Here is a 57,671-nt window from a genome sequence, read left to right as displayed (position 1 = left end):
TCATATTTTTTCTAATGATTATCTCACGCTACGTATTGGTCGAAATCTCAGCTTGGCCGCGATGGACAACATTCCCGTGTTGAAAGCGCCTTTATTAGCAAGAACTTTAGGCTTAGTTGCTCGATAGCAGCTTGAATGAGGATTGAATTCAGATGATGCAAAGCGTTGATATTGCAATTGTCGGTGGTGGCATGGTTGGCCTGGCTTTGGCCGCAGCATTTAAAGATACCGATTTGCGTATTGCGGTGATAGAAAGCCGAGTACCTGATAGCGAATTAGCGGACTTACCGGATGTTCGCGTGTCAGCCTTGAGTCGTTCAAGTGAAAACATATTGCGTAATTTAGGGGCTTGGAATGGCATTGTAGAGCGCCGTGCTGCGCCATACTCGGCGATGGAAGTCTGGGAACAAGACAGCTTTGCTCGGATTGAATTTGATGCGCAAAAGCTCGCTCAACCAGATCTCGGGCACATTGTTGAGAATCGTGTGATTCAACTATCATTACTTGAGCAGGTGAAGAAGCAGTCGAATGTCAGTTTGTTTATGCCTGCACAGTGTAGCTCTATGGCGGTTGGTGAAAGTGAAGCTTGGCTCACTTTGGACAATGGTCACGCATTGACGGCTAAACTTGTGGTCGGCGCGGATGGTGCCAACTCTTGGGTGCGCAAACAACAGGATATTCCGTTAACGCATTGGGACTATGGTCATAGCGCTGTGGTTGCGAATATCTGGACAGCAGAAACGCATGACAGAGTGGCTCGTCAGATCTTTACCCCACAAGGACCTCTGGCTTTCTTACCTATGGGAGAGAGTAATATGAGTTCGATTGTGTGGTCTACAGAACCGAATCGAGCAGAGAGTTTAGTCGCGATGTCCGATGAAGAGTTCAACAAGTCACTGACGGCAGAATTTGACGCTCGACTGGGCTTGTGTGAAGTCGTTGGTCAACGTTTCGCTTTCCCGCTCAAAATGCGTTACGCGCGTGACTTTGCCGTGGAACGGGTCGCTCTAGTAGGGGATGCCGCGCACACTATCCACCCATTAGCGGGGCAAGGCGTTAACCTTGGTTTGCTTGATGCCGCGAGTCTAGCGCAAGAAGTGATGACTTTATGGCGTAAAGGTGAGGATATCGGCACTAAGCGTAACCTGCGCAGTTATGAACGCTGGCGTAAATCTGAAGCTGCGAAGATGATTGCCGCGATGCAAGGCTTTAAAGACCTGTTTGCTGGTGATAACCCTGCGAAGAAGCTAGCGCGAGGCATTGGCATGGCTTTGGTAGGACAATTGCCAGGAGCGAAAGATGAAATCATGAAGCGCGCCCTTGGCTTAAAAGGGAATCTTCCAGCATTAGCGCAATATCATGAAGCGACCTTACCTTGATGGTATCTCAAATGACAAAGGGTTGGCGATTGCCAACCCTTTTTAATTCTTGCCTACGCGTATGCACAGCGTAGTCGCATAATTTCCTGGTTCACTTCCTTGACCGTTTGGAAATGTCGCCGCTCGGCTTTTTCCGGTAAGACAAGCTTACCGTTATCAAATTCAAACTTACCAATACCGTAGATATAAATTCTTCCCTTAAATAGCCGACTTACGTGTTTAGCAATCATACCTGGTGTATAGCGCTTAAACAGTCTCATAGAGTAATCCTTATGTTTAGCAAGCACTGCAAAGTATACGATTTTCCGCCTGTTATTTATGTGATTATGGTGGAGGAATATGCAGTAAAATGAGTTTGTTTGGATATTTGTGTTGTTGTAGGCAAAACGCCCGATAAATATCCATTTTATTGTGACAATTACCTCACTTATGTTCTGTGATGGGAACTCGTCTTGGTTAATCATTCAGCGCAATAGTTAACCCGAGATTTATGACATTTCTAAGAATAGTTTAACTTTTTTATAATATGCCAGCTTACGGTAAATTTTTTGCATAAAAAAAGCCCGCATAATTGCGGGCGAATAGTCACAGATGCATTACACAAAAAGTGGATGTCCTGAAACAATCAGTGGATTCACTTTTTCGTTGGAGAAGGATTTGTGTGTTTATTACTATTCAAACGCTCAGCAGCTAAACACACCAAGCAATACATCATAATTCGCTCGCACTTTAACCAACGAAAATAAGCATAAACTAAAATATTATTTTTGACTATATATGCTTTCGATTTGAATAATAATTTAAATTGAATGTGTTTCTTATTGAGATCTTTGTCACATTGAAGTGCAAGTTGTATGACGTGATACAAGAGGATTTGAAAGGCTTATCAACGGCAGATGTCTGCAAGTACTGGATTACAGAGACGAATGAGATCATCTCGTGCCAATGCTATCCCTGCCATGTTGGAGCCGCTGCTTATGGTTACCGTCTCTTCATTCAGGAGCTGGCGATCAAAGACAATCGGCATCTCTGTCGGCAACAGCAGAGGCGTTACTGTGCCAATCTGGTAGCCAGTTAGTTCTTCAACCATGGAGAGATCAACGCAGGTCATTCGGCGGCAACCGAGTAATGCTCGCACTTTTTTGGGATCAACAGATTGATCACCCGGCGCGCAAGCCAGCGCATACAAATCACCCATATCGCGTAATAGCATGGATTTGACCATCTGAGCCGGTCTAACTCCTCGCTGTTGAGCTGCTTCTTCAATGGTGATGGCTGGGGATTGATGGGGCAAGATACGGAAAGAAACCCGCTGCTCGGTCAAGTAGCGGGTTAGTTTTGTCTCAAACTTATTCGTCATCTTCAAGAGAATACGGCAGTGCTTGCATAGTCCAGACCGAATCTGGCGCATCTTTCAAACGGAATTGGGTATCAGAGTCAAGGTTATTGGGTAATACGATGAGACCGATACTTACGCCATCATTGAAGCGGTAGCTACTCATCAACTGGCCAGCGCTGCGCCAATTATCACCCACAGAACGTTCTATCTCCGCACCGGCATTGATCTCGGATGCAGAGTGGCCTTTGACGATTTGCAATGCGCGCTTATTCATACCACGGTACTTGGCTCGAGCGACGGTTTCTTGGCCTGTGTAACAACCTTTGCTGAAGCTAATTCCACCCAAAGCTTGGACGTTAAGCGCTTGAGGAATATGCTCGCTTTGCTGCTCTTGTGTGACTGCAGGTATAGCGGCTTCAATATCCAGTCGAGTCCAGATGTCTTCACAAGCCTTGGTTGCATTAATCGATTGGCATAGTTGTTCCGCAGTAGTGGCTTCAATGGCCAGCAACCAGCGTTGCTGATCAATTTTAATCGCGGTACCACCTTCGATAGCTCGCACATCACCGTGTTGTTGTGAGAGCTCTTCAATGACATGGTTCGCTTTATCGCCAATTAAGCCCAGCAATACATCGGTACTTTGTGCAAATTCTATTTTGGAGAAAATAGCGTACTTTTTGAGTTCAGCGAGCTCAGTCTCAATCGCGGAGCTTGGCTGTAGCATCGCGTAACCGCCTCGGTGGTGGAACAAGCGGAATACGCTCCACACTTTTCCTTTGGCATCACAATGCGCGCCAAAAGTCGCGGTATCTTCGGCCAGTTGAACAACATCACAGGTCACCTGACCTTGTAGGTAAGACTTTTTATCATCGCCTTGTGCGGTGATCATTCCCCACGACGTGAGGTGGGTGAGTACAAGTTCGGGAAGAGAGTCATTGCTAGAAAGAGAAAGTGGAGCAAAGTCGTGTTGCCATTCCATGATGTTTACCTGAATGCTATCGAATAGCGCTATGTTAGCGCTTAAGCACTAACGGAAACAACCTTTCAGCTGTATGGATTTATGCCGTAAATGTGTTAGCTAGCTCGGGAGTGTGACTGAGTTAGTAGTTGTGGGCAATTTTGATTGTTACACTCGGCGCAAACAACCGAACAGGTGAGGAATTAGAATGTACACCACCGAAGAAAAAGCGCGAATTAAATGGGCGTGTCGCCGCGGAATGCTGGAACTGGATGTTGTCATTATGCCTTTCTTTGAAGAGTGCTTTGAAGAACTGAAAGACAATGAGCAGCGTGACTTTGTGTCTCTGCTTGAATGTGATGACCCAGATTTGTTTACTTGGATTATGGGCCACGGTCGCAGTGAAAACTTAGGTCACGCTTCTATGGTCGACAAGATTGTTGCCCACAACCTCAGTAAAGTGCGTTAGGCTTTTCGCCTCCACGTCATTCGTTTCACAACAGGCCAACATCAGTTTCCTGATGTTGGCCTGTTGTTTTTTGATTACTACCGAGCTCCCTCTAACGGCCACTGTTTTTATGGTGGCGTTACTTCTTAAATATCATAGTCAAACAAGCTGGTTTGCTGAGCCAATGCAAGGGGGCTTAGTTTTCTCTTCTGCGGATTCCTGCGAAATGGATGGTGAACCCATCGAGATACAAAGAAGTGTCTTGAGTTTAGCCGGGTTCGGCATATTGATCTGGCCCAAAGGCGGCCGTAAGAGAATTATTTGGCGAGATAGTGTTAACGAAGAGCACTATCGGCAGTTATTGGTGATGTTAAAAAGGGAGCATTAAGCTCCCTTTATTATTAAGAATCGATTTTCTCTGGTTCAAGGATGGTTGGGCCGCTATCTGGGGCCAGTTCCGGATAATCGAGCGTGTAGTGTAAACCGCGGCTTTCCTTGCGCTCCATTGCACAACGCACCATCAGTTCCGCGACTTGAAGTAGGTTACGTAGCTCAAGTAAGTTGTTAGATACCTTGAAGTTACTGTAGTACTCGTGCGTTTCTTGCTGCAGCAACTGAATACGACGTAGCGCGCGTTCTAGGCGCTTATCGGTACGAACGATTCCCATATAGTCCCACATAAACAGACGCAATTCGTGCCAGTTGTGCTGAATCACAACCTCTTCATCAGAACAGCTAACCTGACTTTCATCCCATGCTGGAAGAGAAGGAGGAAGTTCGGCAGTATCCATTCGGCGGATAATATCGTTGGCCGCTGACCACGCATAAACGACACACTCTAGCAGCGAGTTTGATGCCATTCGATTGGCGCCATGTAATCCGGTATAACTCACTTCGCCAATGGCATAGAGTTGAGACAGATCCGTTTCACCTTGCTTATTAACCATAACACCACCACAGGTGTAGTGGGCCGCAGGTACAACCGGAATTGGCTCTTTGGTCATGTCGATGCCAAGGTCCATCAGGCGTGTGTAGATGGTCGGAAAGTGCTTCTCAATGAAATCTGCAGGCTTGTGGCTGATGTCCAAATACATACAGTCGGCCCCAAGGCGTTTCATTTCAAAGTCAATCGCACGCGCGACGACATCACGAGGAGCTAACTCTTCTCTCTCATCAAAGTCTGGCATAAAGCGAGTACCATCTGGACGACGCAGGTAAGCGCCTTCTCCACGCAGAGCCTCGGTGAGCAGGAAGTTTCTCGCTTCAGGGTGATACAGGCAAGTTGGATGGAATTGGTTGAACTCCATATTCGCGACTCGGCAGCCCGCTCGCCACGCAATCGCAATACCATCACCAGAGGAAACGTCAGGGTTAGAGGTGTACTGATAAACCTTAGACGCGCCACCTGTTGCCAGTACCACAAACTTTGCTCGAACCGTTTCAACGTGTTCTTGGTTTCGGTTCCAGATATAAGCTCCAACAATTTTCTTGCTGTCGCCACCGACTTTATCTTCGCAGATTAGATCGAGTGCGTTGTGTCGCTCTAGTACCGTGATATTTGGGTGGTTGTGAGCGTTATCTTGCAAGGACGTTTGCATGGCCATACCGGTAGCATCCGCGGCATGCAAAATTCGACGATGGCTATGACCCCCTTCACGCGTCAGGTGGTAACGAGGTTTTTCGTCACTGTCACCATCTTCACGATCAAATGGGACCCCACCATCGATCAGCCACTGGACACACTCTTTGGCATTTTCAGCAATAAACTCAACGGTTTCTTGCTCACAAAGGCCAGCGCCAGCTATTAGTGTATCTTCTACATGCGATTCAATACTGTCTGACTCGTCAAAAACAGCGGCAATACCACCTTGAGCGTAATATGTAGCGCCTTCGCTTCTCGGCCCCTTACTCAATACAATGACTTTGCCATATTCCGCGACACGTAACGCTAACGACAGACCGGCTGCGCCACTACCCACCACTAACACATCACATTGATGTTCACGGTTTGCGTTCATAAAACTTTTAAATTCCCGAGTTAAGTTGTACTGGCGCCAATCCAACTTTTTAGCGTCAGCTACAGAGCGTTCCCGCTCTTAAATCAATTTAAAATTGCAATATGGACTCTGAAAATACCAGAGTTAGCTCACTATAGTAGCACTGGAGTGAATGCAATTCTTCGTAAATAACATTGCTTTTGAACTCTTTCGTCCCCACAATCTGGAACAGAAGTTACTGGTCCATCACTTCTCAAATAAAATTCGAAGAAAGTTTGAACTTTATATTCATTACTGAGTCACAATAGTGCTCAAGTAAGCAGTGGTGTCAATACTACATTTTGCATAATTAATGCTCATATCTGACAAGGTAGGGGTTAATAACAATAGGAGTACCCGCTCGAATGAACGAGCAGCTGACCGATCAAGTGTTAATTGAGCGAGTTCAGAATGGAGATAAGCAAGCATTTAATTTGTTGGTCACTAAATACCAAAACAAAGTATGTAATCTTATTTCTCGCTACGTCAATAATCCGGGGGATGTACCTGACGTAGCACAAGAAGCATTTATTAAAGCGTATCGCGCTATACCAAGTTTTCGTGGCGAAAGTGCCTTCTATACTTGGTTATATCGAATCGCTGTTAATACTGCGAAAAACCACATCGTCGCTCAGGGTCGTAGACCGCCTGCGCAAGATGTGGATACTGAAGAAGCTGAATATTACGAAACTGGTAGTGCATTAAAAGAAATTTCGAACCCTGAGAACTTAACGTTGTCCAAGGAATTGAAGCAAGTAGTTTTTGGTGCGATCGAAGCACTACCTGATGACTTAAAAACCGCAATGACGTTGCGCGAGCTTGATGGCTTGAGTTACGAAGAAATCGCTGCGGTGATGGATTGTCCTGTTGGAACGGTGCGCTCGCGTATCTTCCGAGCTCGTGAAGCGGTTGAAAAAAAGATTCAACCTCTTTTGCAACGCTAGTACCAGTAACGTTAATGGTGAAAAGAATGGCTGACAAAGAGAAACTTTCAGCACTCATGGATGGAGAGTTGGTCGATAAGGCTTTAATCGGTGAATTAGAGCAAGACCAAGCTAGCCTACAAACCTGGAAAAATTACCATTTAATTGGTGATGTGATGCGAGGTGAAGCACCGGAGAAACCGGAGTGGAACATTGCAGACAGCGTTGCACTTGCGCTAGAAGATGAGCCCGTGCATTCAACGTTCACCTCTGGCAAGATTGCCGACATTAATGAACAACGCATAGAAGCGCAGCCGACGCCTTCTCAAGCGCGTCGTCAGTTGCCAGCTTGGCTCAGCCAATTTGGTCAGGTGGCGGTTGCCGCGTGTGTGTCACTCGCTGTGATCTTAGGCGTACAGCAATACGGTGGCAGTGATCCTAGCCAACCGGAAGCGGAACAATTGCCTGTACTGCAGACGATTCCATTTGCAGGCAGTGCTGAACCAGTGAGCTTGACACGTTCTTCGGTGGAACAGCCAACAGCGTCAAGTGAAACTAACGTGCAAGAGCAGCGCCGTCGAATTAACGCCATGCTTCAAGACTATGAATTACAGCTTCGCCTCAATAGCGATAACGCTGTAGAGCATAATGACAACCCAGAAACGGTAGTTGAATGAGAAAATTTCTGATCAGTGCGCTGACACTGTTCAGTTTGAGTTCGCCACTAGCCTTTGCAGAAGAAAAACCTGCAGAGGCTTTGTTGCATCAAATGAACGAAGCCAGTCAGCATCTCAATTATGAACTGTCTTATATCCTGATTAAGAAAAACAGCATCGAACCTTTGCTGTATCGACACGCTCGCAGCGAAGATCAGCAACTCGCTCACCTTGTTTACCTAAGTGGACCTGTACGTGAAGTGATTCGCCGAGGTGATGAGGTTAGTTATATCGAGCCTGGTGTTGAGCCGTTTACCATTGAGTCCGGTAACATGGTTGCCCCGACTATCCCGCTTCTAAATTCTAATGTTGATGAGCTGAGTGAGATTTACGACTTTATTCAAGTCGGTCGAGCGCGTGAAGCGGGTGCGGCTTGCCAAGTATTGAGAATTGCTCCGAAAGACGGGTTACGCTATTCCTATATCCTGTGGATCGATGAGCAAACTAAGCTTCCACTAAGAGCTGATCTGGTTGATCGTGATGGCGAAGTGCTGGAACAGTTCCGCACCATTTCCTATAGCGTCAATGATAAGATTTCTGACATTCTTAGCGGTTTGAATACCGTTAAATTGCCCGACGTATTGTCCCTGCCAAAAGGCGAGCTAGAGAAAAGCTTTTGGACGGTCGGTTGGATTCCGAAAGGGTTTGAATCCAAAGAGTTGAACCGTTATCGAATGGCGAATACTAACCGCATGGTCGAAACTCAGATGTACACTGATGGTCTGTTCAGTTTTTCCATCTATGTGTCTGAGAGTGACAATTACTCACTTAAAGGCCAACTGGTTCGTCAAGGGCGTCGCACACTTCATAGCTTCGTAAAAGGTGACAAAGAGATCTCTGTGATCGGAGATATTCCGCCAGCAACCGCTAAGCGAATTGCTCAATCGGTCACCATCAATAAACAAGCGAGTGCCACGCAATGATGACCGCTTTAGCGACAGTATCTGCAGTGAAATCAGGGCCTAAGGGCTATGATGTGGAGCTGAGTTGTGAACAGCAAACCAGCTGCAGCAGCTGCTCGTCGCAAAAAAGCTGTGGTACCGGCATTGTCTCAAAAGCGGTGGGAAACAAGTCTCTGCACTGGCACCTAGTGACCAGCAAACGGGTTAAAGAAGGTCAGGTGGTGGAAATCGGCTTGCCGGAAAAAAGCCTGCTGCAATCGGCCGCAGTGGTTTATCTAGTGCCGTTGTTTGCCATGATTCTAGGCGCTGCGGTTGGACAGTGGCTATTAGCGCCTGCATTTGGTCTTGGCGAAGGTATTGCTATCCTGACATCTGCTATCTTTACTGTGGCAGGCATTTATGGCGCAAAAAGTCTGGCCGTTAATTTTGAACGCCAGTCGCTGCGAGAAGTCATATTACTTCGGGTTTTGGGAGATCCAATTAGCTAGTGCGAAGTGCACAGAAATTGGGTAGAATCTGCCAACTTGATTGAAACGCCGTCACAAGACGGCTTTCTTATGTCCCTATTTTAAAGAGTTTAGTCACACCAAATCATGAAGCACATTCGTAACTTTTCGATTATCGCCCACATCGACCATGGTAAGTCGACCCTATCAGACCGTTTGATCCAAGACTGTGGTGGATTGAGTGACCGTGAAATGGCAGCTCAGGTTCTGGACTCCATGGACCTTGAACGTGAGCGTGGCATCACTATTAAATCTCAAAGTGTGACACTCAACTATACCGCTAAAGACGGTGAAACCTACCAATTGAACTTCATCGATACTCCAGGGCACGTTGACTTTGCCTACGAAGTTTCTCGCTCTCTAGCTGCATGTGAAGGTGCGTTGCTAGTGGTTGATGCTGGTCAGGGTGTTGAAGCTCAGACGTTGGCTAACTGCTATACCGCGATCGAAATGGATCTGGAAGTGGTGCCAATTCTGAACAAGATAGATCTACCTGCTGCGGATCCTGAGCGAGTAGCAGAAGAGATCGAAGAAATTGTTGGCATCGATGCGATGGAAGCCACGCGCTGTTCGGCTAAGACGGGCCTAGGTATTGAAGACGTGCTAGAAAACATAGTCTCTGCGATTCCAGCACCAGAGGGTGATCCAGAAGCACCACTGCAAGCTTTGATCATTGACTCTTGGTTTGATAACTACCTAGGTGTTGTTTCTCTGGTCCGTATTAAAAATGGCGTCCTGAAGAAGAACGATAAGATCAAGGTGATGAGCACTGGCCAAGTTTGGGGTGTGGATCGTCTTGGTATCTTCACACCTAAGCAGGAAGACACGACGGAACTGCGAACGGGTGAAGTAGGCTGGGTTGTCTGTGGTATCAAAGATATCCTAGGTGCTCCTGTTGGTGATACGCTAACGCTAGCAAAGCATGGCTGTGAAGAGCCGTTGCCAGGGTTTAAGAAAGTGAAGCCTCAGGTATACGCCGGACTATTCCCAGTCTCTTCGGATGACTACGAAAACTTCCGTGATGCACTAGGTAAACTGAGCCTGAACGATGCGTCTCTGTTCTATGAACCAGAAAACTCAGCAGCTCTAGGCTTTGGTTTCCGCTGTGGTTTCCTCGGCATGCTTCACATGGAAATCATCCAAGAGCGTCTGGAGCGTGAATACGATCTCGACCTGATTACTACAGCGCCAACGGTAGTGTACGAAGTAGAGCAAACGGATGGCGAGATTCTTTACGTTGATAGCCCGGCTAAGCTACCAGCTGTGAATGATATCGAAGAAATTCGTGAGCCGATTGCACGTTGTAACATCCTTGTACCTTCTGATTACTTAGGTAATGTGATTACTTTGTGTGTTGAGAAGCGTGGTGTTCAGGTTGATATGGTTTATCACGGTAACCAAGTTGCTGTGACTTACGATATTCCGATGGCGGAAGTGGTACTCGATTTCTTTGATCGTCTGAAATCAACGTCTCGTGGTTATGCGTCTCTGGATTACAATTTCCAGCGTTTTGAAGCGTCTAACATGGTTCGTGTGGATGTACTTCTCAATGGTGACAAAGTGGACGCACTGGCATTGATTACGCACAAAGATCAATCTCAGACTCGTGGCCGTCAGCTCGTAGAGAAGATGAAAGAATTTATTCCACGTCAGATGTTTGATATTGCGATTCAGGCGGCGATTGGTAACCATATTATTGCGCGTTCAACGGTTAAACAGCTACGTAAGAACGTAATCGCAAAATGTTATGGCGGTGACGTGAGCCGTAAGAAGAAGCTACTGAAGAAGCAGAAAGAAGGTAAGAAACGTATGAAGCAGATCGGTAACGTAGAGCTGCCTCAAGAAGCCTTCTTAGCGATCTTACACGTAGGTAAAGATTAATTTGTTGGGTAACGACTCAATATAAGAACTTGTTAAGTGAAAGGGTTTCGGCTCTTTCACTTTCGTATTTTTGAGGTAAGGGAAGTCAATGGCAAATACATTTTCACTGTTCTTGGTTATTGTCACTCTGGTGACCGGTATTGTTTGGGTGCTGGAAAAGCTGGTGTTTGCGAAGAAACGTCAGACTAAACTCGCTGCAGTTGAAGCTCAGACAAACGGACTGGATACTGCAACTGCTGAACAAGTGGAAAAGCAGCCATGGTGGATTGAAAACAGTGTTTCAATTTTCCCTGTCATTGCGGCTGTTTTGGTATTGCGCTCGTTTATCTACGAACCGTTCCAAATTCCTTCAGGCTCAATGATGCCGACCTTACTGGTTGGGGATTTTATTCTGGTTGAGAAATACGCATACGGTCTGAAAGACCCAGTGTGGCGTACACAACTGGTTGAAACAGGTAAGCCAGAGCGTGGTGACATCGTGGTATTCAAATACCCACCTCAGCCAAACATTGACTACATCAAGCGCGTTGTTGGCCTACCGGGCGATACGGTGCGTTACAGCAGCAAGAAAGAAGTATGTGTTCAACCTAAAGGCGAAAGCCAATGTACTCAGGTGCCGTTGTCGAATGTGGAAGAAAGCCCATTTATCCAAGATGGTGTGCCACTGATTCAACTGAATGAAAAACTGGGTGAAGTTGAACACCAAATTTTGGTGAACCCATTACGCCGCGATCGCGTGTCGGCTTATCAGCCACGTGGTGGTGTTAATGAGTGGGTTGTGCCAGAAGGTCAGTACTTTGTGATGGGTGATAACCGTGACAACAGTGCAGACAGCCGCTACTGGGGCTTTGTTCCAGAGGCGAATCTGGTTGGTAAAGCGGTTGGTATCTGGATCAGCTTCGAGTTCGAACGCAGTGCAGATAGCTTCTTACCATCATGGATCCCAACTGGTGTTAGGTTTAACCGCATCGGTGGTATTAACTAATTTCTCGTTATATTTGATGTCGCAGCCGTCTTGGCTGCGTCAACTCAACTATAGAGAATGAAAAACAATTTAATGAGAGAGCATGAATTCTCCTATTGCCAAACTAGAGAAAAAGCTCGGCTATCAGTTCAATGATGCAGAGCTTATTAACTTAGCGCTGACTCACCGCAGCGCTCATGGAAAACATAATGAGCGTCTTGAGTTTCTGGGCGATTCAATTTTAAGTTTTGTCATTGCTGACGATCTTTATCACCGTTTCCCGAAAGTGAATGAAGGGGACATGAGCCGTATGCGTGCGACACTTGTTCGTGGTAACACGCTGGCGGAGCTAGGTCGAGAATTCGAACTAGGAGATCACTTAAAATTAGGTCCAGGTGAATTGAAGAGTGGCGGGTTCCGTCGTGATTCTATTCTGGCTGACGCTGTTGAAGCTATCATAGGTGCAATCTACCTAGACAGTGATATTGAAGTGGTGCGTGGCATTATCCTTAGCTGGTATAAGCAACGCCTTGAGGCGATTCAACCGGGTGTTTCTCAGAAAGACCCTAAAACGCGTCTTCAGGAGTTTCTGCAAGGGCGAAGAAAACCACTGCCTGTCTACACAGTGACTAATATTAAAGGTGAAGCACACAATCAGCAGTTTACTGTGTCGTGTGAAGTCGCAGGTGTCGGATCGCCTGTAATAGGTAAAGGCACCAGCCGCCGCAAGGCAGAACAAGCGGCTGCGGAACTAGCACTAGAGCAACTGAGCAATGACTGATTCAACAGATAACAACGAATTCGATATCGATGCGTTTTTCTCATCGAGTGGTGAAGTAAGCTCACCGGAAAACCAACATTGTGGCTTTGTTGCTATTGTTGGTCGTCCAAACGTGGGTAAATCAACGCTACTGAACCGAATTCTTGGGCAAAAAATTTCGATCACTTCTCGTAAGCCCCAAACAACACGCCACCGCATTATGGGTGTCGACACTGAAGGCGATTATCAGGCGATTTATGTCGATACTCCAGGTCTTCACATTGAAGAAAAGCGTGCGATCAACCGCTTAATGAACCGCGCGGCCAACTCATCATTGAGTGATGTGAACCTAGTGTTTTTCCTTGTTGATGGTACCCACTGGACCAAAGACGACGAAATGGTTTTGACTAAGCTGCAGAAGTCTAACTTCCCAGTGGTATTGTGTGTCAACAAAGTCGATAACGTACAAGACCGTAACGACGTTATGCTGCACATGATGGACATGTCGAAGAAGATGGAATTCGTTGATGTGGTGCCTATCTCCGCGAAGCAAGGCAAAAATATCGATGTTCTGCGTAAGCATGTACGTGAACACTTACCTCAAGCGACACATCACTTCCCTGAAGAGTATGTTACTGATCGTTCTCAGCGCTTTATGGCGTCGGAAATTGTGCGTGAGAAACTAATGCGCTTCACAGGTGAAGAGTTGCCTTATTCGGTGACGGTAGAAATTGAACGTTTTGATTACAACCCTGAAACCGATGGCTTCCATATCAATGCGCTGATTCTGGTTGAACGCAATGGTCAGAAGAAAATGGTGATTGGTAAAGGCGGCGAGAAAATTAAGACCATAGGTCGTGAAGCACGTCTGGACATGGAAGAACTGTTCGGTCGTAAAGTGTACTTAGAGACGTGGGTTAAAGTGAAATCCGGTTGGGCTGATGATGAACGTGCCTTGCGTTCACTAGGCTACATCGACGATCTATAAGCTTGGCTGCGAATTCACTTCGCTCCAACATGAGTTAGAATAAGGAGCCATCAGGCTCCTTATTTTTTATGTAACATTCATCTGGCAATCTCTATGACCTCAGAAGGCTTACAGCGTTGTTTCGTTCTTCATCGTCGCCCTTATAGTGAGTCGAGTTTAATTCTCGATGTCTTCAGTGAGGAGTTTGGTCGTGTCACTTTAATGTCTAAAGGTGCGCGCAGTAAACGTTCAAACCTCAAAGGCGCGTTGCAGCCTTTTACGCCTCTATTACTTAAGTGGTCGGGTAAAGGATCGATGAAGACACTGCGTCAAGCGGAGCCGATCAGTCTGGGCTTGCCACTGACGGGGATCAACCTTTATTCCGCCATGTATGTCAACGAGTTGATTGGCCGAGTGCTGATGGCGGAAGTGTCAATGCCAGCCCTGTTTCATGATTACCTGCATGCTCTTACTGAACTGGCTCAGTGTGAGAATCCGGAACCGGCATTGCGTCGTTTTGAACTGGCACTGCTGTCTGCAATGGGGTATGGCGTCGACTTTCTGCATTGCGCGGGCACTGGAGAGCCGATTGAACCTGAGATGACCTATCGCTATCGAGAGCAGAAGGGGTTTATCGCTTCAGTTCGACGTGACAATCTGACTTTCGTCGGGAATGAACTGATTGCGATTAGTGAACGAAGGTTCACCACAAAAGAACAACTTAAAGCGGCAAAACGCTTTACACGTATAGCATTAAAGCCGTATCTTGGCGGCAAACCATTAAAGAGTCGGGAGCTATTTATGCAAATCTTAGCGCCCAAATCACGGAGTATTGGAAAATGAGCTCAATCTATCTGGGTGTTAACATCGATCACATTGCCACATTACGTAACGCGCGCGGTACTAAGTACCCAGATCCTGTTCATGCAGCGGAAGTCGCCGAGCGTGCTGGAGCAGATGGCATTACCATTCACCTTAGAGAAGACCGTCGCCATATTGTCGATCGTGATGTACGTATCCTAAGGGAAACGATCCAAACTCGTATGAATCTTGAAATGGCTGTGACGGATGAGATGGTTGAAATTGCTCTGCAAACCCAACCTGAATACGTGTGTTTGGTTCCAGAAAAGCGTGAAGAGCTGACCACCGAAGGTGGTTTGGACGTGGCGGGCCACGTAGAAAAAATTAAAGCGGCAACCAAAATACTGACGGAAGCAGGCATTAAAGTTTCTTTGTTTATTGATGCTGATCGTGAACAGATTGATGCAGCAAAAGCGTGTGGCGCGCCTTACATCGAGCTGCACACTGGTCATTATGCGGATGCTGAGAATGATGAAGATCAGCAAGATGAACTGAAGAAAATTGCAGCTGGCGCAAGCTATGCGGCTGACTTAGGTATCACCGTGAATGCAGGCCATGGTCTGACTTACCATAACGTAGCTCCGATTGCTGCTATCCCTGAAATCTATGAACTAAACATCGGTCATTCTATCATCGGTCGTGCAGCATTTGATGGCTTGCATAAAGCGGTGGCAGATATGAAAGCACTGATGGTAGAAGCGCGTAAGTAATCACAATGGCAATCGTTGGTTTAGGAACAGATATTGCGGAAATTGAACGTGTTGAAAAAGCGCTGTCCCGCAGTGGTGAAGCGTTCGCCCGACGTATTTTGACTGATATCGAGTTACAACGCTTCCAATCGCTGAAGCAGCAGGGGCGTTTTTTAGCCAAGCGCTTTGCTGCCAAAGAAGCGGCGTCAAAGGCATTGGGAACTGGCATTGCATTGGGGGTGACGTTCCATGACTTCACCATTACCAATGATGAGCACGGTGCGCCACTTTTGTCGTTGTCTGGTAAAGCTCTAGAATTTGCCCAAAAAAAACAGGTGGAGAATATCCACCTGTCTATTTCTGATGAACGTCATTACGCCGTTGCTACCGTTATCTACGAATCTAAATAAGGTGCCGCACTCGCGGTGACCTTCTCCATTTCATCTTGCAGTTCAAACAACTCCGGCTCAATATCTTCTAGGCTTGCACCTGAACGCAGAGCTTTCTCTATTGTGGCACAGACTTTTTTCAGCCTTGGGACACCGCAATATGAGCTGCTGCCGTGGAGCTTATGTACGTGATGAACCAGCGTTTCGCTGTCAAAGTCATCTTCTTCCAGCGCTGCTTCAACCACACTACTAACTTCCGGAATAAAGTCGACCAGCATTTGCAACATATCACGGGCAAGATCTTCTTTATTGGCGGATTGTTTTAGCGCTGCTTGCCAGTCGATGATGATGTTGTCATGTTCGATCACTGCTGACGAAGAGTGTTCTGAAGGCTCAACATCGGACGGCAAGTCGAGCTTCTCCATTTCAGATTCCGTGGTATTTGGGTTCCAGTGCATTAACACTTGTTGCAGCACATGTTCTTCAATTGGCTTGGTGAGATAATCATCCATGCCCGCTCCGAGTAGTCTGTCACGTTCGCCACTCATCGCGTGCGCGGTGACGGCGATCACAGGAGTGTTGGCATTAAGCTCAGTTTGCTTGATTTTGCCACAAGCGGTTACGCCATCCATGTGTGGCATCTGAATGTCCATCAGGATGATATCGAAATGCTGGGTTTCCGCTTGAGCTACTGCATCGAGGCCGTTGGTGCAAGTCACCACTTTTTCGACCCGCTCCTGGAGGAGGGCGCTGATCAGTTTCAGGTTTGCTGGGTTGTCATCGACGGCCATAACCGTTAACGGTAGCGTCTCGTTGTATGCCGGTTCAATCTCAACCATTGGCAAGCTTTCTTGATTGGCGGCTAACGTTTGTAGTAGTTTTCGTCGAGATAATGGCTTGGTGATGCAATGAACATGGTGTGTCTGGATAAGGTGATCCGACAGAGCCAGAGCAGTACTAGGGATACCCACTACCACTTGAGGCGCACATTGCTGGGCTTGCTTCACCCACTGTTCAACCAGCTCAGCTTCGTTAGTTTTGTTCGGTGCGAGATTAAGTAGCACATAATCGAACTGGCTAGCTTCTTCTGGGATTGAGGAGCGGTAGGTGACAATCAGTCCTTCTTGAACCAGTGTTTGTTGCGTCACCGAGGCTGCTTGCATGTTCGGCTCGACGAGTAGCAGGGTACGTTGTCGAAGTACTTGGGTTTCCAGTAAGTCGCTCACTGGCATGTCCGTTGAGTTGAGTCTGAGCGTAAACCAGAAGGTTGAGCCTTGGTGCAGGCGACTGGTTAAACTGATTTCTCCCCCCATCTGACTCACGAGTTTTTGGGTGATGACCAGACCAAGCCCTGTCCCGCCGTAGCGGCGAGAAATGCTGGCGTCTGCTTGGCTGAATGCTTGGAACAGTTGAGCTTGCTGGCGCTCGGAAATACCAATTCCGGTATCGCGCACCATAAACTGTAATTCAACCGCATCTTCTTTCTGTGAACGCAGCTCAACACTGATGTCGATGTTGCCCCGCTCGGTAAATTTGATCGAGTTCCCTACTAGGTTAGTGAGTACTTGCTGGATTCGCAGTGGGTCTCCAACTAAGCCTGCCGGGATCTTAGGATCGACTTTAAGGGTTAATTCGAGGCCTTTTTCATGGGCGCTGGTGGCTTGCAAGCTCACTACTTCTTCGAGGGTTTCCTGGAACTCAAACGGAATGTTTTCCAGTGCCAATTTACCTGCTTCGAGCTTAGAGAAGTCCAGAATGTCGTTAATAATATTGAGTAGGTTATTAGCTGACTTTTCTATGGTCTGCAAATAATCCGCTTGGCTGTTAGTCAGTTTGGTTTTAAGCATCTGACGAGTGAAACCAATCACGCCATTCAATGGTGTGCGTAGTTCATGAGACATATTGGCAAGGAACTCGGATTTCACGCGTGCTGCTTCCTGCGCGCGTTTCTTCGCAATATCCAATTCAACGTTCTGAATCTCAAGCTGTTCGAGTGTTTCCCGTAAGTCAGAAGTCGCCTGATCGATACTGTGTTGCATCTCAACATGATATTCCGACAGCGAAACCGCCATCGCGTTGATACCATTTTTGAGAGAATCAAGCTCACCGTGCATCTTGCCTTCAATCCGCACATCGAGGTGACCGCGACGAATTCTGTCGACCATGTTCTTCATATGAGAAATAGGGCGGGTGACGTCATGCATCAGGCGATAAGCGAACACCGCGGACAGCCCCAAACCAGAGAGCAGAACCAGAAACGCAGAGAAAATCTCTTGATACTGTTGCAGGCGCAGGGAAGAGAGGTCGAGCTCTACGGCAATGTAGCCAAGGGCTGGATTGGTGTCTTGCCCTTTAGGCGTCGATATCAAACCGGACTCGGCAATGATCGGCGCGCGCAAAATCAGTGTGTTCTCCTGAAGATCAGACGTCACCAGCAGAGGAATAGGTTCATTGCGTGGAAAGGTTAGGGATTCAAAGTTCGGATGAAAGTTGGAAGTAACGAATAAATCGTGGTTGTAATCGAAGACGGCGATACTGCGAACAAACTTTGAGTTTTTCCGGTGCGCATAACTGATAATTCGACGGACAGATTCGCGGCTGTTGTTTTTCAGCCCTTCTTCGCTGGCAATCGCCAGAGGTTCAATAATACTTAAGCCTGAATTGATGACTTGCTTTTCCAAGTCGTGGTAGCGATTAAAGGAGAAAAACGCACTCAGTAACAGGCCAATGATCAACGTCGGCGCGAGTGTGAGGGTAATAACGCGGGCGCGTAAGCCATATCTTGTCATTATTGTCTAAACATCGTGGTGTGGATATGGGAAAATAACTTCCACAAATAAAAGAAGCCGTCGAATCCTTAAGCATAATAAACTCGTTCGGCTCAGACAATGATTCAGGCCTGAAAAGGTGACGCCTGGACAGCAATACAGAGCAATAGTTAAAAGGCACAGAGCAAAGCATGGCGCGTTTCTTCCAACCGAAAAAGAAAACTCAACTCAACACTAAGCACCAATCGTTGAAAATCGAAAAACTCGATCATCATGGTGCGGGTATCGCTTACCAAAATAAGAAGCCAATTTTTATTGAAGGGGCACTGCCGGGAGAGCAAGTGTTAGCTCAGTTGACCGAAAGCAAGAGCAAGTTCTCACGTGCGACGCTGATTAAGGTGCAAACGCCGAGTGAACAACGAGTTGAACCCTTCTGCCCACATTATCAGCAGTGTGGGGGCTGTAATATGCAGCACCTGAGTAGTGAGCACCAGCAGATGCACAAACAGCAAACGCTGAGTCAATTGATGAGCAAGTTTGCTGGGCAGAGCCTCAACTTAGAGGCCCCGATAGTGGGCGAATCGGAAGGCTACCGTCGCCGCGCTCGCATCAGTGTCATGGTGGATAAAAAAACGCGTCAGTTGAAGTTTGGTTTCCGTAAAAAGCAGAGTAAAGACATCGTCACTCTGACTCACTGCCCCGTTTTGGCGCCGGAATTGGATGAGTTATTGCCTGAGTTATATGCGTTGCTAACGCGCTTTTCTCAACAAGAAAACATTGGTCATGTCGAGTTGGTGAAAGCTGACAACACGCGCATTCTGGTTTTACGTCATCTCAAGCCACTGAAAGATAAAGATCATGATGCGCTGCTTGAATTTGCCACGTTCAATCAGATTACGCTTTATCTGATGCCAAACAACGAACAGCTGGTGCTTGAAGCCGGTAAAGCGGGTGTTTATCAGGAAACGGGCGTCACTATCCCGTTCGAGCCAAATAATTTCATTCAAGTTAATCAGCAAGTGAACGCGCAGATGGTTACTCAGGCGTTGGATTGGCTGGCGTTATCTGAGCATGACCGAGTGTTAGATTTATTTTGTGGGCTAGGGAACTTCAGCCTCCCCATTGCTAAGCAGGTAAAAAGCGTTACCGGTGTGGAAGGGGTCGATGAGATGGTGAAGAAAGCCACTCATAATGCTCAAGTTAACCAGATTGAGAATGCCCAGTTTTATCAGGCAAATTTGGAACAAGATATGTCTGGTCAGCTCTGGGCGAGAGAAAAATTTGATAAAATACTGCTCGATCCAGCACGAGCTGGCGCCAGTGGAATTGTCGAGCAAGTTTCTGCGCTAGGTGCGAAAAGAGTCGTTTATGTTTCTTGCAATCCTGCTACTCTAGCCCGAGATTCTCAGAGCTTGCTAAGTCAGGGATTCGAGTTAAAGAAACTGGGGATGTTAGATATGTTCCCCCATACCAGTCACTTAGAATCAATGGCGCTTTTTGTGAAGGATTAATGCGAACTTAGCCCGTAGTGAGTAGTCTCAAAACGGGGTAGGTCGAAGATAAAAAGTATTACAGGACGAAGACGATGGTTGCGGTAAGAAGCGCACATTTGAATCAAGACGAACAGTTTGAACTAGATAATTGGATTGCGAGTCTAGAGCAAGACAATAAAGTGTCGAAACGTCTTAAAGAGGTATATCGACATTGTGAAACCATTCTACAAGACAACGATCAAGGTCCACTGCTGTTATGGCGTGGGCGTGAAATGATCGAAATTCTCATTACTCTCTCTATGGACAAAGCCACCTTAGTGGCTGCTTTGTTGTTTCCAGTGGTGTCCAGTGGGGCTTATGAACGTGAAGCACTGGAAGAGGATTTCGGCAAAGAAACGATCAAATTGATTGATGGCGTTGAGGAAATGGCGGCACTGGGACAGCTCAATGTCACTATGGAAGGCAGCGCTGCCTCGGCTCAGGTAGATAATGTTCGCCGTATGCTATTAGCGATGGTCGATGACTTTCGCTGTGTGGTCATTAAGCTTGCTGAACGTATCTGTAATCTGATCGAGGTAAAGAAAGCCCCGGACGAAGTTCGCCAAGCTGCGGCGAAAGAGTGTTCAAACATCTACGCGCCTCTGGCAAACCGTCTTGGCATTGGTCAGTTGAAATGGGAAATTGAAGATTACGCTTTCCGTTATCAACAGCCTGACACCTACAAACAGATCGCGAAACAGCTTTCAGAGCGCCGCATCGTGCGTGAGCAATACATCACGGACTTTGTGGATGATCTCTCTAATGAAATTACCTCTTCAGGCATCAATGCAGAAGTCAGTGGGCGTCCTAAGCACATTTACAGTATCTGGCGCAAAATGCAGAAGAAGAGTCTGGCATTTGACGAACTGTTTGATGTTCGCGCTGTTCGTATTATCGCCGACAAACTTCAGGATTGTTATGCAGCACTAGGCGCTGTTCATACCAAATACAAACACCTGCCAAGTGAGTTTGATGATTACGTTGCGAACCCAAAACCGAACGGGTATCAGTCAATCCATACTGTGATTCTTGGCCCTGAAGGCAAAACCATCGAGATCCAGATTCGTACTAAAGACATGCACGAAGACTCGGAGCTTGGCGTTGCTGCACACTGGAAATACAAAGAGGGTGGTGGCGGCCGAAGTGGCTACGACGAGAAAATTACTTGGCTGCGTAAACTGCTTGATTGGCAGGAGGAAATGTCAGATTCCGGCGAAATGCTTGATGAAGTGCGCAGTCAGGTATTTGATGACCGGGTATACGCGTTTACGCCTCGTGGCGATGTGGTCGACTTACCAATGGGCGCGACACCGCTTGATTTTGCTTACCATATTCACTCAGAAGTAGGGCACCGTTGTATCGGCGCCAAAGTTGCAGGCCGTATTGTACCGTTTACCCATAAACTGACGATGGGCGATCAGGTTGAAATCATCACAGCTAAAGAGCCTAACCCGTCTCGTGACTGGCTGAATCCATCAATGGGATTTGTCACATCGGGTCGAGCGCGCGCTAAGATCAATGCTTGGTTCCGTAAGCAATCGCGTGAAAAGAACCTTGAAGCGGGCCGAGAGATTCTTGAAGCAGAGCTGGCCAAAATCAACGCGACACTGAAAGACGCCGAGCAGTATGCGTTGAAGCGCTTTAACGTCAACAGTGCCGATGAGTTGTATGTTGGTGTTGGTAGCGGTGATTTGCGGATCAACCAGATCATTAACCACATTAATGCCTTGGTGAACAAGCCAACTGCAGAGGAAGAAGATCAGCAAGCGCTAGAGAAGCTACAGGAAGCCGAGACCAAAGCGCCTGCGCAAAGCCGTCCTAAGAAAGACGCAGTGGTTGTGGAAGGAGTTGATAACCTGATGACCCACCTTGCGCGCTGCTGTCAGCCGATTCCAGGGGATGAAATCGCAGGTTACATCACTCAAGGTCGAGGTATTTCGGTTCACCGCGCTGACTGTGAACAGCTTGAAGAGCTGCGTCATCACGCTCCAGAGCGTATCATCGATACCGTTTGGGGCAGTGGTTTTGTTGGTTCTTACATCCTGACCGTCCGTGTGGAAGCGATGGAGCGTGGTGGACTACTCAAAGACATCACCACCTTGTTTGCCAACGAGAAGATCAAAGTCACCAGCATGAAGAGCCGTGTTGATTACCGTAAGCAGCTATCGATTATGGATTTTGATCTAGAGGTCACTAACATTGAGATTCTGCAGCGTGTGTCGAAGCGAGTTGAACAGATTAAAGATGTTATGTCGGTAAAACGCCTCGGCTAAAATTCTCGTCATACTTGAAGCTGATAGCGTTGTTGCCTGCGCTTACTCGCTCCATCACATAGACAAGCTATGCTCAGGAGTCTCGCTCGCTTGCCGCCTAGCTACAGCTTCAATTATCTAGAGAATTGATAAACATATAACAAAGGTGAGTGGTTGTACCGCTCACCTTTTTCTTTAGATAGATAGGTTTAAAGGAACAAAGATTATGAATCACCCGATTGAACGACTAGAAGCGATAATGTCGCAGCTTCGTGACCCTGAGAATGGTTGCCCTTGGGACCTAAAACAAAGCTTTGACACAATTGTTCCTCACACCATTGAGGAAACGTACGAAGTGGTGGATGCAATTCATAACCGTGATTGGCCGAACTTGCAGGAAGAGCTCGGGGACTTGTTGTTTCAGGTGATTTTTTACAGCCAACTGGCGAAAGAGCAGGGGCTGTTTGAATTCTCAGATGTTGTTGACACAGTGAATGAGAAGCTGACTCGCCGTCACCCCCATGTTTTTTCTGATGTTGAATTTGAATCGGACGAAGAAATAAACGCCAACTGGGAAGCTGAAAAAGCCAAAGAAAAAGCTGAAGTCGGCAAAAAAGAGCAAAGTATCCTAGACTCAATACCGAGTTCGCTCCCGGCCCTTTCACGAGCGACCAAAATTCAGAAAAAGTGCGCTAAATTTGGTTTTGATTGGGACTCGCTCGGTCCGGTTGTGGGCAAGGTGCGCGAAGAGGTCGATGAAGTCATGGATGAGGCGCTGCAAGTTGCCCCCGATGATGAAAAAGTAGAGCTTGAGCTTGGGGATTTGTTGTTTGCGGTCGTCAACTTAAGCCGTCATCTTGGACAAAATCCTGAATCGGCATTAAGCAAAGCAAATCTCAAATTCTCTCGTCGATTTAAAGGTGTTGAGAAGATGGTGGCTGAGCAAAGTAAGCAGTTGACGGACTTCGATTTACAGCAACTTGATAGCATGTGGGATGAGGTGAAGCGGCGAGAGTCGCAACAATAAACCCAGTGTATCGAGCCGCTCGAATTTGATTTGAAGCAAAAAATAAAAAATTACAGTGTGATAGATTTCACGTTGTGGCGATAAGGGTCTTCTGGTATATTTATCTCCCGTCCAGAAGAAATCCATTTCCCTCATTCAACCAATTTCAGGTTAAACATGACGACAAATTACATTTTTGTTACTGGCGGGGTTGTATCCTCTCTAGGTAAAGGTATTGCAGCAGCATCTCTTGCCGCTATTCTTGAAGCTCGTGGTCTTAAAGTGACTATGATGAAGCTTGACCCTTACATCAACGTTGACCCGGGCACAATGAGCCCAACTCAGCATGGTGAAGTGTTCGTTACGGAAGATGGCGCAGAAACTGACCTAGACCTTGGTCACTACGAGCGTTTCATTCGCACCAAGATGACTAAGCGCAACAACTTCACTGCCGGTCGTGTTTACGCAGACGTTCTACGCAAAGAACGTCGCGGTGATTACCTAGGTGCAACGATTCAGGTTATCCCTCATATCACTAACGCCATCAAAGACCGCGTAATCGCAGGTTCTGAAGGCCATGACGTTGCTATCGTTGAAGTCGGCGGTACAGTGGGTGATATCGAATCACTACCATTTATGGAAGCAATTCGTCAGCTAGCTGTAGAGCTAGGTCGTGAGCGTGCTATGTTCATGCACCTGACACTGGTTCCTTACCTTGCCGCAGCAGGTGAAGTGAAAACTAAGCCGACCCAGCACTCAGTTAAAGAGCTGCTGTCTATCGGTATCCAACCAGATATTCTTGTTTGTCGCTCTGATCGCATGATCCCAGCGAACGAGCGTAAGAAGATCGCTCTTTTCTGTAACGTGCAAGAAAAAGCGGTTATCTCTATGAAGGACGTAGATTCAATCTACAAGATCCCTCAATTGATCAAATCTCAAGGTCTTGACGACCTAGTTTGTTCTCGTTTCGGTATTTCTGCTCCTGAAGCTGATCTGACTGAGTGGGAACAGGTTATCTATGAAGAAGCAAACCCAACGGCAGAAGTGACCATTGGTATGGTCGGTAAGTACATCGAACTGCCGGATGCTTACAAGTCAGTCAACGAAGCGCTGAAACACGCAGGTCTGAAGAACCGTTTGAGCGTTAAGATTAAGTACGTTGACTCACAAGACGTAGAAACCAAAGGTGAAGAAGCGCTGGAAGGTCTAGATGCTATCTTGGTACCTGGTGGTTTCGGTGATCGTGGGGTGGAAGGCAAAATCCGTGCTGCGCAATACGCTCGTGAAAACAAGCTTCCTTACCTAGGTATTTGTCTGGGTATGCAAGTGGCACTGATTGAATACGCGCGTAACGTTGCGGGTATGGAAGGTGCACATTCAACAGAATTTAACAAAGAGACGAAGTACCCTGTGGTAGGTTTGATCACAGAGTGGGTAGACGGCGAAGGTAAAGTTGAAGAACGTACCGAAAAGTCTGACCTAGGCGGTACGATGCGTCTTGGTTCGCAGCTATGTCACCTAGAGAAAGGGACTAAAGCTCGTGAACTCTACGGTAGCGCGACGATTCATGAACGTCACCGCCACCGTTACGAAGTGAACAACAATCTGCGTCCAAAAATTGAAAAAGCGGGCCTAAAAGTGTCAGGCCTGTCAGCAGATAAGAAACTTGTGGAAGTGATTGAGAATCCAGCTCACCCATGGTTTGTAGCGGCTCAGTTCCACCCAGAGTTCACTTCGACACCTCGCGATGGTCACCCACTATTCGCAGGGTTCGTAAAAGCGGCTGGTGAATTCCAACGCGGCGAATTAGAGAAGTAAAAAGGATACGGGCAGTGGCGATGGTTGTGCTGCTGCCTTTTAAATTTGACATTTATATTTGAACGAGAGGAAACATTAATGTCTAAGATCGTTAAAGTTCTAGGTCGTGAAATCATCGACTCACGTGGTAACCCAACTGTAGAAGCTGAAGTACACCTAGAAGGCGGTTTCGTAGGTATGGCTGCTGCTCCATCTGGCGCATCAACTGGTTCACGTGAAGCTCTTGAGCTACGTGACGGCGACAAAGCTCGTTTCCTAGGTAAAGGTGTTCTTAAAGCTGTTGAAGCGGTAAACGGTGAAATCGCTGAAGCTCTAGTTGGTAAAGACGCTAAAGACCAAGCTGCAATCGACGCAGTAATGATCGAGCTAGACGGTACTGAGAACAAATCTAAGTTCGGTGCTAACGCAATCCTAGCTGTTTCTCTAGCTAACGCTAAAGCTGCTGCTGCGGCTAAAGGCATGCCTCTATATGAGCACATCGCTGAGCTAAACGGTACTGCTGGTCAGTTCTCTATGCCTCTACCAATGATGAACATCATCAACGGTGGTGAGCACGCAGACAACAACGTTGACATCCAAGAGTTCATGATCCAACCAGTTGGTGCTAAGACTCTTAAAGAAGGTCTACGTATCGGTGCGGAAGTATTCCACAACCTAGCTAAAGTTCTTAAGTCTAAAGGCTACAGCACTGCAGTTGGTGACGAAGGTGGTTTCGCTCCTAACCTTAAGTCTAACGCTGAAGCTCTAGAAGTTATCGCAGAAGCTGTTGCTGCTGCTGGTTACGAACTAGGTAAAGACGTTACTCTAGCTATGGACTGTGCTGCATCTGAGTTCTTCGACAAAGAAGCTGGCATCTACAACATGAAAGGCGAAGGTAAGACTTTCTCTTCTGAAGAGTTCAACCACTACCTAGCTGAGCTAGCTAACCAATTCCCAATCGTTTCTATTGAAGACGGTCTAGACGAGTCTGACTGGGATGGCTTCAAGCACCAAACTGAACTACTAGGTAGCAAGCTTCAACTAGTTGGTGACGACCTATTCGTTACTAACACTAAGATCCTTGCTGAAGGTATCGAAAAAGGCGTAGCTAACTCTATCCTAATCAAGTTCAACCAAATCGGTTCTCTAACTGAGACTCTAGCTGCAATCAAGATGGCTAAAGACGCAGGTTACACAGCAGTAATCTCTCACCGTTCTGGCGAAACTGAAGATGCAACTATCGCTGACCTAGCGGTAGGTACAGCTGCAGGTCAAATCAAGACTGGTTCTATGAGCCGTTCTGACCGTGTTGCTAAGTACAACCAGCTAATCCGTATCGAAGAAGCTCTAGGTGCTAAAGCTCCTTACAACGGTCTTAAAGAAGTTAAAGGCCAGTAATTCATAGTTTGAATTATTAGCTTAAAGCTTTAATGAATGCCTCACTTTTTAGTGGGGCATTTTGCGTTTAAGGCTCTAAGAACTTTTAGAACTCTATGGGCAATGAGCCGTTCTGAGCGTGTTGCAGCCATACCTAAAAGAAATCAACCAGCTAATCCATATCGAAGAAGCTCTAGGTTCTAAAGCTCCTTACAACGGTCTAAAAGAAGTTAAAGGTCAGTAATTCATAGCGTGAATTATTAGCTTAAAGCTTTAAAAACGCCTCCGGTTTCGGAGGCGTTTTTGTTTTTAGGGAAGAGATCAGGCCGTGATAAGTCCGAAGGTACTAATGCTCAGTTTTACATGATCTACTTCTCTTTGAGTGCAATGCTTAAACTTTTGTTGCCCGAACGGCTTCGATTCGGCGTTTCTCCATTTCTTCTCGGATCGCAGCGCCTTTGAATCCATCTTGTATGATGTCTTGAACGTTAACCGCCAGTGCTGCTTGGTATGCCTGCTCAAAAATACCTTTTTGAGGGTACTCAATATCTTCGAAGCCAGTACGACCGCGGCTGTCAGCCATGCAAGATAACAAGATCTCCTCTAAACGTTCAGGTTTTCGCCATGCATCAAAGCCATTGAGGATTTTGATAATGGTATCGGCTCTAAGCTCTGCTGCTCGGTGGATATTAGAGTGTTGTTCACACACCATTAAGGCAAGATCGCGATATTCATTCGGAATACGAACTCGCTCACACAGTTTCTTGATTATGCTAAGGCCCGTGTGACAGTGCTTCTTATGGCTCGGCCACTCATCTTTTGGTGTCACTCCTTTGCCTAAATCGTGCATCTGCGCGGCAAAGCGTACTCTGTGAGAGGGGCTGAGTAGGGCAGCCTGTTTCGCCACTAAAAGGTTGTGAATACCTGTATCGATTTCCGGGTGCCACTTTTCTGGTTGAGGTACACCAAACAGGCGATCCAGTTCAGGAAGTATCACTTTGAGGGCACCGCAGTCACGCAGGACCGATAGAAAAATCTGTGGATCTTGGGTTGATAGCGATTTGTGCCATTCCTGCCACACACGTTCAGCCGTTAAATGAGTTAGCTCTCCAGACTCGACAATCTGAGCCATTAGCTGTTGAGTTTCTGGGGCGATGGCAAAACCAAGGTGATGCAATTTCGCCGCGAAGCGCGCGACTCTAAGTACGCGAAGAGGATCTTCTGTAAAAGCATCTGAAACGTGGCGAAGAACGCGATCATTGAGATCTTTTTGGCCGCCGTAAGGGTCGATAATCCGACCTTGCTCATTTTCTGCCATTGCATTGATAGTCAGGTCTCGGCGAATCAGGTCCTCTTCAAGGGTGACATCAGGAGCAAAATAACAATCAAAGCCTTTGTAGCCTGAGCCAGTTTTGCGTTCGGTTCTTGCTAGGGCATGCTCTTGCTTGGTTTTAGGGTGTAGAAACACAGGGAAGTCCTTTCCAACAGCAACAAACCCCTGGTCCAGTAATACCTGAGGCGATGCGCCAACCACGACCCAGTCTTGGTCGTAAACGTCGATTTTCAGCAGTTTATCGCGGACTGCACCACCAACCAGAAATATTTGCACAGATGTCTCTCTTAAATTCGGATTTTAGAATTGGCTATTCATGCCAGCAATGGTACTTTTCTTATCGGTAAATTCCCAGAGACGAGAAGTATGTATAAACAACATTTTGGATTCACAGAGCTGCCGTTTTCGATTGTGCCGAATTCTCGTTTCCTGTTCCAAAGCCAAAGGCACAAAGAAGCGCTGTTTCGCTTACAAGCAGGCCTTGGCGAGGGTGGGGGCTTTGCGATGTTGTCTGGTGAAGTTGGTACCGGGAAGACAACCGTTGCACGCGCATTGCTGAAATCACTCGGTACGGATACTCAGCCTGGTCTAATCCTCAACCCTACCTTTTCAAGCATAGAGTTGCTTGAAGCAATCTGCGATGAATTTTCGATTGAGTATCAATCTGGCGCAACGCTCAAACAACTGAATCAGAAGATTCATGAATTTCTGCTCAGTACATATGCGAATGGTATTCAGACTTTGCTGGTCATCGACGAAGCACAGCATTTGTCCGCTGAAGTGCTAGAGCAGTTGCGCTTATTGACTAATCTTGAAACGGACAACCAGAAGCTACTCAAAGTGCTACTTGTTGGCCAACCAGAGTTACAACAGAAATTGCAGATGCCTCAATTGCGCCAGCTAGCGCAGCGTATTACGGGGCGATACCACCTGTTGCCATTGGATAGCAAAGAAACCGCCAGTTATATTCAGTATCGTCTTGAACTGGCGGGTGGCGAAGCGAGTTTGTTCTCAGCTAAGTCGCTCAAGCATATTGCTCTGCAGTCGTTGGGTATTCCACGCCTGATTAATCTGATTTGTGATGCAGCTTTAAAACGAGCTTACAGCATCGGAGAAGCGGTACCGAGCCATTCTAGTGTTGAAGCGGCTTGTGAAGAGGTGATGAGTTTTCAAACCTCGTATCATCAGCCCGCTCAACCAGTGCCTTCATTACCACAGCGTTCTCCACTTGGTATTGCCGCTGCCGTAGGAGCTGTACTGGCTGTCGGTAGTTATTGGTTAGCTCCAATGCTTTTCAGTGCGTCGATTGAAGCGCACCTAAGTGAAGCGTACCCAGCGTCAAATGTGGAAGCGATAGAAAAGGAAGTTTTTCCTGCTGAATTACAATCCACTCTTGCTCGTGCAACGGATTTCCAGCAGGGTATTGCTGAGCTTTATCATGTGTGGGGGCTGAATGCGTCTGTGGCTGAGCGTCTTTGCCAGCAAAGTGACCAAAGTGCGTTCCGTTGTACTCAATCACGCGGCACGCTGAATACGCTCAGACAAGCTAATGTTCCCGTGCTTTTGTCTCTCAGCAAAGACGGCCTGCAAAGTTATGCTGTGCTATATAAGCTCACACAGAATTCTGCTCAGCTCTTGTTAGGAACGGAGCGAATTGAACTGCCTATCTCCAAGCTCAAGGAATTATGGCAGGGGCAATATCACCAGATCTGGCAAGGTTACTGGCATCAGACTTTGAAACCTAATATGTCAGGACATGCGATCGCTGAATTGGATGATCGTTTGTCTAAAGTTCTGGGTGAGCCGGAAAGGGAGTCCGATGTCTATGATCAGGAACTGATGCGTAAGGTTGAGCTTTTCCAGCAATGGCAGGGACTCCATGTGGATGGCATTGCCGGACGAAGAACCTTGCAGCGTCTTGAAAAGTTATCTCAAGAGCATGCCCCTTCGTTAACTGCCTCAGAGGAGAAAGCATAATGTCAAAAGTACTGCAGGCATTAGACCACTCTGAGCAAAACCATCAGACATTTAACGGCGTGAATCATTACCAATCAGTCAATGATGTGCGACCTCGACGGACGGTATCAGGCTGGTTGTTAGCTACGGTTATTGTTGCCCCTGCGTTGGTGACGGGAGCTCTAAGTACATATCAGAGTTACCTCGAGCAACGAGGGCAATGGCAGGCGAGCCATCAAGCGAAACCTCAAGTGCTAGAAGTCCCGTTTGCGTATCAGACTTTGCCTTACCCATCATTTAGCGAGCTTCGTGAAACTTACGAATATGCTAAGGCTGACACTGGTCATATAGAAGTGGCAAGCGAAGAAACTCAACCACCAGTGGTTCAACCTCAAGAACCTGTTCTGCCGCGCGTTCAGCCGCCTGCTCAGTCACAAAACAGTACACTATTGGATGGTTTAGATTTATCTGGCTTATCACCTGAACTGGCTATGCGGGTTGAATCTGCACTGGAATCGAGTGCAAACCCAGAGCCGAAATATGATGACAGTGAGGCGTCCGATCTAGCGATACACAGTCGCCAGTGGCAAGGAAAGCTGCCACCGCTGAATTTCCAGACACACGTTTACTCAAGCAACCCAGACAAACGTTGGGTGAAAGTCAATGGGACCGAATATCGCGAAGGTGACTGGATTAGCAATGACATTCAGTTGCAGCACATTGAACCGCAACGCAGTGCGATTTCATTTAAAGGCTCGGTGATTGAAGTGCCAGCTTTATATGACTGGAAAGGATAATAAAAAAGGTCGCCAAGGCGACCTTTTTTGATGTTCTGTATTTAAGCCCAGCCAGATGGAGAGCGTTTTTTGCGTGGAATAATGTGTGGCAAGAGCAGGCCAAATAGTAATCCAATACCCGCTACACCACCACCGTACATAAAGTACTTCAGTAGTAGGTCATCTTTCTGCGTATCCAGCTTAGCACGTAGATTACGGACTTCTTCTTGTGAGGCTGTCAGTTGTTGACTGATTTCACCGTAGCTCTTCTCAAGGTCGGCAATCTGGCGATTACGGTTTTCTAGTGAATCCGCTAAACCTGCTTTTTCTTGGTCAGCGTTAGAGCGAGCATTGGCAAGCTTTCCTTTAACATCTGCCAGTTCTTTCTCTAGTTTAGGAAGACGAAGCGCCATGCTTTCTTGTCTTGTGACGAAACGGCTTTCTACCCAGCCCTTGCGACCTTTGGCGTCTTCAATCTGGGTGTAGCCAGTATCTCGGTTGGTCGAAAGTTGCTTCACTTTGTCACCGGCATCGACACTGCCAATAATGCGGAATTGGTTGCTAGGACCAGAGTGCATGTAGGTAAATAGCTTATCAGAAATGTATCGGTCTTGAGCCATTGCTGCTGGAACAGCGAGCAGTGATGCTAGAACGAAGCAAACCAGTTTTTTCACGGTAAATCCTTTAACAGTCTTTTGTCTATAACTTGCTAGTGCCAAATAGTAAGTAGTTTCCCCAGTCACTGCAACAAAGAAGGGAGGCTGAGCCTCCCTTTCTGTGGATTTGAGTCAATAATGACAGTGTGTTAACACATCATTGACTTGCTCATCAGATGAACATTGCCTGAATTGCGTAGAAGAACACAACCGCAAGTAGTGCACCTGCTGGCAGGGTCACAATCCAAGATGCAACGATGTTACGTACAACACCTAGGTTCAATGCTGCGATACCGCGAGCAAAACCAACACCTAATACCGCACCAACCAGTGTTTGTGTGGTCGAGATAGGAAGACCAGTACCTGATGCCAGAACAACAGTACACGCTGTTGCTAGCTGAGCTGCGAAACCGCGGCTTGGTGTCAGTTCAGTGATGCCTGTACCAACAGTTGCCATTACTTTGTGACCGAGCGTCGCCAGACCAACAACGATACCGAAACCGCCAAGAGGTAGAATCCACCAAGCGATGGTGCTCTTAGTTGTGATTTCGCCCATGTGTTCAATGGTAGATACAACTGCAGACAGAGGGCCAATCGCGTTAGCAACGTCGTTTGAACCGTGAGCGAATGCCATTGCACATGCTGTGATAACCATAAGTACGCTGAAGATACCTTCTACGCCAGCGAAACCGTGATCATCTTCGCGGCTTGAGAATTTCTTCTGAATGTAGAAGTAACCGCCCGCCATAACCAGTGCAGATACCGCAGCTGCCCACATCCATGCTTCGCCGTCAGAAAGGTGCAGACCAACGTGCTTAAGGCCTTTTTTGATCGTTACCAGCGCAATCACCATGGTAGTGATGAACATGTAGACTGGGACGAAACGTTTAGCGTTGAAGAGTGGTTTCTCGGTATCAAAGATTAAGCGCTGGGCGCTGACGAAAATCACGTACGCAAAGAAACCTGAGATGACTGGAGTAATGATCCAGCTACCTACGATGCCTTGAACTGAGCCCCAATCGACCGCTTCGGTACCCACAGACACACAGGCAAAGCCGATGATGGCACCAATGATCGAGTGAGTAGTTGATACAGGCCAACCCATATAAGAAGCAAGAAGAAGCCATGTACCTGCCGCAAGAAGGGCTGACATCATACCGAAGACAAGAACGTCCGGCTGGCTAGCAAAGAGTGACGTTTCGATTACGCCTTTACGGATAGTGTCGGTTACTTCACCGCCTGCAAGGTATGCCCCCGCAAATTCAAAGATCATCGCGATAATGATCGCTTGTTTTACGGTTAGCGCTTTAGAGCCTACCGATGTACCCATCGCATTGGCCACGTCATTCGCGCCAATACCGATAGCCATCATAAAGCCAAAAACTGCTGCAATAATAATCAGGACAGTGCCGTAGTTCGCAAGGATATCCATCGTAATACCTAGTTGTTGATAACAAGCGGAGCAAATTAGGCACGACAAAACCCCTTCGGCGTCTCATTATTTAACGCCTATCAGGGGAGTGCTATTAAGATGCTCTTCGTTATTTGGTTAACTTATTTGTTTATGAGCGAGACAACATTAGCTCTAGACGCGCACCAACACGTTGCGCCTGATCAGCTATGCCACCTACCCATTCAAGAATCTTATAAAGGAACATTACATCGATCGGATTCAGATCGTTTTCAACCGCCATCAGTTGTTGGCGAAGTTGAATCTGCATCGCGTCAGTATCGTCCTCAATCACATCCAGTTGATGGATCATTTCAGCCACAAGTGTCACTTCGCGGCCTTTAAATCCAGTTTCCAATAACTCATCGAGCTCATTGATGACTTTTTGCGCCTGATTCGCTGCATCGAGACAACGTTTAACATACGCAATGAAGTTTTCTTGGAGAGGCTCTGGGAAAGTCAATTGACGACCGTATACGCGGCCAGCAATATCTTTTGCTAGGTTTGCCAGTTTGTCTTGCTGAGTCAGTAGTTCAAGCATGTCGCTACGATCTACTGGCATAAACAAACCGCGAGGAAGTTTAAGGCGAATTTCGCGCTTAAGTACGTCAGCTTCTTTCTCTAGGTGAGAAATCTGTGCACGAATTTCTGATGCTTTTTCCCAGTCACCCTTTGAACTGACTTCAAAGAAATTCACTAGGTGAGAACAACATTCGTTGACACACACTACGTGGCGCTGCAAAGGCTTAATAGGGGACTTTGCAAATAACCCCATAATTGTATTTACTGGCATGGTCATTCAACCTAATTAATATAACCTAAAAATAACATACACCATTCGTGGTGAAATGTTGAACGATGGCTATAAAGGCGCGCATGTTAACGCATTAAATCCATCATTAAAACTGTTTTAGATCATCATTGCTGCGATATTTCTTTCTTGCCCAGTACGAAAATTGGCAATATCCTGTTTGTATCTGCTTTAAAAGGTATAACTATGGAAACCGAGATAGAACTGAAGTTTTTTGTTTCTCCTGATTTTTCAAATACTTTACGAGATAAAATCTCCCAGACCAAAGTACTTCAGCACAGTTGTCGTGAGCTAGGAAATACCTACTTTGATACTCCCGACAATTGGTTACGTCAGCATGACATTGGCTTAAGAATCCGCCGTTTTGACGATGTGTATGTCCAGACGGTCAAGACGTCCGGACGTGTGGTGGCAGGTTTACACCAACGACCTGAATTCAACGCCGAGCATGACAGCAATGATCCGCTTCTTTCTCTTCACCCATCAGATATCTGGCCGACTGGCAAAGACACTGAAACGCTGCAATCCGAACTTACCCCGCTTTTCTCGACCAACTTCACTCGTGAGCAATGGTTGATCGCCATGCCAGACGGCAGCCAAATCGAAGTCGCTTTCGATCAAGGCAAAGTAGAAGCAGGCGATAAAGAAGACCCTATTTGTGAAGTGGAACTGGAGTTGAAATCAGGCCAAACTGACGCTCTATTTACGCTCGCACGTAGCTTCTCTGAAGAAGGGGGCATGCGCCTTGGTAATCTCAGCAAGGCGGCTAAAGGTTATCGTTTAGCAAGTGGTTACACTGGCGATGACGTCAAACCGCTGGCTTTAGTCAGTACGGACAAACACGACACGGTTGAGTCTTGCTTTATCAATTCTTTGGAGCATGGTTTGTCACACTGGCATTACCACGAGCAAATTTATGTTGAGCGTGAATCGGTAGAAGCTTTGAATGAAATTAAAAGCTCTATCAGTTTTATTCGTCAACTGCTGACGGTATACGGAGGCGTGGTCCCTCGTCGTGCTAGTGCATTAGTACGTCAGGAACTCAAGTGGCTTGAGCAAGAGCTGGAGTGGTTAAATGACTATGACTATTTAGAAGCGTTACTCGACGATAAAGGCCATGCTTTGCGTAAGCTCGATGCGCGTAAGTTTCTGGTCGGTGAGCTGAAATTGGTTCAGGAAGCCTTGCCTGATCGTGAAGAGATGCTGACGTTACTCAATTCCGCCAGATACACGGGTCTTTTGCTTGACCTCAGTCGTTGGATCCTGACCCGGGGCTGGCAGCCATTTCTTGATGACAAAGCGCGCGACAAGATGGCACTAACGGTTGAACCTTTTTCTGTGAAGCAGTTGGATCGCACTTGGGCTGAGTTAATGGAAGCCTTTCCGCCAGAGCGTGCGCTGAACAGTCAGGACTATATTGATCAACAATATCGCCTGATGCGTAACCTTTATACGGGGGTGAGCTTCGCGAGTTTGTTCGATTTTGAAGAGCGCAACAGTTTCCGCCTACCATGGAGCGATTTACTCCACGGCATCGATGATCTACTTAAACTCCGCACGTTGGACAATATGGTCGATAAGCTGGAAGGTGATGAGCAAGAACAGCTTCAGCGCTGGTTGTCTCGCCAAGAGAGCTCCATTCTTCATGCCATGGAGCAGACTCGGATTATCTGTATTGAAGCTGAGCCTTACTGGCAAGACTAAGTCGGTAATAGTGATGTGTGAAACGGGAGCTTTACGGCTCCCGTTTTTTTTCTTCCTGCTGCTCTAATCGGTCGAGACGGCGCAAAATTTCATCTTGCTTTTGTACCAGCTCTAACAATAGTCGCTCTTTGTTTTCCGAACGTTTCGCTTGAACTTCTGTCGGTGAGGTGATCAGCGAAGTGATCAAACCTGAAATCATACCGAAAATGCCAACGCCACAAATGATTAAGCCAGAGGCTAAGATTTTACCAGCGTCCGTGACAGGAAAGTGATCCCCATAGCCCACCGTTGAGATGGTTACCAACGCCCACCACATCGCATCGCCGCCAGTTTGAATATTAGCATCCGGTGATTTGCCCTCAACAAACAGCATCATACTCGAACCAATAGTCAGCAAGACCACCATCAATAACAGAATCGATGCGAGGGTCGTTTCTCGGCGATTTACCAGCAATTGCTTGATGAGGAACTTACTTGAGCGGATGACCAAAATTACGCGCAAGATGTGGAACAGGCGCGCAAAGCGCAACAGCTCAATCATAGGGATACTGGCTATGAAGTCTATCCAATGCCGTTTCATAAATTGCACACGATCTGTTGCGCGGATCAAATCTATGCTCAGTTGAAGGAGAAAGACGCTACAGATAATAAAGTCTAAGCCGATAAGAACCTGACGCGTTTGGCTGCTTAGAGGAAAAAACAGCAGGCCAGAGATCACAAATAACGCCATGAAAGACAGGATTAGTGACAGTAAGCTCATTGGTTTTGTATCAGATTTGATATCATTTCTATTCATACGAGGCTCAAAATAAATACATATTCGCTATCTGGATGATGGTAACGAGCGGTAGTTAACAGTGTCCTGACGGTTATCAGGAATAAAAACAATATATAAGACTTAGCGGAGAACTAACAATGACCAAAATGGCATTTAAGCCATGGGAGCGAGTGATCACGGATATTCGTCTGGTTCCCAAGATGGTGATGTTGATGGTGTTCAGTACCATTCTGATCATCGGCAAGCAATTATGGGATGCGAGCACCTTCTATGACTCTCTTCTCGCCGCTACTCAAAACGCTCAGGTTGCTCAGGAGCACTACGAAGCTTATATGGTACAGGTGGCTTGGCAGACGGCAGCCATGATCGTGGTATTTGTCGTTTTACTCTTGTTTGCCGCACGTATCATGCTGCGCCAGACACAGTATCTTAGTGACTCTATCAAGTTAATGGCGGACCGCAATCTATCGGTACCGATTGAGATGGACTGTAAAGACGAATACGGCGATGTGGCACGCGAGCTGGAAAAGACACGGATGCAACTGCAGGAAATGATCAAGCTGCAAATTGACGCATCACAAGAGCTTGCAGGGCTGACTGAAGTCATGACTATGAGCATGTCAGAAACCAAAGAATCAGCACAAGAAGAGTTTAACGAGATTGATCAACTGGCCACGGCGATGAGTGAAATGTCGTCCACAGTACAGACTGTTGCTGATCACGCACAAAATGCCTCCTCGCTAACGGAGAACGCGTCTGGTCAGGCGGAAAGCGGTCAGCGCTTTGTACAGGGAACAGTGCAGAAAATCAGTGATTTATCGAAAGACATTTCCGCCTCTGCACAAGCCGTCAATCAGGTTGAAGAGAGCGTCGAATCGATTGGCAGTGTGGTTGGTACGATTCAGGGTATTTCCGAGCAGACCAACTTACTGGCACTTAATGCGGCTATCGAAGCAGCACGAGCGGGCGAAGCCGGTCGAGGCTTTGCCGTCGTGGCTGATGAAGTGAGAAACCTTGCGCAGCGTACTCAAGGAGCGACGGTCGAAATTCAGGAAATGATCACTCAGCTGCAATCCAGTGCGAGCTCTGCAGTGGAATTGATGGAGAAGAGTGTTGTTGAGGCAGCTGAGGGAGTTGATTTGGTTACTAATGCTGGGAGCGAGCTGGACGGGATTGTTGCTCAGGTTAATCAAATCAACGACATGAACTTCCAGATTGCGACGGCAGCGGGTCAGCAAAGCAGCGTCGCAGAAGAGATGAATCAGAATTTGACGAACGTACGTGAGCTGGTGGAAGCATCGGTGACTGTGGTATCTGAATTGCTCGAAACCTCGGAAATCATGCAGAAAAATGCTGAAGCTCTGGATGCCAAGATCACATCCTTTAAAGTCTGATCGCCAGAATAGTACGAATAAGCGCCCACTCATTGTTAGTGGGCGTTTTTTATTGGTATAAAATCCCTATCAACGAATTTATCGACCCAAGGAAGAACCATGCAATTGCCCACTAGTCTTGCTTCTGTTTCCCAGGTTGCTCTGGAGTCCTTACTGCAACATCAGGCTATTCAAGAGTGGCCTGACTCTTACCGTGAGGAGCTCAGTTATGTGGCCGGATTGAGTCAGTTTATTGTCGATACCGTGCAGCAAGATGAGTATTTGCATCAACACTTGCCAGAGATGTTGGAGGCAGAGTCTCGACACGAAACATATCGACAGCGTCTGGCAGAATTATTGGCCGGATGTAGCGATGAAATGCAGGGTCACCGAGTACTCAGACAGTTTCGTAATCGAGAGATGACATACATTGCATGGCGTGACTTCATAGGTAATTGGAAGCTTGAGCAAAGCCTAGAGCATCTGTCTCAGTTGGCAGAAGCAATGATTTTCGAAACCTATCAGTGGCAGTACAAAGCGTGTTGTGAGCTGTGGGGCACGCCATGCAATGATGCAGGCGAGGCGCAGCCTATGCTGGTTATTGGCATGGGCAAACTGGGTGGTGGTGAGCTGAACTTCTCTTCGGATATAGATCTTATCTTCACTTATCCAGAGAACGGTGAGACTCAAGGTGCTCGTCGTAGCATTGCCAATGCTCAGTTTTTCACTCGTCTAGGGCAACGCATCATCAAAGCGCTCGACCAGCAGACCTTTGATGGTTTCTGCTATCGCGTTGACATGCGCTTACGTCCATTTGGTGACAGCGGTCCATTGGTGATGAGCTACGCAGCTCTCGAAGATTACTATCAGGAGCAGGGGCGTGACTGGGAGCGCTACGCGATGATTAAAGCGCGAGTGATGGGGCGTGAAATGTACCCGCAGTATCAAGAGCTGCGTCAGATGCTGCGCCCGTTTGTGTTCCGTCGCTACATAGACTTCAGTGCTATTCAGTCCCTGAGGCGTATGAAGTCGATGATTAGTAGCGAAGTGCGTCGACGTGGTTTAAGCAACAACATTAAGCTAGGCGCGGGTGGCATTCGTGAAATTGAGTTTATCGCACAGGTATTCCAGTTGATTCGTGGTGGCCGTGAGCCGAATCTGCGCCAACGCGGGTTGTTGATGACCCTCGACGCGATTGAAGAGTTGGAGCAGTTGACCAGTGAAGAGGTTAATAACCTTAAGATGTCGTATAAATTCCTGCGCCGGTTAGAGAACCTGTTGCAGGCAATGGCCGACAAGCAAACGCAAACACTGCCTGAATGTGAGAATGAACAATTGCAACTCGCTGTTGCAATGGGGTATCCAGATTGGACCTCGTTAATCGAACAAGTGCGTCAACATATGCACAACGTCCATCAAGTATTCAATAATCTTATCGGCGATGAGGAAGAAGAGTGTTCAGAAGTCGCCAAGCACTTCCATGAACTATGGGACATGGCGGAAAAGCCCGACGTAATTGAAGCGGTTCTAGAACAGGACATTGGCACTACTGAGGCCGCTGAGATGGCGTCGACCATCATTCAGTTTAAGAAAGACTTAGCCAAGAAAACGCTGGGCCCAAGAGGCCGGGAAGTGCTCAACCGCTTAATGCCGAAGATATTCGCGGCTATATATTCTCATCAGGATGCCAAATTTGGTTTACCTCGCGTCCTGCATTTACTACATAAGATTGTGACCCGAACAACTTATCTGGAATTGCTGGATGAGCACCCAGCGGCACTGACACAACTGGTTCGCCTTTGCACGGCCAGTCCAATGATTTCAGAGCAACTTGGGCGTTATCCAATTCTGCTTGATGAGCTGATTGATCCTCAGCAGTTGTACAACCCCGTGCCATTGGAAAGCTACCGCACTGAACTGCGTGATTTCCTCGCTCGTATCCCAGAAGACGATATGGAGCAACAGATGGAAGCACTGCGTCAGTTCAAGCAGATCTGCATTTTGCGTATCGCTGCTGCAGACATTGCAGGGGTTCTGCCTGTCATGAAAGTTAGTGACCACCTAACTTACCTCGCTGAAGCGATTGTTGAGTCTGTGGTGAATCAAGCGTGGCTGCAAATGGCGGAGAAATATGGCGAGCCGACGCACCTAAAAGACAGAGAGGGCCGAGGCTTTGCTGTGATTGGTTACGGCAAAGTGGGCGGCTGGGAGCTGGGGTACAACTCAGATCTGGATATCGTCTTTATGCATGACTGCCCAGTTCATGCTTATACCGACGGCAAAAAAGAGATTGATGGCCGCCAGTTTTACTTACGTTTGGCACAGCGCATCATCCATATATTCTCAACGAGAACGGCATCAGGCATCTTGTACGAGGCGGATACTCGCTTACGCCCTTCAGGGGCTTCGGGCTTGCTAGTGAGTCCGGCAGATGCCTTTGATGAATACCAGCACAATGAAGCCTGGACATGGGAACACCAAGCGTTAGTGAGGGCTCGGATGATCTACGGCGATCAACCTCTACAACAGGCATTTTCTCAAACAAGGCATGATATTTTGAGTTTGGCGCGAGAGGAATCAAAGCTCAAAACGGATGTGGCTGAGATGCGGGTGAAAATGCGTGAACACCTTGGTGGGAAAAAGTCAGGCCGTTTTATGCTCAAACAAGACCCTGGTGGTATTACCGATGTGGAATTTCTTGCGCAGTATCTGGTCTTAAGATTTAGTCATGAAAAGCCTAAGCTGACTCGATGGAGTGATAACGTCCGAATCTTTGAATCCATGATGGCACAAGGCATTCTGGATGAAGCCCCTGCGATGGCATTGACTCAGGCATACACAACGATGCGCGATCAAATTCATCATCGCAATTTACTCAATCTTGATGCGGATGTGGCTGAAGAAAAACTGACCAAAGAGCGAGAGCTGGTTAAAGCGCTTTGGCATGAGTGGCTAGAATAGGTTTAGGGTCCTTATCCCCTGTGTTAAACTCTTGCCCGAATTAGAATCTGGAGACCCATAATGAAACCAATCCTACCGAACTATAGTGATTCTGGTGTATTGATCATCGGTGACGTCATGCTTGATCGTTACTGGTATGGCCCGACTGGACGCATCTCCCCAGAAGCCCCAGTTCCTGTAGTAAAAGTAGAAAATAACGAAGAGCGTCCAGGCGGTGCAGCTAACGTAGCAATGAACATTGCTTCTTTGGGCGGCCATGCGCATATCGTAGGTTTAACTGGGATTGATGAGCCAGCCAAAGTGCTCAATGAGACGCTGTCTGCACTGAAAGTAAAGTGTGACTTTGTTGCTCTGCCAAACTATCCAACCATTACTAAACTTCGCGTTTTGAGCCGTGGTCAGCAGCTGATCCGCCTAGATTTCGAAGACAAATTTGAAAATACCGATGCCGAGCTGATTTTAGATCGTATGGAACAGGCTCTACCAAAAGTGAAATCGGTTGTTCTGTCTGATTATGCGAAAGGAGCATTGGAGCACGTTCAGCAATTCATTCAGAAAGCACGCGCAGCCAAGGTTCCTGTGTTTATTGACCCTAAAGGCGCGGACTTTGAACGCTACCGCGGTGCGACATTACTGACTCCAAACATGGCAGAATTTGAGCTGGTTGTGGGTAAGGTAAAGTCTGAAGAAGAACTGGTCGAGAAAGGCTTAGCGCTGATTGAAGAATTCGACTTTGAAGCACTGTTGGTAACGCGCAGTGAACACGGTATGACATTACTGCGTCGTGGTCAGGAGCCATTCCACCTGCCAACTCTTGCTAAAGAGGTGTATGACGTGACAGGTGCAGGCGATACCGTGATTTCTGTCCTTGCTGCGTCCGTTGCTGCGGGTAAACCGCTGGATGAAGCTTGTGCATTGGCAAATGCAGCAGCAGGCGTCGTGGTTGGTAAACTGGGTACATCAACGGTATCAACCATTGAACTGGCGGAAGCGGTTCATGGCAGCCAAGACACTGATTTCGGTGTCATCACTGAGCTGGCGCTGATTGAAGCGGTGAAGAACGCACAGTCGAAGGGCGAGAAGGTGGTGATGACCAATGGTTGTTTCGACATTCTGCACGCTGGACACGTTTCTTACCTGAACCATGCTGCTGAATTGGGTGACCGCCTGATTGTTGCTGTGAACACGGATGAATCTGTTAAGCGCTTGAAAGGCCCTGGTCGCCCAGTTAACCCGACAGATCGCCGTATGGCGGTTCTGGCTGGCCTTGGTGCGGTAGATTGGGTTGTCCCATTTGGCGAAGAAACGCCTCAACGCCTGATTTCCGAAGTCTTGCCAGACATGCTTGTGAAAGGTGGTGATTACAAGCCTGAAGAGATTGCGGGTGGTAAAGAAGTGATTGCCAATGGCGGTGAAGTTAAAGTACTCAACTTTGAAAATGGTTGCTCAACGACTGAGATCATTGACGCCATCAAGGGCGGCAAAGGCTAAAGACATATTAGGTAGAGCGTTATTACGCTCTGCCTGAATCACAGCTTGCTCATAAGTTGTTACCATTTGAGTCGCAGCCGATAGTGAAAAATAAAAAATGGAGCCAATTGGCTCCATTTTTCTATCTTCATTCTGGTGATTATTCTTCTAAATCACCACAGAATCGGTAACCTTCACCGTGAATAGTCGCGATGATTTCTGGCGTACCAGAGACTGACTCAAAGTGCTTACGGATACGACGGATAGTCACATCGACAGTACGGTCATGTGGCTTAAGCTCACGACCAGTCATTTTCTTAAGCAGGTCAGCACGTGTCTGGATCTTGCCTGGATTTTCACAGAAGTGAAGCAGGGCACGGAACTCAGAACGTGGTAGCTTGTAGCCATCGCCACTTGGGCTAACCAGTGAGCGGCTATTGATATCCAATACCCAGCCGTTGAATTCGTATTTCTCAACGCTACGTTTCTCTTCCGTTACTACACTGGTGCTCATTGAGCGGTTCAGCAGGTTACGAGCACGGATAGTGAGTTCACGTGGGTTGAACGGCTTAGTAATGTAGTCGTCTGCACCGATCTCAAGACCAAGGATCTTGTCGACTTCGTTGTCACGACCAGTCAGGAACATTAATGCCACATTTGCTTGCTCACGCAGTTCACGTGCAAGCAGAAGGCCATTTTTACCTGGAAGGTTGATGTCCATAATAACCAGATTTACCTGGTTGTCAGACAGCACCTGGTGCATCTCTTCACCGTCACTGGCCTCGAAAACAGCGTATCCCTCTGCTTCAAAAATACTCTTTAGAGTGTTACGAGTTACTTGCTCATCTTCAACAATAAGAATGTGCGGGGTTTGCATTGGCGGTACCTAAACTTGTGAAAAAATTGTGCTAATAGAATAAATTCTAGGCAAAAACCTAACATACAGGTAATGTGATGTTGATAATAAACCAAAGACTGTAAAAATACATTGTTTCTTTGGTTGCCCGCCTTCCTTGGTCCCAATTCGCTTCTTGAGGTCCCTTTTCCTCACACGTTCTATTAGTCTTTGAGGCGGATTCTATAATGTTAACAGCATGCTAACAACGTCAGAATGTTAATTCCATGCACTTTGTTGATTTATATCAAGAGTTCGAATGTAACAAATATTAATAGTCTAAAACAAATGTAAAACTGTGGTTTATATGATGGTTGATGCACAACTTTGGCAAGAATATTCAGACCCTTACTTCAAATTCATTCGTTCGCCGAGCTGTCATCAGTTTGCCATTATCACGGCGTGGAACCCCGCCAGTCAGTGGCAGTCCAAACAACAAAATCAGCGAAATAATCACTACTTAGTTCAAGAATTTAGCCATACTTACTTTGTTGAAGTGCTAGTGGGAGATGAAAGTTTCGGTTGGGCTGAAGAGAGTTTCGCTGTCGATATTGATGAGTTACAGGCACTAGAGCTAGGGCGTAAATATCAGCAGAACGCCATTTACTATGTTGATGGTAATGAGCTGTTTTTACTCTCCTGTTTGGCTGACGGAGCGAAAGTCAGTTTAGGTGAGTGGGAATATCGATGCAGATAAGAAATTAAAGCCATATTCATGGAGGAAAAATGAAAGATATAACACCGGATATATGTGATAAACATGAAGATAAAGTAACGTCGTTGGATTTGCCCTTACACACTTTTGGTAACAAAAGTGCGTTCTGGGGAGAAATTGTCACGGTGCGCTGCTATCACGATAACTCCAAAGTGAGAGAAACCTTAAGCCAGGACGGTAAAGGCAAAGTGCTGATCGTCGATGGGCATGGTTCCTGCCAAAAAGCCTTGCTTGGTGATCAATTGGCGATCCTAGCAATTGATAACAACTGGGAAGGCGTGATTGTTTATGGTGCGATCCGTGATGCGGCTGCAATGGCGGAAATCGAACTGGGAGTTAAGGCGCTCGGGACCAGCCCATTTAAAACGGAAAAGCGTGGGGCGGGTGATACGAATGTGACCTTGACGATACACAACCAAATGATCCAGCCTGGCGACTACGTCTACGCCGACTGGAATGGTGTGTTAACGTCTACTGAGTTGTTGGACTGGAGTTAGAAGCGAAAGCCGATACCGACTTCCAGCTCTTGTTGCCACTCTTGATGTTCGAGAGTGGCATGGAGATCGAGATTTTCAGTCAACCTCATGCGACTTGAAACTTCTGCGGCAATGACTTTATCTGTCCCTTCTGCCGTGTTTTCTTCGTTGTAAGAATGCAGAGTACTTTTTACCGAGACTCTTGGCGTTATCTGGTAGCTTACACCACTTAAAAATCCACTTTCGTTGGTATTACTCCCTTGATTAACACGGGCTCCTACATACAAATCAATGTTATCAAATACGTTATAAGAGTAACCGCCATCAATCTTCCAAGTATCAAAATCGTGTTGATCGGTCTCACTGGAGAGGAATAGTTTATGTGGAGATACTTTTTGCTGTGATGGTAAAGCAGGGAGCTCTGTAGCCACTGACGAGCACGCAACAAGAGTAAGCAAAAGGCTTAGTGTTTTTTTCATTTGCCACTCCTTGGTCGTTATTTATCCACTGCAAGATCAATTAAAGCATAAAACAAAAGTACTGGGAGAATCTTTTTCAGCTAAAACTGGATCTAACCAATATGCATTCTGATTCATTTTGTTTTCTGATGGGATAACTTATTGAACTGGCTCACAGAAGCCAATTAGGCCGAAGTGTAAACAAAAAATAAAAACTTTTCGTTGACTCATGCTAAACAAATAGGTTAAACGTATGGGTAAGCAAACACACAATCGCAATAAAATTAAGCTATGCAAAACCACAGCCACCTAGTAATGACCACAACCATTATTATTACCGACATCACACATGTTGGGGCAGGCTGCTAAGCGAAAGAAATTCAAAAAAAAGGCCTGTATCCCACAAGATACAGGCCTTTTTTTATAACTAATTTACAGACATTTGGAGGAAGGGATGCGTGTTTTAAAGTTTGGAGGTTCATCATTAGCAGATGCTGATCGTTTTTTACGAGCAGCGGATATCATAGCTAATAATGCTCAGCAGGAAGAGGTCGCTGTTGTTCTCTCAGCACCAGGTAAAACAACCAATAAACTGGTTGCCGTGATTGATGGGGCGTTGAAAAATGGCGAGGCCGAGCTGCAAATCGCTGAGTTGGAAGACTCTTTCCGCGATCTGTATCAGGATATCAAACAAGTCTTGCCTAACATTGATGGTTCCGGCTATGACAACCAAGTAAAAACCTCTCTGACTCAACTGCGTCAGTTTGTGCACGGTATTAACCTGTTGGGGATGTGCCCAGATAACGTCAATGCTCGTATCATTAGTAAAGGTGAACGTGTTTCCATTCAGCTTATGAAAGCGGTATTGGAAGCAAAAGGTCAACCAGCTAGCCTGATTGACCCGGTGAAATACCTTTATGCGAACGGTGAACACTTGGAGGCGATGGTTGACGTTGAGGTTTCGACTCAGAATTTCCGTCAAAATCCGCTGCCTAAAGGTCACGTCAATATCATGCCTGGCTTTACTGCAGGTAATGAAGAGGGCGAACTCGTCACTCTAGGTCGCAACGGCTCTGACTACTCGGCAGCGGTGTTGGCAGCGTGTCTACGCGCTGATTGCTGTGAAATTTGGACCGACGTTGATGGCGTCTACAACTGTGATCCACGATTAGTTGATGATGCACGTCTACTGAAATCACTTAGCTATCAGGAAGCGATGGAGCTGTCTTACTTTGGCGCTTCCGTACTTCACCCTAAAACTATCGCTCCGATTGCCCAATTCCATATCCCATGTCTGATCAAAAACAGCTTTAACCCACAAGGTGCGGGCACGTTAATCGGCCAAGACACGGGTGAAGACAAACTTTCCATTAAAGGTATTACCACGCTAAGTGACCTGACCATGGTCAATGTTTCAGGTCCGGGAATGAAAGGCATGGTCGGAATGGCGAGCCGCGTATTTGGTGCCATGTCTTCAGCGGGTGTCTCTATTGTACTCATCACTCAGTCTTCTTCTGAGTACAGCATCAGTTTCTGTATTGAGGCGGAAGATAAAGCCATCGCTCAGCAAGCGCTCAGCGACTCGTTCGAGTTGGAGCTCAAAGACGGCCTGCTTGAGCCTGTTGAGTTTATGGATGATGTCGCCATTGTGACTTTGGTTGGTGATGGTATGCGCACTTCTCGCGGCGTCGCCTCTCAATTCTTCTCATCTTTGGCAGAAGTGAACGTTAATATCGTGGCTATCGCGCAAGGTTCATCGGAACGTGCGATTTCAGCTGTGATTCCTGAAGATAAGATTTCTGAAGCGATTAAAGCGTGTCATGAGAACCTGTTTAACTCTAAACACTTTTTGGATGTGTTTGTGGTCGGTGTCGGTGGCGTTGGTGGCGAGCTGGTGGATCAAATTCAGCGTCAGCAAGCGAAACTGGCGGAAAAAGGCATCATTCTAAGAGTCTGTGGTTTAGCGAATAGCAAGGGGCTACTGCTCGATAGTGAAGGTCTGCCTTTAGAGCACTGGCGTGACCGCATGAACGACGCAACTGAAGAGTTTAGCCTCGCGCGATTGATTTCTCTCGTCCAGCGCAACCACATTATCAACCCAGTGCTGGTGGATTGTACCTCTTCGGAATCTATCGCTAACCAATATGCGGATTTCTTGGCAGCGGGCTTCCACGTTGTCACACCAAACAAAAAAGCCAACACGGCGAGCATGGCCTATTACCATCAGCTGCGCGATATTGCCCGTAGTTCACGTCGCAAGTTAATGTATGAAACAACAGTTGGCGCTGGCCTACCAGTGATCGAAAACCTGCAAAATCTTATCTCCGCAGGGGATGAACTTGAGCGCTTTAGCGGAATTCTTTCTGGTTCGCTGTCCTACATCTTCGGTAAGCTTGATGAAGGTATGACGCTAAGTCAGGCAACCAATATTGCTAAAGATAATGGCTTTACCGAGCCAGATCCACGTGATGATCTGTCTGGTATGGATGTCGCTCGTAAGCTACTAATTCTTGCACGTGAAGCCGGCATGAATTTAGAACTGGAAGATGTGATTGTTGATCAAGCATTACCACCAGGTTTTGATGATTCAGGCAGCGTAGATGAGTTCATGGAACGATTGCCTGAGGCGGATGCGTACTTCCAAGAGTTGTCCGCCAAGGCTGCGGAAGATGGCAAAGTGCTACGTTATGTTGGAGAAATCAATGATGGCCAATGTCGTGTTAGCATTGCTGCCGTTGATGAAAATGATCCTATGTTCAAGATCAAGGATGGTGAGAACGCATTGGCCTTCTACAGCCGTTACTATCAGCCAATTCCACTGGTATTGCGTGGTTATGGAGCGGGTACAGAAGTAACTGCTGCTGGGGTATTCTCAGATGTGATGCGTACTTTAGGATGGAAACTAGGGGTTTAAAACGAATGAGTAGTGGTATGGATGTGGTGGTTTACGCCCCAGCGTCAATAGGTAACGTGAGTGTTGGTTTTGATGTGCTCGGTGCTGCGGTATCGCCTATTGATGGCACCTTGCTTGGTGACCGAGTGATGGTGAAAGCTGGAAACGAGTCTTTTAGCCTCAAAACAGCGGGCGATTTTGTTTCCAAGCTACCGGAAAACCCTAAAGAAAATATCGTTTATGATTGTTGGCAAGTGTTTGCCAGAGAGCTAGATAAGAAAGGCGTGACTCTGTTACCTCTTGAAATGACGCTTGAGAAGAACATGCCGATCGGTTCTGGGTTAGGCTCCAGTGCCTGCTCTATTGTCGCGGCTCTGGATGCGTTAAACCAGTTCCATGGTAATCCGTTGGATAAAACTGAGCTATTGGCATTAATGGGTGAGATGGAAGGGCAGATATCTGGTGGCGTACATTACGACAATGTCGCACCATGCTATCTGGGTGGTGTTCAACTAATGCTTGAAGAGCTCGGCATCATCAGTCAGGAAGTGCCATGTTTTGATGACTGGTACTGGGTAATGGCGTACCCGGGTATTAAGGTATCAACGGCGGAAGCTCGTGAGATCCTACCATCTCAATATCGTCGTCAGGATATCATTGCTCATGGTCGACACTTGGCCGGCTTTATCCATGCTTGCCACTCGAACCAGCCAGAGCTGGCGGCTAAGATGATCAAAGACGTGATCGCTGAACCATATCGTGAGAAACTGCTACCGGGCTTTGCTGATGCACGTAAATATGCGGCAACAGCAGGCGCTCTGGCGACGGGCATTTCAGGAAGTGGCCCGACGCTGTTTAGTATTTGCAAAGATAAAGATGTCGCTGAGCGAGTTGCTCGCTGGTTAGAACAAAATTACGTACAAAACCAAGAAGGATTCGTCCATGTTTGTCGTTTAGACAAGCAGGGCTCGAAAGTAACAGGAAGTGAGCTATGAAGCTTTACAATATAAAAGAAAATGATGAACAAGTTTCCTTTGGCCAAGCCGTTCGCCAAGGGTTAGGCCGTAATCAAGGTCTGTTTTTTCCATCGGAATTGCCGAAATTTGATGATGTTGATGCGCTGCTAGCAGAAGACTTCGTCTCTCGTAGCACTAAAATTTTATCAGCGTTGATTGGTGATGAGCTGAGTGAAGAGCAAGTTAACTCCATGGTTGACGCGGCGTTTCAATTCCCTGCACCAATCAATCAAGTTAAAGATGGTGTCTATGCGTTAGAATTGTTCCATGGTCCAACTCTAGCGTTTAAAGACTTCGGTGGGCGCTTTATGGCGCAATCTCTTGCTGCGGTATCAGACGGCGGCAAGATTACTATTTTGACCGCAACCTCTGGCGATACTGGCGCAGCCGTGGCACACGCTTTTTACGGTATGGAAGACATCAATGTGGTGATTCTTTACCCGAAAGGTAAGATCAGCCCACTGCAAGAGAAGCTATTCTGTACGCTTGGTAAAAACATTCACACCGTAGCGATCGATGGCGACTTTGATGCTTGTCAGGCACTTGTTAAGCAAGCTTTCGATGACGCGGCGCTGCGTGAAGAAATTGGTCTAAACTCAGCAAACTCAATCAACATCAGTCGTTTGATGGCGCAAATCTGTTACTACTTTGAAGCCGCAGCGCAAATGAGTAAAGAGCAGCGCGAAAACTTGGTTGTGTCTGTGCCAAGTGGTAACTTTGGTAACTTAACTGCTGGTCTATTGGCGAAAGCACTTGGTCTGCCAATTAAACGCTTTATTGCTGCAACGAACGCCAATGATACTGTGCCACGTTACCTAGAAACAGGTAATTGGGAGCCAAAGCCTACAGTCGCGACGACATCGAATGCGATGGATGTAAGCCAGCCAAACAACTGGCCGCGTATCGAAGAGCTATGCCGCGTGAAAGAGTGGGGCCTAGAGACATTAGGTAAAGGTGCGGTTTCTGATGAGCAAAGCGCGCAGTCAGTGAAAGATTTGCACTCGCTTGGTTACCTATGTGAGCCACACGGCGCCATCGCATACCGCGTCCTTGAAGAGCAATTGCAAGAAGGCGAAACGGGTCTATTCCTTTGTACGGCTCACCCTGCGAAATTCAAAGAAGTCGTGGATGAGATTTTGGACTCAGACATTGATTTGCCAGGTCCGCTGGCAAAACATGCCGCGATGGAACTGCTTTCTGAAGATCTTGCCAATGACTTTGACTTGCTGAAAGACGTTCTTCGTCGAGTTCAAAAGTAATTTGTCACTGAAAGTAAAAAGGTCACCTCGGTGACCTTTTTTGTGTGCCTTGAGCGTTTTAATTAACGATTGAGCGCAAATGTTGGTAGAGACAAGTGCCAGCGAATCGCGCCTAGGCGAATCAACAAAGTAGAAAAGACACCGGCTAAGAATGCAGTGTCAGGATCATGTCCCATCGCGAGCGCTGTGGTGTGGAATACCCCGCCAATAATACACGCCGTGGCATAGACTTCACTTCTTAGTACCATTGGGACTTCCCGAGCGAGTACATCACGGATGATACCGCCGCCACACCCGGTAATCACACCCATGATGATCGCAACCAGTGCTGAGTCCTGATAGGCCATGGTTTTATCAACACCAATACCAACAAATACCGCAAGACCTATTGCATCACATACTGGCAAAATCCACCAAGCTAAGCGTTTAGGACGGCGAACAATGATCATCGTTAGCAGACAGGTGATCAAGATGGTCCACAAATAGTTTGTGTCAGTAATCCAGAATACTGGGGTGGCACCTAATGCCATGTCACGAATTGTACCGCCTCCAATAGCGGTTACGCTGCCAAGTACGGCAACACCAAAAGGGTCCATTTTGAGTCGGCCGGCAAGCAGCACTCCTGAGACAGCGAAAATGGCGGTGCCGAATAAATCGACACTGTATAGCAGCATGGAATCCACGGGATTAATATCTCTTACAAATGCTCAGTGATCCTGAGGAATAAAAACGACGGCGGATTGTATGGTATCAGAGCTAAGCAGTGTTAGCGATTTTGCCTGACGGTTTCGAAGTGCTCACAAACTTCTTCGATTGCATTCAGCGTTCTGGGGGTCGGTCGGTTGAGCCAGTCTGAATTCAGTGACCAGACGTATCCGTTTTCAACCGCAGACAACTGTTTTTTCCAGTCCAGCCAAGGGTTCCCTTTTGCGATGGCATGCTCTGAGGTAAAGATGACTTCTGGGTTACTTAACACCACTTGTTCAGTGCCAACTTGTGGGTAGGGTGCGGCACTTTGTTCAAACACATTCTCTCCACCACAAAACGAAAATACTTCGCTTGGCCAATTCCCTTTTGCAACGGTAATTATCGGCTGTTCGCTCAGCTGATAGAAATACCTTACTGGGATATCCGTTTGATAGCGTTGCTTAAACTTCGCCAGCTCATTCCTATAATGCTTGGCTATATTGAGTCCGACGGATGGATCTTGCGAATATTGGCTTAATTGTTCGATGTTGTTGGCAATGTCATCCAGCGAGCTGGTTGTCGAGTAGTAAATGTTGATACCAAATTGCTTCAGCTTTTCCAATTCTCTAGCAGGGTTACCGGCAGGCCATGCGATCACCAGATCAGGTTGGAGCGCAATAATGCGTTCGAGCTTTATACCTTGGTAGTTGGAGACTTTTTCCAGCTTTGTTGCCTGTTCAGGGTAATCGCTGTGCTCACTGACTGCGATCAGTTTGTCGCCCAAACCCGCCGCAAATGCCATTTCAGTCGCGTGAGGGGCCAAGCTAATAACGCGTTCCACGGGGGCTGCGTTAACCATCGTGGAAACCAGTAATGTAATGAAGGTAAGCAGCCGTATCTGCATTTAGATTCCTTGATAAATAAGGCCCATGATAGCGCTTTGTACCATGATCCAGGCGAACATTCGCCATGCCAGCAGGCGCTGTACTTGAGCTATATGTATGGCAGACGGCGCAATTCGGCCTCCCAGCTTGCTGCGAACCGATTTTTTGCCGTCATAAATAGCAGGTCCACCGAGAGAAAGCTCTTGTTTCGCGCCGACGGCGATGATCAACCACGATGGGCCCGGTAGCGGCCAAGTCGCTGCTTGTTGCTTAAGCAGAGCCCACACTTCGCTGGTTCTATTTCCCAATGCAATCATAACGGCGAATAAGCGTAATGGGATGTAATCCAAAACGGCGACAGCTCGAATGACAGGGAGGCCAAAAGGTGAAAACTTCTCGCGTGATGGTGACCAGGCTCGAGCTAGTTCTACCGTCATACGATAAATGAAGGCGCCAATCCCGCCTGTAATGGCGTACCAAAATAGCACTGCGACCACATTGCGACCGTATGACATGATGAGGGTTTCTGTGCCCGCTTTTCCTAAGCCGAGAAGAGACAACGACTCGGTGGAGCGATTCACCATTGGCTTGAGGAGCATTTTAGCGTGCTCTTTATCTTCTCTGGCCAGTGCTTCGACAAAATGGGCGGTGAATTTATCGGTATTGCGCCAGTCTATAGCGAGTAATAACAACGCAAGCTCAAACAGCTGGGCTTGCCACACCAACGGCTTTAACGCGATTAAAACAGCGAGCATAGGGACGATCATCAGCAACCACGCCAGGGTGCCTGAGATCATACTTTGTGAATAACTGGAATTGGTATTGACCTTGTCGGCCAGTTGCTCAGCAAATCTATGCCATAAAATAGCAGGGTGCGCTTCACGAGGAAAAGGGAGGATAAGATGAAACAACAAAGCGCCCCATAACACTAGGAGCGCTCCGTTTGAGTATAACTGATTAAAAAGTTCTTCCATGAGTATCAGCCACTCGCTATTGATTATGCTTTAAGCAACTCAACCATTTTGAAGACCATTTCAGAAGAGCTCTTCGCTGCAAGAGGCAAGAACTCTTCGAAACTCATTGGTGACTCTTTGTCAGCTACGTCTGAAATAGCACGCACAACAACAAACGGTACTTTAAATTGGTGACAGGCTTGAGCAATTGCAGAAGCTTCCATTTCAACGGCAATCACCGATGGAAAATGTTGGCGGATAAACGCTTGACGCTCAGCGGTGCAGACAAACGTATCACCAGTACAAATCAGGCCACGTACAGCATGTTTGTCTTCCATTTGTGACAGGGCTTTTTCCGCTACGTCCATCAGCTTCGCATCCGCAGTGAAAGCTGCAGGTTGCCCTGCCATTTGACCAATTTCATAGCCAAATGCCGTTACATCCGCATCGTGGTGACGAACTTCTGTGGAAATAACCACATCACCTAAATTCAATGTAGAATCAAAACCACCTGCGGAACCTGTATTGATGACAACATCTGGTTGGTATTCATCAAGCAATACTGTGGTGCCTACTGCTGCTGCCACTTTACCGATACCAGATTGAAGTAGGACTACGTCTACACCGTTCAGTTGACCAGAGAAGAAAGTACAACCCGCTTTTGACACTTCTTGGCAGTTTTCAATAGCTTGCTTAAGAATAGAGACTTCTTGCTCCATTGCACCGATGATGCCGATTTTCATAAGGAATCCTGTTATTTCAAATAGGTAGCTTTTAATCCGCTAAGTGTAACAGAAAAGGGCAATAACGGAATGGACTTCGTCTCCGCATCCCGTGCGAAGTGCGCAAATACTTATTGCTTAAGCAACGAGCATCCCCTATAATTCGCGCTCCTCGTGTCGGCTGAATCAGAGATTGGCTGGCACAACGTTTAACCTACTCTTATTAGGAGAGAATTATGTCTCTGAATGCAGAAACTAAAGCAGCAATCGTTGCAGATTACGCACGTGGCGAAGGCGACACTGGTTCACCAGAAGTACAAGTAGCTCTACTTACAGCTTCTATCAACCACCTACAAGGTCACTTCAAAGCGCATAAAGGCGATCACCACAGCCGTCGTGGTCTTCTACGTATGGTTTCTCGTCGTCGTAAACTTCTAGATTACCTAAAAGGTAAAGATCTAGATCGTTACCACGACCTAATCAAGCGTCTAGGCCTACGTCGCTAATTAGCGACTGCATAGAGCAGTTTGTCGGAAAAGGGGCTTTTTGCCCCTTTTTTGTTGCCTAAATTTAGCCAAATCCGTTTTATCCCGTTATAATACGCACGCCCATACTCATGTTGTTTGAGTATTAAAAGCAAAAACTCATTGCATTACAGTCAACCTCGTCGACCAAAAGGTCGCGACTATTAAAAATGACATTGCCTCTCCTTTAGTTTCGGATAGCAACAGTGCGTTTTTACTAGTCGCGATTTGTAGTGCCTTGAGTGTCAATTAACACTATCTGAGCCCCATTTGGATGCCTCAGAAACAAGGAATAACAATGTTCGAAAAACCAGTTGTTAAAACGTTCCAGTACGGTAACCACACGGTTACTCTAGAAACTGGCGTTATTGCACGTCAAGCTACAGCAGCAGTTATGGTGACAATGGACGATACTGCGGTATTCGTATCTGTTGTAGGTAAAAAAGAAGCGGTAGAAGGTCAAGACTTCTTCCCTCTAACGGTTAACTACCAAGAGCGTACTTACGCTGCGGGTAAAATCCCTGGTGGTTTCTTCAAACGTGAAGGTCGCCCTTCTGAAGGTGAAACGCTAACGGCTCGTCTAATCGACCGCCCAATCCGCCCACTTTTCCCGGATGCATTCAAAAACGAAGTTCAAGTTATCGCGACAGTTGTGTCTGTAAACCCAGACGTTCAACCTGACATCGTAACTATGATCGGTACGTCAGCGGCACTGGCTATTTCTGGTATCCCGTTCAACGGTCCTATCGGTGCAGCACGTGTTGGTCACATCGACGGTCAACTTGTTCTTAACCCAAGCAACACTGAACTTGAAACGTCTAAGCTAGACCTAGTTGTTGCGGGTACTGAAGGCGCTGTTCTTATGGTTGAGTCAGAAGCTGACAACCTAACTGAAGAAGAGATGCTATCTGCTGTTGTTTACGGTCACGATCAACAGCAAGTTGTGATCAATGCGATCAACGAATTCAAAGCTGAAGTTGCTACTCCTGCTTGGGATTGGGTTGCTCCAGAAGAGAACACAACTCTTGTAAACAAGATCGCTGAACTTGCTGAAGCTAAGCTAGTTGAAGCTTACCAAATCACTGAGAAGATGGCTCGTTACGACCGCATCCACGAGATTGCTGGTGAAGTAAACGAAGTTCTTCTTGCTGAAGATCCAGAAGCAAACACAAAAGAAATCCACACTATCTTCCACGATCTAGAGAAGACAGTGGTACGTCGCAGCATCATCGCTGGTAACCCACGTATCGACGGTCGTGAAAAAGATATGGTTCGTGCGCTAGACGTACGTACTGGTGTTCTTCCACGTACTCATGGTTCATCACTATTCACTCGTGGTGAAACTCAGGCGCTTGTAACTGCGACTCTAGGTACGCAGCGCGATGCTCAGATCATCGACGAGCTAACTGGTGAGCGTAAAGATCACTTCCTACTACACTACAACTTCCCTCCATACTGTGTGGGTGAGACTGGTTTTGTAGGTTCTCCTAAGCGTCGTGAAATCGGCCATGGTAAACTAGCTAAGCGCGGTATTGCTGCAGTAATGCCATCTGTAGACGAATTCCCATACACAGTACGTGTAGTATCAGAAATCACAGAATCTAACGGTTCTTCTTCAATGGCTTCTGTATGTGGTACGTCTCTAGCGCTTATGGATGCCGGTGTTCCAATCAAGTCTTCTGTTGCGGGTATCGCAATGGGTCTTGTTAAAGAAGGCGACGATTTCGTTGTTCTTTCTGACATCCTTGGTGACGAAGACCACCTAGGTGACATGGACTTTAAAGTAGCAGGTACTAACACTGGTATTACTGCACTTCAGATGGATATCAAGATCGAAGGTATCACTAAAGAGATCATGCAAATTGCTCTTAACCAAGCGCAAGGTGCACGTAAGCACATCCTATCTGTAATGGATGAAGCTATCTCTGGTGCTCGTGAAGATATCTCTGAGTTCGCTCCGCGTATTCACACAATGAAGATCAGCGCAGAGAAGATCAAAGACGTTATCGGTAAAGGTGGTGCAGTTATCCGTGCTCTAACTGAAGAGACAGGTACAACTATCGAAATCGAAGACGACGGTACAATCAAGATTGCTGCAACTGAAGGTACAGCTGCGAAAGAAGCAATCCGTCGTATTGAAGAGATTACTGCAGAAGTTGAAGTTGGCCGCATCTACACAGGTAAAGTTGCTCGTCTAGCTGACTTCGGTGCATTCGTAACAATCCTTCCTGGCAAAGATGGTCTAGTACACATCTCTCAAATCGCTGACAAGCGCGTTGAGAAAGTGTCTGACTACCTAGCTGAGGGTCAAGAAGTTCAAGTTAAAGTTCTTGAAATCGACCGTCAGGGCCGTGTACGTCTAAGCATGAAAGAAGCAGTTGAAAAGACTGAAGAAGCTTCTGCTGAAGAGAAACCAGCAACAGACGCATAATGCGATATCGCTAAGTGGGCTGGTTTGGTGAATTAGCCTATTTTGCTAAAAGCATGTTATAAAGGGAGCACTACGCTCCCTTTTTTAATGCGGCCGATACTGAGCAGCAGGCTCAGCAACAGGAGTACTTATTTGTGAAATGGTTTCAAACCGCAACACTTAGTTTAGCGTTATTGGTGACGGCAGGTTGTGCCACTACATCAAATAATAGTGCTGAGTGGCTTTACCCACCAATGGCTGTGCCGTTGCAAGCAAGCGTTCAGCAAGAAGTGCAGATCGCTCGTTTGAGTCAGTTACTTCAACGTCAGGATCTTCCTAAAGAAGTCCGAGCGAAAATGCTTTATGAGCGTGGCAATTACTACGACAGTGTAGGCCTGCGTGACTTGGCCAGATTAGACTACAACCAGTCACTGTCGCTTAACCCTGCGCAGCCAGATCTGTTTAACTTACTGGGTGTTTACTTCACTCAGGTAGGAGAGTATGACGCTGCCTATGATGCGTTTGACTCTACTTTGGAACTTGACCCTGCAAACTCCTATGCAGCCCGAAACCGTGCGATTGCGTTGTATTATGGCGGTCGTATCGATCTTGCGTTGGAAGATATGACGGAGCATTACCAAGAAGATACGTCAGACCCTTTCCGAGCGCTTTGGTTGTATATTGTCAAATCGGAAAAAGATCCTCAGGCAGCCACTGCTGAGCTAATGTCTCGTTATGAGCAACGTGACGAGCAGTGGGGCTGGGTGCTAGTGGCAATCACCTTAGGTGAAATCTCGGAAGATGAAGCCTTCAAAGCGATCTTAGTCGGTACACGCGACAATACCTTGTTAGCGCAACGTCTAACAGAAGCCTATTTCTACCTAGGCAAGCGTTACCAGAGCCAAGGTGACTACGCGAGCGCGATCTCCCTCTACAAACTCGCTATTTCGTTTAATGTGTATGAGTACGTTGAGCATCGTTATTCGTTCTTGGAATTGACCCGAATTTACAATGAGGTCAAGGAAGAACAGTTAGCCAAAAAGGCTCAGGCGCAACAACAAGCCTCCAACTGAACCAATATTGAATGATGATAAAACCGCTGCTTTGCAGCGGTTTTTTTATTGCCATTTATTTTAACTATCACTAAAATAGTTAGCCTTGCTAACTAAAAGTACTGAAACCTTATGGCTCTAGAAAACTGCCTGATAGAACTGGAACGTTTTTGCGCCAAAGCGTGGCGAGTGCATGCTAAAGAAGACCCTTTATCTCTATTGAGTTTTAACGAGTATGACTACTTGAGGGTTATCGAAGAATTTCCTGAGGGAATTCGTATCACTGATCTAGCCAATGAGATGAAAGTAACCAAACCGTCCGCGTCGAATATGGTCGCGCGCTTGCAAAAGAAAGGGTTAGTTTCACGTATCTCATGTCTGCAGGATGCACGTTCAAAGCGAGTCATACTGAGTGAGCAGGTGTTAAAGGATTTATCGAAAGAACAGTTAGTTTATCAGCATATCGCACAAGCGATGAGCAACAAACTGACGAAACAAGAAGCAGGGCAGCTTGTATCTCTGTTGGAAAAGTCACTAAAAGGCTAACAGGTTCCACAATTTTCAATTTAACTATTTAGTTAGCCTGGCTAACTTATGGTGAGAGAAATGCAAACTTCCATATATAAACAGTTTTGGAAATACACAATACCCACCGTCGCTGCCATGCTGGTCAATGGCTTATATCAGGTGGTCGATGGTGTATTTATTGGTCGCTATGTTGGCGCTGATGGGCTCGCAGGAATCAATGTTGCCTGGCCTGTGATCGGCTCAATTCTAGGAATTGGTATGCTGGTGGGCGTGGGTACCGGGGCGATGGTGTCGATTCGTCAAGGTGAAAAAGACGTACTAGGCGCGAAACAAACTCTGGCGACAGGCTTGGTGCTTTTACTGGCGTTAACTCCCGTGGTGTCTGGGTTACTGTTTTTCTTCGCTGATGATTTCTTACGTTGGCAGGGAGCTGAAGGACGTGTGTTTGAGTTGGGATTACAGTATCTGCACATCTTGATAG

At 46.9% G+C, this 57,671-nt stretch carries 51 protein-coding genes and 1 other annotated feature (2 of these 52 cut by a window edge); of the genes, 35 read left to right on the top strand and 16 right to left on the bottom strand.

Annotated elements, in window-relative coordinates; all coding sequences use genetic code 11:
* A protein-coding gene (gene ubiH, locus QMA41_RS21465) for a 2-octaprenyl-6-methoxyphenyl hydroxylase (protein ID WP_281630566.1) crosses the window boundary here: on the top strand, positions 1 to 127 show its final stretch. Its footprint begins 1,052 nt before the window's first position; the window shows 127 of its 1,179 coding nt (coding positions 1,053–1,179); its start codon lies beyond the left edge, outside the window; it ends in the stop codon at positions 125 to 127.
* 25 nt (positions 128 to 152) lie between these two features.
* Positions 153 to 1,379: an FAD-dependent 2-octaprenylphenol hydroxylase gene (locus tag QMA41_RS21460; RefSeq protein ID WP_172851188.1), complete on the top strand. Its 1,227-nt coding sequence runs from the start codon at positions 153 to 155 to the stop codon at positions 1,377 to 1,379.
* Positions 1,380 to 1,432: 53 nt separating this feature from the next.
* On the opposite strand, the gene QMA41_RS21455 is transcribed toward QMA41_RS21460, so the two are convergent.
* From QMA41_RS21455 to ygfZ, 3 genes are all read right to left on the bottom strand, one after another.
* Positions 1,433 to 1,639: a DUF1107 domain-containing protein gene (locus tag QMA41_RS21455; protein WP_006957803.1), complete on the bottom strand. Its 207-nt coding sequence runs from the start codon at positions 1,637 to 1,639 to the stop codon at positions 1,433 to 1,435.
* 626 nt (positions 1,640 to 2,265) lie between these two features.
* On the bottom strand, positions 2,266 to 2,739 hold the full coding sequence (locus QMA41_RS21450; RefSeq protein ID WP_172857769.1) for a YbaK/EbsC family protein: 474 nt from the start codon (positions 2,737 to 2,739) through the stop codon (positions 2,266 to 2,268).
* On the bottom strand, positions 2,729 to 3,697 hold the full coding sequence (gene ygfZ / locus QMA41_RS21445) for a tRNA-modifying protein YgfZ (protein WP_281630565.1): 969 nt from the start codon (positions 3,695 to 3,697) through the stop codon (positions 2,729 to 2,731). The genes QMA41_RS21450 and ygfZ overlap by 11 nt, the downstream gene beginning before the upstream one ends.
* Before the next feature lie 187 nt (positions 3,698 to 3,884).
* Here ygfZ and QMA41_RS21440 point away from each other — a divergent pair, with 187 nt between their 5' ends.
* Positions 3,885 to 4,145 carry a succinate dehydrogenase assembly factor 2 gene (locus QMA41_RS21440; protein ID WP_006957800.1) on the top strand — a complete coding sequence of 87 codons (261 nt, stop codon included), beginning with the start codon at positions 3,885 to 3,887 and terminating at the stop codon, positions 4,143 to 4,145.
* 380 nt (positions 4,146 to 4,525) lie between these two features.
* On the opposite strand, the gene nadB is transcribed toward QMA41_RS21440, so the two are convergent.
* Positions 4,526 to 6,142, bottom strand: coding sequence for an L-aspartate oxidase (gene nadB, locus QMA41_RS21435; RefSeq protein ID WP_006957799.1), 1,617 nt, complete (start codon positions 6,140 to 6,142; stop codon positions 4,526 to 4,528).
* A 383-nt stretch (positions 6,143 to 6,525) separates the two neighbouring features.
* Here nadB and rpoE point away from each other — a divergent pair, with 383 nt between their 5' ends.
* From rpoE to acpS, 11 genes are all read left to right on the top strand, one after another.
* A complete protein-coding gene (gene rpoE, locus QMA41_RS21430) occupies positions 6,526 to 7,104 on the top strand; it encodes an RNA polymerase sigma factor RpoE (RefSeq protein WP_038163622.1) in 579 nt (192 codons plus the stop codon).
* 26 nt (positions 7,105 to 7,130) lie between these two features.
* A complete protein-coding gene (locus QMA41_RS21425; protein ID WP_281630564.1) occupies positions 7,131 to 7,760 on the top strand; it encodes an RseA family anti-sigma factor in 630 nt (209 codons plus the stop codon).
* Positions 7,757 to 8,722: a sigma-E factor regulatory protein RseB gene (gene rseB / locus QMA41_RS21420; protein ID WP_281630563.1), complete on the top strand. Its 966-nt coding sequence runs from the start codon at positions 7,757 to 7,759 to the stop codon at positions 8,720 to 8,722. The genes QMA41_RS21425 and rseB overlap by 4 nt, the downstream gene beginning before the upstream one ends.
* On the top strand, positions 8,719 to 9,189 hold the full coding sequence (locus tag QMA41_RS21415) for a SoxR reducing system RseC family protein (RefSeq protein WP_006957795.1): 471 nt from the start codon (positions 8,719 to 8,721) through the stop codon (positions 9,187 to 9,189). Before rseB ends, QMA41_RS21415 begins: the two co-directional genes overlap by 4 nt.
* Before the next feature lie 105 nt (positions 9,190 to 9,294).
* A complete protein-coding gene (gene lepA, locus QMA41_RS21410) occupies positions 9,295 to 11,088 on the top strand; it encodes a translation elongation factor 4 (protein ID WP_043006850.1) in 1,794 nt (597 codons plus the stop codon).
* A gap of 88 nt (positions 11,089 to 11,176) precedes the next feature.
* Positions 11,177 to 12,073 carry a signal peptidase I gene (lepB, locus tag QMA41_RS21405; protein WP_019274407.1) on the top strand — a complete coding sequence of 299 codons (897 nt, stop codon included), beginning with the start codon at positions 11,177 to 11,179 and terminating at the stop codon, positions 12,071 to 12,073.
* 82 nt (positions 12,074 to 12,155) lie between these two features.
* Positions 12,156 to 12,833 carry a ribonuclease III gene (gene rnc / locus QMA41_RS21400; RefSeq protein ID WP_006957792.1) on the top strand — a complete coding sequence of 226 codons (678 nt, stop codon included), beginning with the start codon at positions 12,156 to 12,158 and terminating at the stop codon, positions 12,831 to 12,833.
* Positions 12,826 to 13,800, top strand: a complete 975-nt coding sequence (era, locus tag QMA41_RS21395; protein ID WP_021458523.1) for a GTPase Era — start codon at positions 12,826 to 12,828, stop codon at positions 13,798 to 13,800. Before rnc ends, era begins: the two co-directional genes overlap by 8 nt.
* A gap of 93 nt (positions 13,801 to 13,893) precedes the next feature.
* On the top strand, positions 13,894 to 14,622 hold the full coding sequence (recO, locus tag QMA41_RS21390; protein WP_006957790.1) for a DNA repair protein RecO: 729 nt from the start codon (positions 13,894 to 13,896) through the stop codon (positions 14,620 to 14,622).
* Positions 14,619 to 15,350, top strand: a complete 732-nt coding sequence (gene pdxJ, locus QMA41_RS21385; RefSeq protein WP_006957789.1) for a pyridoxine 5'-phosphate synthase — start codon at positions 14,619 to 14,621, stop codon at positions 15,348 to 15,350. The genes recO and pdxJ overlap by 4 nt, the downstream gene beginning before the upstream one ends.
* Positions 15,351 to 15,355: 5 nt before the next feature.
* Positions 15,356 to 15,739, top strand: coding sequence for a holo-ACP synthase (gene acpS / locus QMA41_RS21380; RefSeq protein WP_006957788.1), 384 nt, complete (start codon positions 15,356 to 15,358; stop codon positions 15,737 to 15,739).
* On the opposite strand, the gene barA is transcribed toward acpS, so the two are convergent.
* The gene (barA, locus tag QMA41_RS21375; protein ID WP_006957787.1) at positions 15,724 to 18,507 is read right to left on the bottom strand and encodes a two-component sensor histidine kinase BarA; all 2,784 of its coding nucleotides are present in this window, start codon (positions 18,505 to 18,507) and stop codon (positions 15,724 to 15,726) included. The genes acpS and barA overlap by 16 nt on opposite strands.
* 170 nt (positions 18,508 to 18,677) lie before the next feature.
* Between barA and rlmD the strand changes: the two genes are divergently transcribed.
* The 5 genes from rlmD to eno all read left to right on the top strand — a co-directional run bounded on the left by rlmD (position 18,678) and on the right by eno (position 26,471).
* Positions 18,678 to 19,997 (top strand): 23S rRNA (uracil(1939)-C(5))-methyltransferase RlmD, encoded by a 1,320-nt coding sequence (gene rlmD, locus QMA41_RS21370; RefSeq protein ID WP_281630562.1) that lies wholly within the window; start codon positions 18,678 to 18,680, stop codon positions 19,995 to 19,997.
* Between the two features lie 74 nt (positions 19,998 to 20,071).
* Entirely contained in the window at positions 20,072 to 22,291 is a 2,220-nt protein-coding gene (relA, locus tag QMA41_RS21365; RefSeq protein ID WP_038163647.1) for a GTP diphosphokinase, read from the top strand.
* Between the two features lie 205 nt (positions 22,292 to 22,496).
* Positions 22,497 to 23,297, top strand: a complete 801-nt coding sequence (gene mazG / locus QMA41_RS21360) for a nucleoside triphosphate pyrophosphohydrolase (RefSeq protein WP_021458604.1) — start codon at positions 22,497 to 22,499, stop codon at positions 23,295 to 23,297.
* 156 nt (positions 23,298 to 23,453) lie between these two features.
* Positions 23,454 to 25,094: a CTP synthase gene (locus QMA41_RS21355; protein ID WP_006957783.1), complete on the top strand. Its 1,641-nt coding sequence runs from the start codon at positions 23,454 to 23,456 to the stop codon at positions 25,092 to 25,094.
* A gap of 78 nt (positions 25,095 to 25,172) precedes the next feature.
* Entirely contained in the window at positions 25,173 to 26,471 is a 1,299-nt protein-coding gene (gene eno, locus QMA41_RS21350; RefSeq protein ID WP_082313390.1) for a phosphopyruvate hydratase, read from the top strand.
* A 370-nt stretch (positions 26,472 to 26,841) separates the two neighbouring features.
* Here eno and QMA41_RS21345 read toward each other — a convergent pair whose 3' ends face one another.
* Positions 26,842 to 28,059 carry a multifunctional CCA addition/repair protein gene (locus tag QMA41_RS21345; RefSeq protein ID WP_281630561.1) on the bottom strand — a complete coding sequence of 406 codons (1,218 nt, stop codon included), beginning with the start codon at positions 28,057 to 28,059 and terminating at the stop codon, positions 26,842 to 26,844.
* A gap of 90 nt (positions 28,060 to 28,149) precedes the next feature.
* Here QMA41_RS21345 and QMA41_RS21340 point away from each other — a divergent pair, with 90 nt between their 5' ends.
* Both QMA41_RS21340 and QMA41_RS21335 read left to right on the top strand, forming a co-directional pair.
* On the top strand, positions 28,150 to 29,760 hold the full coding sequence (locus tag QMA41_RS21340; protein WP_064489017.1) for an ExeA family protein: 1,611 nt from the start codon (positions 28,150 to 28,152) through the stop codon (positions 29,758 to 29,760).
* Positions 29,760 to 30,536 carry a general secretion pathway protein GspB gene (locus tag QMA41_RS21335; RefSeq protein WP_006957779.1) on the top strand — a complete coding sequence of 259 codons (777 nt, stop codon included), beginning with the start codon at positions 29,760 to 29,762 and terminating at the stop codon, positions 30,534 to 30,536. The genes QMA41_RS21340 and QMA41_RS21335 overlap by 1 nt, the downstream gene beginning before the upstream one ends.
* 41 nt (positions 30,537 to 30,577) lie before the next feature.
* Here QMA41_RS21335 and QMA41_RS21330 read toward each other — a convergent pair whose 3' ends face one another.
* The 3 genes from QMA41_RS21330 to QMA41_RS21320 all read right to left on the bottom strand — a co-directional run bounded on the left by QMA41_RS21330 (position 30,578) and on the right by QMA41_RS21320 (position 33,414).
* On the bottom strand, positions 30,578 to 31,189 hold the full coding sequence (locus tag QMA41_RS21330; protein ID WP_281630560.1) for a TIGR04211 family SH3 domain-containing protein: 612 nt from the start codon (positions 31,187 to 31,189) through the stop codon (positions 30,578 to 30,580).
* Positions 31,190 to 31,343: 154 nt separating this feature from the next.
* On the bottom strand, positions 31,344 to 32,603 hold the full coding sequence (locus QMA41_RS21325; protein ID WP_006957777.1) for an inorganic phosphate transporter: 1,260 nt from the start codon (positions 32,601 to 32,603) through the stop codon (positions 31,344 to 31,346).
* Between the two features lie 130 nt (positions 32,604 to 32,733).
* Complete coding sequence (locus QMA41_RS21320) at positions 32,734 to 33,414, bottom strand: TIGR00153 family protein (RefSeq protein ID WP_038163663.1); 681 nt, start codon at positions 33,412 to 33,414, stop codon at positions 32,734 to 32,736.
* A gap of 204 nt (positions 33,415 to 33,618) precedes the next feature.
* Here QMA41_RS21320 and QMA41_RS21315 point away from each other — a divergent pair, with 204 nt between their 5' ends.
* Positions 33,619 to 35,136, top strand: coding sequence for an inorganic triphosphatase (locus QMA41_RS21315; protein WP_038513498.1), 1,518 nt, complete (start codon positions 33,619 to 33,621; stop codon positions 35,134 to 35,136).
* Positions 35,137 to 35,167: 31 nt separating this feature from the next.
* Here QMA41_RS21315 and QMA41_RS21310 read toward each other — a convergent pair whose 3' ends face one another.
* Positions 35,168 to 35,932, bottom strand: coding sequence for a potassium channel family protein (locus QMA41_RS21310; protein WP_281630559.1), 765 nt, complete (start codon positions 35,930 to 35,932; stop codon positions 35,168 to 35,170).
* 119 nt (positions 35,933 to 36,051) lie between these two features.
* On the opposite strand from QMA41_RS21310, the gene QMA41_RS21305 reads away from it, so the two are divergent.
* From QMA41_RS21305 to hldE, 3 genes are all read left to right on the top strand, one after another.
* Complete coding sequence (locus QMA41_RS21305) at positions 36,052 to 37,308, top strand: methyl-accepting chemotaxis protein (protein ID WP_006957773.1); 1,257 nt, start codon at positions 36,052 to 36,054, stop codon at positions 37,306 to 37,308.
* 99 nt (positions 37,309 to 37,407) lie between these two features.
* On the top strand, positions 37,408 to 40,248 hold the full coding sequence (gene glnE, locus QMA41_RS21300; protein WP_281630558.1) for a bifunctional [glutamate--ammonia ligase]-adenylyl-L-tyrosine phosphorylase/[glutamate--ammonia-ligase] adenylyltransferase: 2,841 nt from the start codon (positions 37,408 to 37,410) through the stop codon (positions 40,246 to 40,248).
* Positions 40,249 to 40,308: 60 nt separating this feature from the next.
* The gene (hldE, locus tag QMA41_RS21295) at positions 40,309 to 41,739 is read left to right on the top strand and encodes a bifunctional D-glycero-beta-D-manno-heptose-7-phosphate kinase/D-glycero-beta-D-manno-heptose 1-phosphate adenylyltransferase HldE (protein ID WP_281630557.1); all 1,431 of its coding nucleotides are present in this window, start codon (positions 40,309 to 40,311) and stop codon (positions 41,737 to 41,739) included.
* A gap of 139 nt (positions 41,740 to 41,878) precedes the next feature.
* Here hldE and arcA read toward each other — a convergent pair whose 3' ends face one another.
* Positions 41,879 to 42,595, bottom strand: a complete 717-nt coding sequence (gene arcA, locus QMA41_RS21290) for a two-component system response regulator ArcA (protein ID WP_006957769.1) — start codon at positions 42,593 to 42,595, stop codon at positions 41,879 to 41,881.
* 325 nt (positions 42,596 to 42,920) lie between these two features.
* On the opposite strand from arcA, the gene QMA41_RS21285 reads away from it, so the two are divergent.
* Both QMA41_RS21285 and QMA41_RS21280 read left to right on the top strand, forming a co-directional pair.
* Positions 42,921 to 43,310, top strand: coding sequence for a DUF3293 domain-containing protein (locus tag QMA41_RS21285; RefSeq protein WP_019278036.1), 390 nt, complete (start codon positions 42,921 to 42,923; stop codon positions 43,308 to 43,310).
* A gap of 29 nt (positions 43,311 to 43,339) precedes the next feature.
* Positions 43,340 to 43,825, top strand: a complete 486-nt coding sequence (locus QMA41_RS21280) for a putative 4-hydroxy-4-methyl-2-oxoglutarate aldolase (protein ID WP_172857748.1) — start codon at positions 43,340 to 43,342, stop codon at positions 43,823 to 43,825.
* On the opposite strand, the gene QMA41_RS21275 is transcribed toward QMA41_RS21280, so the two are convergent.
* Entirely contained in the window at positions 43,822 to 44,283 is a 462-nt protein-coding gene (locus QMA41_RS21275; RefSeq protein WP_281630556.1) for a hypothetical protein, read from the bottom strand. The genes QMA41_RS21280 and QMA41_RS21275 overlap by 4 nt on opposite strands.
* A 283-nt stretch (positions 44,284 to 44,566) precedes the next feature.
* Positions 44,567 to 44,686, top strand: a sequence feature (Thr leader region).
* Between the two features lie 30 nt (positions 44,687 to 44,716).
* Here QMA41_RS21275 and thrA point away from each other — a divergent pair.
* Genes thrA through thrC form a run of 3 tightly spaced genes read left to right on the top strand, consistent with a single transcriptional unit; the run spans position 44,717 to position 49,430 of the window.
* Positions 44,717 to 47,176 carry a bifunctional aspartate kinase/homoserine dehydrogenase I gene (gene thrA / locus QMA41_RS21270; RefSeq protein WP_043006885.1) on the top strand — a complete coding sequence of 820 codons (2,460 nt, stop codon included), beginning with the start codon at positions 44,717 to 44,719 and terminating at the stop codon, positions 47,174 to 47,176.
* A 17-nt stretch (positions 47,177 to 47,193) separates the two neighbouring features.
* A complete protein-coding gene (gene thrB / locus QMA41_RS21265; RefSeq protein ID WP_006957764.1) occupies positions 47,194 to 48,150 on the top strand; it encodes a homoserine kinase in 957 nt (318 codons plus the stop codon).
* Entirely contained in the window at positions 48,147 to 49,430 is a 1,284-nt protein-coding gene (thrC, locus tag QMA41_RS21260) for a threonine synthase (RefSeq protein ID WP_281630555.1), read from the top strand. The genes thrB and thrC overlap by 4 nt, the downstream gene beginning before the upstream one ends.
* 62 nt (positions 49,431 to 49,492) lie before the next feature.
* Here thrC and QMA41_RS21255 read toward each other — a convergent pair whose 3' ends face one another.
* The 4 genes from QMA41_RS21255 to mtnN all read right to left on the bottom strand — a co-directional run bounded on the left by QMA41_RS21255 (position 49,493) and on the right by mtnN (position 52,697).
* Positions 49,493 to 50,113: a TRIC cation channel family protein gene (locus QMA41_RS21255; protein WP_029236075.1), complete on the bottom strand. Its 621-nt coding sequence runs from the start codon at positions 50,111 to 50,113 to the stop codon at positions 49,493 to 49,495.
* An 83-nt stretch (positions 50,114 to 50,196) separates the two neighbouring features.
* Complete coding sequence (btuF, locus tag QMA41_RS21250) at positions 50,197 to 51,021, bottom strand: vitamin B12 ABC transporter substrate-binding protein BtuF (RefSeq protein WP_229631098.1); 825 nt, start codon at positions 51,019 to 51,021, stop codon at positions 50,197 to 50,199.
* A complete protein-coding gene (locus QMA41_RS21245; protein ID WP_281630554.1) occupies positions 51,022 to 51,975 on the bottom strand; it encodes a cobalamin biosynthesis family protein in 954 nt (317 codons plus the stop codon). It lies immediately after the preceding gene.
* Positions 51,976 to 51,998: 23 nt separating this feature from the next.
* Entirely contained in the window at positions 51,999 to 52,697 is a 699-nt protein-coding gene (gene mtnN, locus QMA41_RS21240; RefSeq protein ID WP_045985460.1) for a 5'-methylthioadenosine/S-adenosylhomocysteine nucleosidase, read from the bottom strand.
* A gap of 215 nt (positions 52,698 to 52,912) precedes the next feature.
* On the opposite strand from mtnN, the gene rpsO reads away from it, so the two are divergent.
* The 5 genes from rpsO to QMA41_RS21215 form a co-directional block, all read left to right on the top strand.
* Positions 52,913 to 53,182 carry a 30S ribosomal protein S15 gene (gene rpsO, locus QMA41_RS21235; RefSeq protein WP_006957756.1) on the top strand — a complete coding sequence of 90 codons (270 nt, stop codon included), beginning with the start codon at positions 52,913 to 52,915 and terminating at the stop codon, positions 53,180 to 53,182.
* Positions 53,183 to 53,498: 316 nt separating this feature from the next.
* Positions 53,499 to 55,631, top strand: a complete 2,133-nt coding sequence (gene pnp, locus QMA41_RS21230) for a polyribonucleotide nucleotidyltransferase (RefSeq protein ID WP_006957755.1) — start codon at positions 53,499 to 53,501, stop codon at positions 55,629 to 55,631.
* Between the two features lie 134 nt (positions 55,632 to 55,765).
* Entirely contained in the window at positions 55,766 to 56,683 is a 918-nt protein-coding gene (gene nlpI, locus QMA41_RS21225) for a lipoprotein NlpI (protein WP_038513470.1), read from the top strand.
* Positions 56,684 to 56,794: 111 nt separating this feature from the next.
* Entirely contained in the window at positions 56,795 to 57,208 is a 414-nt protein-coding gene (locus QMA41_RS21220) for a MarR family transcriptional regulator (protein ID WP_043006893.1), read from the top strand.
* Between the two features lie 60 nt (positions 57,209 to 57,268).
* Positions 57,269 to 57,671 carry the start of an MATE family efflux transporter gene (locus tag QMA41_RS21215; RefSeq protein ID WP_281630553.1) on the top strand. The gene runs 935 nt beyond the window's last position, so 403 of the gene's 1,338 nt are visible here — the first part of the coding sequence; its start codon is at positions 57,269 to 57,271; its stop codon lies off the right edge, out of view.

This window comes from Vibrio sp. St2 (assembly GCF_947311885.1).
In the GTDB taxonomy this organism is placed as follows: Bacteria; Pseudomonadota; Gammaproteobacteria; order Enterobacterales; family Vibrionaceae; genus Vibrio; species Vibrio coralliilyticus.
Note: the sequence above shows the minus strand (reverse complement) of the source record. Positions and strands in the feature narration are given on the sequence as shown.

Excerpts from the sequence above, each read along its gene's own strand:
- QMA41_RS21460 (WP_172851188.1), top strand. The coding sequence starts at position 153 with ATGATGCAAAGCGTTGATATTGCAATTGTCGGTGGTGGCATGGTTGGC.
- QMA41_RS21455 (WP_006957803.1), bottom strand. The coding sequence starts at position 1,639 with ATGAGACTGTTTAAGCGCTATACACCAGGTATGATTGCTAAACACGTA.
- QMA41_RS21450 (WP_172857769.1), bottom strand. The coding sequence starts at position 2,739 with ATGACGAATAAGTTTGAGACAAAACTAACCCGCTACTTGACCGAGCAG.
- ygfZ (WP_281630565.1), bottom strand. The coding sequence starts at position 3,697 with ATGGAATGGCAACACGACTTTGCTCCACTTTCTCTTTCTAGCAATGAC.
- QMA41_RS21440 (WP_006957800.1), top strand. The coding sequence starts at position 3,885 with ATGTACACCACCGAAGAAAAAGCGCGAATTAAATGGGCGTGTCGCCGC.
- nadB (WP_006957799.1), bottom strand. The coding sequence starts at position 6,142 with ATGAACGCAAACCGTGAACATCAATGTGATGTGTTAGTGGTGGGTAGT.
- rpoE (WP_038163622.1), top strand. The coding sequence starts at position 6,526 with ATGAACGAGCAGCTGACCGATCAAGTGTTAATTGAGCGAGTTCAGAAT.
- QMA41_RS21425 (WP_281630564.1), top strand. The coding sequence starts at position 7,131 with ATGGCTGACAAAGAGAAACTTTCAGCACTCATGGATGGAGAGTTGGTC.
- rseB (WP_281630563.1), top strand. The coding sequence starts at position 7,757 with ATGAGAAAATTTCTGATCAGTGCGCTGACACTGTTCAGTTTGAGTTCG.
- QMA41_RS21415 (WP_006957795.1), top strand. The coding sequence starts at position 8,719 with ATGATGACCGCTTTAGCGACAGTATCTGCAGTGAAATCAGGGCCTAAG.
- lepA (WP_043006850.1), top strand. The coding sequence starts at position 9,295 with ATGAAGCACATTCGTAACTTTTCGATTATCGCCCACATCGACCATGGT.
- lepB (WP_019274407.1), top strand. The coding sequence starts at position 11,177 with ATGGCAAATACATTTTCACTGTTCTTGGTTATTGTCACTCTGGTGACC.
- rnc (WP_006957792.1), top strand. The coding sequence starts at position 12,156 with ATGAATTCTCCTATTGCCAAACTAGAGAAAAAGCTCGGCTATCAGTTC.
- era (WP_021458523.1), top strand. The coding sequence starts at position 12,826 with ATGACTGATTCAACAGATAACAACGAATTCGATATCGATGCGTTTTTC.
- recO (WP_006957790.1), top strand. The coding sequence starts at position 13,894 with ATGACCTCAGAAGGCTTACAGCGTTGTTTCGTTCTTCATCGTCGCCCT.
- pdxJ (WP_006957789.1), top strand. The coding sequence starts at position 14,619 with ATGAGCTCAATCTATCTGGGTGTTAACATCGATCACATTGCCACATTA.
- acpS (WP_006957788.1), top strand. The coding sequence starts at position 15,356 with ATGGCAATCGTTGGTTTAGGAACAGATATTGCGGAAATTGAACGTGTT.
- barA (WP_006957787.1), bottom strand. The coding sequence starts at position 18,507 with ATGACAAGATATGGCTTACGCGCCCGCGTTATTACCCTCACACTCGCG.
- rlmD (WP_281630562.1), top strand. The coding sequence starts at position 18,678 with ATGGCGCGTTTCTTCCAACCGAAAAAGAAAACTCAACTCAACACTAAG.
- relA (WP_038163647.1), top strand. The coding sequence starts at position 20,072 with ATGGTTGCGGTAAGAAGCGCACATTTGAATCAAGACGAACAGTTTGAA.
- mazG (WP_021458604.1), top strand. The coding sequence starts at position 22,497 with ATGAATCACCCGATTGAACGACTAGAAGCGATAATGTCGCAGCTTCGT.
- QMA41_RS21355 (WP_006957783.1), top strand. The coding sequence starts at position 23,454 with ATGACGACAAATTACATTTTTGTTACTGGCGGGGTTGTATCCTCTCTA.
- eno (WP_082313390.1), top strand. The coding sequence starts at position 25,173 with ATGTCTAAGATCGTTAAAGTTCTAGGTCGTGAAATCATCGACTCACGT.
- QMA41_RS21340 (WP_064489017.1), top strand. The coding sequence starts at position 28,150 with ATGTATAAACAACATTTTGGATTCACAGAGCTGCCGTTTTCGATTGTG.
- QMA41_RS21335 (WP_006957779.1), top strand. The coding sequence starts at position 29,760 with ATGTCAAAAGTACTGCAGGCATTAGACCACTCTGAGCAAAACCATCAG.
- QMA41_RS21325 (WP_006957777.1), bottom strand. The coding sequence starts at position 32,603 with ATGGATATCCTTGCGAACTACGGCACTGTCCTGATTATTATTGCAGCA.
- QMA41_RS21320 (WP_038163663.1), bottom strand. The coding sequence starts at position 33,414 with ATGCCAGTAAATACAATTATGGGGTTATTTGCAAAGTCCCCTATTAAG.
- QMA41_RS21315 (WP_038513498.1), top strand. The coding sequence starts at position 33,619 with ATGGAAACCGAGATAGAACTGAAGTTTTTTGTTTCTCCTGATTTTTCA.
- QMA41_RS21310 (WP_281630559.1), bottom strand. The coding sequence starts at position 35,932 with ATGAATAGAAATGATATCAAATCTGATACAAAACCAATGAGCTTACTG.
- QMA41_RS21305 (WP_006957773.1), top strand. The coding sequence starts at position 36,052 with ATGACCAAAATGGCATTTAAGCCATGGGAGCGAGTGATCACGGATATT.
- glnE (WP_281630558.1), top strand. The coding sequence starts at position 37,408 with ATGCAATTGCCCACTAGTCTTGCTTCTGTTTCCCAGGTTGCTCTGGAG.
- hldE (WP_281630557.1), top strand. The coding sequence starts at position 40,309 with ATGAAACCAATCCTACCGAACTATAGTGATTCTGGTGTATTGATCATC.
- arcA (WP_006957769.1), bottom strand. The coding sequence starts at position 42,595 with ATGCAAACCCCGCACATTCTTATTGTTGAAGATGAGCAAGTAACTCGT.
- QMA41_RS21285 (WP_019278036.1), top strand. The coding sequence starts at position 42,921 with ATGATGGTTGATGCACAACTTTGGCAAGAATATTCAGACCCTTACTTC.
- QMA41_RS21280 (WP_172857748.1), top strand. The coding sequence starts at position 43,340 with ATGAAAGATATAACACCGGATATATGTGATAAACATGAAGATAAAGTA.
- QMA41_RS21275 (WP_281630556.1), bottom strand. The coding sequence starts at position 44,283 with ATGAAAAAAACACTAAGCCTTTTGCTTACTCTTGTTGCGTGCTCGTCA.
- thrA (WP_043006885.1), top strand. The coding sequence starts at position 44,717 with ATGCGTGTTTTAAAGTTTGGAGGTTCATCATTAGCAGATGCTGATCGT.
- thrB (WP_006957764.1), top strand. The coding sequence starts at position 47,194 with ATGGATGTGGTGGTTTACGCCCCAGCGTCAATAGGTAACGTGAGTGTT.
- thrC (WP_281630555.1), top strand. The coding sequence starts at position 48,147 with ATGAAGCTTTACAATATAAAAGAAAATGATGAACAAGTTTCCTTTGGC.
- btuF (WP_229631098.1), bottom strand. The coding sequence starts at position 51,021 with ATGCAGATACGGCTGCTTACCTTCATTACATTACTGGTTTCCACGATG.
- QMA41_RS21245 (WP_281630554.1), bottom strand. The coding sequence starts at position 51,975 with ATGGAAGAACTTTTTAATCAGTTATACTCAAACGGAGCGCTCCTAGTG.
- mtnN (WP_045985460.1), bottom strand. The coding sequence starts at position 52,697 with ATGAAAATCGGCATCATCGGTGCAATGGAGCAAGAAGTCTCTATTCTT.
- rpsO (WP_006957756.1), top strand. The coding sequence starts at position 52,913 with ATGTCTCTGAATGCAGAAACTAAAGCAGCAATCGTTGCAGATTACGCA.
- pnp (WP_006957755.1), top strand. The coding sequence starts at position 53,499 with ATGTTCGAAAAACCAGTTGTTAAAACGTTCCAGTACGGTAACCACACG.
- QMA41_RS21220 (WP_043006893.1), top strand. The coding sequence starts at position 56,795 with ATGGCTCTAGAAAACTGCCTGATAGAACTGGAACGTTTTTGCGCCAAA.